General features: G+C 53.2%; 51 protein-coding genes, 1 tRNA gene, 1 other RNA gene and 2 pseudogenes (1 of these 55 running past the window's edge). 16 read left to right on the plus strand and 39 right to left on the minus strand.

The features are described 5' to 3' along the window. From ACTU3N_RS07190 to ACTU3N_RS07210, 5 genes are all read right to left on the minus strand, one after another. On the minus strand, positions 1–2,042 hold a 2,042-nt coding region (locus tag ACTU3N_RS07190), incomplete at its 3' end, for a retention module-containing protein (protein WP_443085454.1). A gap of 270 nt (positions 2,043–2,312) precedes the next feature. Continuing rightward, a complete protein-coding gene (locus ACTU3N_RS07195; RefSeq protein ID WP_443085455.1) occupies positions 2,313–2,654 on the minus strand; it encodes a hypothetical protein in 342 nt (113 codons plus the stop codon). A 37-nt stretch (positions 2,655–2,691) separates the two neighbouring features. Next, positions 2,692–4,629: a bifunctional diguanylate cyclase/phosphodiesterase gene (locus tag ACTU3N_RS07200; RefSeq protein WP_443085456.1), complete on the minus strand. Its 1,938-nt coding sequence runs from the start codon at positions 4,627–4,629 to the stop codon at positions 2,692–2,694. A gap of 9 nt (positions 4,630–4,638) precedes the next feature. Then, a complete protein-coding gene (gene lapG / locus ACTU3N_RS07205; protein ID WP_443085457.1) occupies positions 4,639–5,334 on the minus strand; it encodes a cysteine protease LapG in 696 nt (231 codons plus the stop codon). A gap of 24 nt (positions 5,335–5,358) precedes the next feature. Further along, a complete protein-coding gene (locus ACTU3N_RS07210) occupies positions 5,359–7,023 on the minus strand; it encodes a hypothetical protein (RefSeq protein WP_443085458.1) in 1,665 nt (554 codons plus the stop codon). 176 nt (positions 7,024–7,199) lie between these two features. On the opposite strand from ACTU3N_RS07210, the gene ACTU3N_RS07215 reads away from it, so the two are divergent. The 3 genes from ACTU3N_RS07215 to ACTU3N_RS07225 all read left to right on the plus strand — a co-directional run bounded on the left by ACTU3N_RS07215 (position 7,200) and on the right by ACTU3N_RS07225 (position 14,894). Beyond that, the gene (locus ACTU3N_RS07215) at positions 7,200–8,030 is read left to right on the plus strand and encodes an alpha/beta hydrolase family protein (RefSeq protein WP_443085459.1); all 831 of its coding nucleotides are present in this window, start codon (positions 7,200–7,202) and stop codon (positions 8,028–8,030) included. Continuing rightward, complete coding sequence (locus ACTU3N_RS07220; protein ID WP_443085460.1) at positions 7,984–11,322, plus strand: CapA family protein; 3,339 nt, start codon at positions 7,984–7,986, stop codon at positions 11,320–11,322. The genes ACTU3N_RS07215 and ACTU3N_RS07220 overlap by 47 nt, the downstream gene beginning before the upstream one ends. A 707-nt stretch (positions 11,323–12,029) precedes the next feature. After that, positions 12,030–14,894, plus strand: a complete 2,865-nt coding sequence (locus ACTU3N_RS07225; protein ID WP_443085461.1) for a DUF4135 domain-containing protein — start codon at positions 12,030–12,032, stop codon at positions 14,892–14,894. An 87-nt stretch (positions 14,895–14,981) separates the two neighbouring features. Here ACTU3N_RS07225 and ACTU3N_RS07230 read toward each other — a convergent pair whose 3' ends face one another. Continuing rightward, entirely contained in the window at positions 14,982–15,365 is a 384-nt protein-coding gene (locus tag ACTU3N_RS07230) for a LysR family substrate-binding domain-containing protein (protein WP_443085462.1), read from the minus strand. 50 nt (positions 15,366–15,415) lie between these two features. On the opposite strand from ACTU3N_RS07230, the pseudogene ACTU3N_RS07235 reads away from it, so the two are divergent. Together ACTU3N_RS07235 and yecR are read left to right on the plus strand one after the other, a co-directional pair. Beyond that, positions 15,416–15,640 (plus strand): annotated as a pseudogene (locus tag ACTU3N_RS07235) (integrase core domain-containing protein); the annotation flags it as partial. Positions 15,641–15,676: 36 nt separating this feature from the next. Next, complete coding sequence (yecR, locus tag ACTU3N_RS07240) at positions 15,677–15,877, plus strand: YecR family lipoprotein (RefSeq protein ID WP_443085463.1); 201 nt, start codon at positions 15,677–15,679, stop codon at positions 15,875–15,877. Between the two features lie 31 nt (positions 15,878–15,908). On the opposite strand, the gene ACTU3N_RS07245 is transcribed toward yecR, so the two are convergent. From ACTU3N_RS07245 to actS, 4 genes are all read right to left on the minus strand, one after another. Then, entirely contained in the window at positions 15,909–16,265 is a 357-nt protein-coding gene (locus ACTU3N_RS07245; RefSeq protein WP_443085464.1) for a putative T6SS immunity periplasmic lipoprotein, read from the minus strand. Positions 16,266–16,267: 2 nt separating this feature from the next. Next, positions 16,268–16,810, minus strand: a complete 543-nt coding sequence (locus ACTU3N_RS07250) for a hypothetical protein (protein ID WP_443085465.1) — start codon at positions 16,808–16,810, stop codon at positions 16,268–16,270. 550 nt (positions 16,811–17,360) lie between these two features. Then, positions 17,361–17,434, minus strand: a tRNA-Gly gene (locus tag ACTU3N_RS07255). A gap of 92 nt (positions 17,435–17,526) precedes the next feature. Beyond that, entirely contained in the window at positions 17,527–18,261 is a 735-nt protein-coding gene (gene actS / locus ACTU3N_RS07260) for an amidase activator ActS (protein WP_443085466.1), read from the minus strand. Between the two features lie 301 nt (positions 18,262–18,562). Between actS and idi the strand changes: the two genes are divergently transcribed. Then, complete coding sequence (idi, locus tag ACTU3N_RS07265; protein ID WP_443085467.1) at positions 18,563–19,114, plus strand: isopentenyl-diphosphate Delta-isomerase; 552 nt, start codon at positions 18,563–18,565, stop codon at positions 19,112–19,114. 49 nt (positions 19,115–19,163) lie between these two features. On the opposite strand, the gene lysS is transcribed toward idi, so the two are convergent. The 5 genes from lysS to xerD form a co-directional block, all read right to left on the minus strand. After that, the gene (lysS, locus tag ACTU3N_RS07270; protein WP_443085468.1) at positions 19,164–20,681 is read right to left on the minus strand and encodes a lysine--tRNA ligase; all 1,518 of its coding nucleotides are present in this window, start codon (positions 20,679–20,681) and stop codon (positions 19,164–19,166) included. Positions 20,682–20,690: 9 nt separating this feature from the next. Beyond that, a protein-coding gene (gene prfB / locus ACTU3N_RS07275; protein ID WP_443085469.1) for a peptide chain release factor 2 occupies positions 20,691–21,789 on the minus strand; the annotation gives its coding sequence in 2 pieces (ribosomal slippage) (positions 20,691–21,713 and positions 21,715–21,789; 1,098 coding nt in all). A 129-nt stretch (positions 21,790–21,918) separates the two neighbouring features. Next, positions 21,919–23,652 (minus strand): single-stranded-DNA-specific exonuclease RecJ, encoded by a 1,734-nt coding sequence (gene recJ, locus ACTU3N_RS07280; RefSeq protein WP_443085470.1) that lies wholly within the window; start codon positions 23,650–23,652, stop codon positions 21,919–21,921. A gap of 5 nt (positions 23,653–23,657) precedes the next feature. Then, the gene (gene dsbC, locus ACTU3N_RS07285; RefSeq protein ID WP_443085471.1) at positions 23,658–24,371 is read right to left on the minus strand and encodes a bifunctional protein-disulfide isomerase/oxidoreductase DsbC; all 714 of its coding nucleotides are present in this window, start codon (positions 24,369–24,371) and stop codon (positions 23,658–23,660) included. Positions 24,372–24,395: 24 nt separating this feature from the next. Then, positions 24,396–25,313, minus strand: coding sequence for a site-specific tyrosine recombinase XerD (xerD, locus tag ACTU3N_RS07290; RefSeq protein ID WP_443085472.1), 918 nt, complete (start codon positions 25,311–25,313; stop codon positions 24,396–24,398). Positions 25,314–25,393: 80 nt separating this feature from the next. On the opposite strand from xerD, the gene fldB reads away from it, so the two are divergent. Then, positions 25,394–25,915 carry a flavodoxin FldB gene (gene fldB, locus ACTU3N_RS07295; protein WP_443085473.1) on the plus strand — a complete coding sequence of 174 codons (522 nt, stop codon included), beginning with the start codon at positions 25,394–25,396 and terminating at the stop codon, positions 25,913–25,915. A 16-nt stretch (positions 25,916–25,931) separates the two neighbouring features. Here the strand turns inward: fldB and ACTU3N_RS07300 are convergent, their stop codons facing one another. Then, positions 25,932–26,348, minus strand: a complete 417-nt coding sequence (locus tag ACTU3N_RS07300; protein WP_443085474.1) for a protein YgfX — start codon at positions 26,346–26,348, stop codon at positions 25,932–25,934. After that, positions 26,329–26,595, minus strand: coding sequence for an FAD assembly factor SdhE (gene sdhE / locus ACTU3N_RS07305; protein ID WP_443085475.1), 267 nt, complete (start codon positions 26,593–26,595; stop codon positions 26,329–26,331). The genes ACTU3N_RS07300 and sdhE overlap by 20 nt, the downstream gene beginning before the upstream one ends. A gap of 245 nt (positions 26,596–26,840) precedes the next feature. Here sdhE and ygfZ point away from each other — a divergent pair, with 245 nt between their 5' ends. Continuing rightward, entirely contained in the window at positions 26,841–27,821 is a 981-nt protein-coding gene (gene ygfZ / locus ACTU3N_RS07310; protein WP_443085476.1) for a tRNA-modifying protein YgfZ, read from the plus strand. 42 nt (positions 27,822–27,863) lie between these two features. On the opposite strand, the gene trhA is transcribed toward ygfZ, so the two are convergent. Next, entirely contained in the window at positions 27,864–28,523 is a 660-nt protein-coding gene (gene trhA, locus ACTU3N_RS07315; protein WP_443085477.1) for a PAQR family membrane homeostasis protein TrhA, read from the minus strand. Positions 28,524–28,850: 327 nt separating this feature from the next. On the opposite strand from trhA, the gene ACTU3N_RS07320 reads away from it, so the two are divergent. From ACTU3N_RS07320 to ACTU3N_RS07330, 3 genes are all read left to right on the plus strand, one after another. After that, entirely contained in the window at positions 28,851–29,459 is a 609-nt protein-coding gene (locus tag ACTU3N_RS07320; RefSeq protein WP_443085478.1) for an HD domain-containing protein, read from the plus strand. Continuing rightward, positions 29,447–30,214 carry a MurR/RpiR family transcriptional regulator gene (locus tag ACTU3N_RS07325; RefSeq protein ID WP_443085479.1) on the plus strand — a complete coding sequence of 256 codons (768 nt, stop codon included), beginning with the start codon at positions 29,447–29,449 and terminating at the stop codon, positions 30,212–30,214. Before ACTU3N_RS07320 ends, ACTU3N_RS07325 begins: the two co-directional genes overlap by 13 nt. Before the next feature lie 117 nt (positions 30,215–30,331). Continuing rightward, a complete protein-coding gene (locus ACTU3N_RS07330) occupies positions 30,332–31,765 on the plus strand; it encodes a 6-phospho-beta-glucosidase (RefSeq protein ID WP_443085480.1) in 1,434 nt (477 codons plus the stop codon). A 202-nt stretch (positions 31,766–31,967) separates the two neighbouring features. Here the strand turns inward: ACTU3N_RS07330 and ACTU3N_RS07335 are convergent, their stop codons facing one another. The 8 genes from ACTU3N_RS07335 to ACTU3N_RS07370 form a co-directional block, all read right to left on the minus strand. After that, a complete protein-coding gene (locus ACTU3N_RS07335) occupies positions 31,968–32,711 on the minus strand; it encodes an SDR family oxidoreductase (RefSeq protein WP_443085481.1) in 744 nt (247 codons plus the stop codon). A gap of 58 nt (positions 32,712–32,769) precedes the next feature. Further along, a complete protein-coding gene (gcvP, locus tag ACTU3N_RS07340; protein ID WP_443085482.1) occupies positions 32,770–35,643 on the minus strand; it encodes an aminomethyl-transferring glycine dehydrogenase in 2,874 nt (957 codons plus the stop codon). Between the two features lie 118 nt (positions 35,644–35,761). Continuing rightward, positions 35,762–36,151 carry a glycine cleavage system protein GcvH gene (gene gcvH, locus ACTU3N_RS07345; protein WP_443085483.1) on the minus strand — a complete coding sequence of 130 codons (390 nt, stop codon included), beginning with the start codon at positions 36,149–36,151 and terminating at the stop codon, positions 35,762–35,764. 24 nt (positions 36,152–36,175) lie between these two features. Beyond that, complete coding sequence (gene gcvT, locus ACTU3N_RS07350; RefSeq protein ID WP_443085484.1) at positions 36,176–37,270, minus strand: glycine cleavage system aminomethyltransferase GcvT; 1,095 nt, start codon at positions 37,268–37,270, stop codon at positions 36,176–36,178. Positions 37,271–37,691: 421 nt separating this feature from the next. Next, on the minus strand, positions 37,692–38,894 hold the full coding sequence (gene ubiI / locus ACTU3N_RS07355) for an FAD-dependent 2-octaprenylphenol hydroxylase (protein WP_443085485.1): 1,203 nt from the start codon (positions 38,892–38,894) through the stop codon (positions 37,692–37,694). An 18-nt stretch (positions 38,895–38,912) separates the two neighbouring features. Continuing rightward, positions 38,913–40,091 carry a 2-octaprenyl-6-methoxyphenyl hydroxylase gene (gene ubiH / locus ACTU3N_RS07360; protein WP_443085486.1) on the minus strand — a complete coding sequence of 393 codons (1,179 nt, stop codon included), beginning with the start codon at positions 40,089–40,091 and terminating at the stop codon, positions 38,913–38,915. Next, a complete protein-coding gene (pepP, locus tag ACTU3N_RS07365; protein WP_443085487.1) occupies positions 40,088–41,404 on the minus strand; it encodes a Xaa-Pro aminopeptidase in 1,317 nt (438 codons plus the stop codon). Before pepP ends, ubiH begins: the two co-directional genes overlap by 4 nt. Before the next feature lie 23 nt (positions 41,405–41,427). After that, the gene (locus ACTU3N_RS07370) at positions 41,428–42,006 is read right to left on the minus strand and encodes a YecA/YgfB family protein (RefSeq protein WP_443085488.1); all 579 of its coding nucleotides are present in this window, start codon (positions 42,004–42,006) and stop codon (positions 41,428–41,430) included. 213 nt (positions 42,007–42,219) lie between these two features. On the opposite strand from ACTU3N_RS07370, the gene zapA reads away from it, so the two are divergent. From zapA to ACTU3N_RS07385, 3 genes are all read left to right on the plus strand, one after another. After that, entirely contained in the window at positions 42,220–42,549 is a 330-nt protein-coding gene (gene zapA, locus ACTU3N_RS07375; RefSeq protein ID WP_443085489.1) for a cell division protein ZapA, read from the plus strand. A 43-nt stretch (positions 42,550–42,592) separates the two neighbouring features. Then, a non-coding RNA gene (ssrS, locus tag ACTU3N_RS07380) (6S RNA) lies at positions 42,593–42,776 on the plus strand. 18 nt (positions 42,777–42,794) lie between these two features. After that, the gene (locus tag ACTU3N_RS07385) at positions 42,795–43,391 is read left to right on the plus strand and encodes a 5-formyltetrahydrofolate cyclo-ligase (protein ID WP_443085490.1); all 597 of its coding nucleotides are present in this window, start codon (positions 42,795–42,797) and stop codon (positions 43,389–43,391) included. A 38-nt stretch (positions 43,392–43,429) separates the two neighbouring features. Here ACTU3N_RS07385 and serA read toward each other — a convergent pair whose 3' ends face one another. Then, positions 43,430–44,662: a phosphoglycerate dehydrogenase gene (gene serA / locus ACTU3N_RS07390; protein WP_443085491.1), complete on the minus strand. Its 1,233-nt coding sequence runs from the start codon at positions 44,660–44,662 to the stop codon at positions 43,430–43,432. Between the two features lie 268 nt (positions 44,663–44,930). After that, the gene (gene rpiA, locus ACTU3N_RS07395; protein ID WP_443085492.1) at positions 44,931–45,590 is read right to left on the minus strand and encodes a ribose-5-phosphate isomerase RpiA; all 660 of its coding nucleotides are present in this window, start codon (positions 45,588–45,590) and stop codon (positions 44,931–44,933) included. Positions 45,591–45,754: 164 nt separating this feature from the next. Between rpiA and argP the strand changes: the two genes are divergently transcribed. Further along, complete coding sequence (gene argP / locus ACTU3N_RS07400; protein WP_443085493.1) at positions 45,755–46,648, plus strand: DNA-binding transcriptional regulator ArgP; 894 nt, start codon at positions 45,755–45,757, stop codon at positions 46,646–46,648. A 31-nt stretch (positions 46,649–46,679) separates the two neighbouring features. On the opposite strand, the gene ACTU3N_RS07405 is transcribed toward argP, so the two are convergent. The 8 genes and pseudogenes from ACTU3N_RS07405 to ACTU3N_RS07440 form a co-directional block, all read right to left on the minus strand. Then, complete coding sequence (locus tag ACTU3N_RS07405; protein ID WP_443085494.1) at positions 46,680–47,456, minus strand: oxidative stress defense protein; 777 nt, start codon at positions 47,454–47,456, stop codon at positions 46,680–46,682. Between the two features lie 84 nt (positions 47,457–47,540). Then, positions 47,541–48,176, minus strand: a complete 636-nt coding sequence (gene argO, locus ACTU3N_RS07410; protein ID WP_443085495.1) for an arginine exporter ArgO — start codon at positions 48,174–48,176, stop codon at positions 47,541–47,543. 147 nt (positions 48,177–48,323) lie between these two features. Continuing rightward, positions 48,324–49,187, minus strand: a complete 864-nt coding sequence (mscS, locus tag ACTU3N_RS07415) for a small-conductance mechanosensitive channel MscS (RefSeq protein ID WP_443085496.1) — start codon at positions 49,185–49,187, stop codon at positions 48,324–48,326. Positions 49,188–49,295: 108 nt separating this feature from the next. Beyond that, a complete protein-coding gene (gene puuE / locus ACTU3N_RS07420) occupies positions 49,296–50,507 on the minus strand; it encodes a 4-aminobutyrate transaminase (protein ID WP_443085620.1) in 1,212 nt (403 codons plus the stop codon). Then, positions 50,496–51,385, minus strand: a pseudogene (locus tag ACTU3N_RS07425) (NAD(P)/FAD-dependent oxidoreductase); the annotation flags it as partial. The gene puuE and the pseudogene ACTU3N_RS07425, both read right to left, overlap by 12 nt. 2 nt (positions 51,386–51,387) lie before the next feature. Continuing rightward, the gene (puuC, locus tag ACTU3N_RS07430) at positions 51,388–52,875 is read right to left on the minus strand and encodes an aldehyde dehydrogenase PuuC (protein ID WP_443085497.1); all 1,488 of its coding nucleotides are present in this window, start codon (positions 52,873–52,875) and stop codon (positions 51,388–51,390) included. Between the two features lie 182 nt (positions 52,876–53,057). After that, positions 53,058–53,615: an HTH-type transcriptional regulator PuuR gene (gene puuR / locus ACTU3N_RS07435; protein ID WP_443085498.1), complete on the minus strand. Its 558-nt coding sequence runs from the start codon at positions 53,613–53,615 to the stop codon at positions 53,058–53,060. A 25-nt stretch (positions 53,616–53,640) separates the two neighbouring features. After that, positions 53,641–53,916: a gamma-glutamyl-gamma-aminobutyrate hydrolase family protein gene (locus ACTU3N_RS07440; RefSeq protein WP_443085621.1), complete on the minus strand. Its 276-nt coding sequence runs from the start codon at positions 53,914–53,916 to the stop codon at positions 53,641–53,643. On the opposite strand from ACTU3N_RS07440, the gene ACTU3N_RS07445 reads away from it, so the two are divergent. Further along, positions 53,877–54,209: a hypothetical protein gene (locus ACTU3N_RS07445; protein WP_443085499.1), complete on the plus strand. Its 333-nt coding sequence runs from the start codon at positions 53,877–53,879 to the stop codon at positions 54,207–54,209. The genes ACTU3N_RS07440 and ACTU3N_RS07445 overlap by 40 nt on opposite strands. A gap of 54 nt (positions 54,210–54,263) precedes the next feature. On the opposite strand, the gene fbaA is transcribed toward ACTU3N_RS07445, so the two are convergent. From fbaA to epd, 3 genes are all read right to left on the minus strand, one after another. Next, complete coding sequence (fbaA, locus tag ACTU3N_RS07450; RefSeq protein WP_443085500.1) at positions 54,264–55,340, minus strand: class II fructose-bisphosphate aldolase; 1,077 nt, start codon at positions 55,338–55,340, stop codon at positions 54,264–54,266. Positions 55,341–55,438: 98 nt separating this feature from the next. Continuing rightward, positions 55,439–56,602 (minus strand): phosphoglycerate kinase, encoded by a 1,164-nt coding sequence (pgk, locus tag ACTU3N_RS07455; protein ID WP_443085501.1) that lies wholly within the window; start codon positions 56,600–56,602, stop codon positions 55,439–55,441. A gap of 137 nt (positions 56,603–56,739) precedes the next feature. Continuing rightward, on the minus strand, positions 56,740–57,671 hold the 3' portion of the coding sequence (gene epd, locus ACTU3N_RS07460; RefSeq protein ID WP_443085502.1) for an erythrose-4-phosphate dehydrogenase. Its footprint extends 88 nt past the window's final position; the window shows 932 of its 1,020 coding nt (coding positions 89–1,020); its start codon lies beyond the right edge, outside the window; the stop codon is at positions 56,740–56,742.

Genomic DNA, 57,671 nt, shown 5'->3' on the forward strand with positions numbered 1-57,671 from the left:
GTGTCTGTATCGGCATCTGCATCTGTATCCGCGTCGGTGTCAGTGTCGGCGTCCGTGTCGGCGTCCGTGTCGGTGTCCGTGTCGGTGTCCGCATCTGCATCAGCGTCTGTATCCGCGTCAGCATCGGCGTCTGCATCAGCGTCTGTGTCCGTATCTGCGTCCGCATCTGCGTCGGTGTCAGTGTCGGCGTCCGTGTCGGCGTCCGTGTCGGTGTCCGCATCTGCATCAGCGTCTGTATCCGCGTCAGCATCGGTGTCAGAGTCGGCATCAGTATCGGCATCGGCGTCGGCATCTGTGTCGGTATCCGTGTCCGTATCGGCATCAGCGTCTGCGTCAGTGTCGGTATCGGTGTCGGTGTCGGTATCGGTGTCGGTGTCTGCGTCGGTATCCGCATCTGCATCGGCGTCCACATCGGTATCAGCATCGGCGTCTGTGTCTGCGTCAGTATCTGCATCTGCGTCCGTATCGGCATCAGCGTCCGTATCAGCATCTGTGTCGGCGTCCGTATCGGTATCCGCGTCCGCATCTGCATCTGTATCGGCGTCCGTATCTGCGTCAGTATCTGCATCTGCGTCGGCGTCCGCATCGGTGTCGGTATCAGTGTCTGTATCTGCATCCGTATCGGTGTCTGCATCCGTATCTGCGTCAGCATCGGTGTCCGCGTCGGCATCTGCATCTGTATCGACGTCCGTATCTGCGTCTGCATCCGTATCAGTGTCCGCATCGGTATCCGCGTCCGCATCAGCATCTGTATCTGCATCAGTGTCAGCATCCGCATCAGCGTCTGCATCTACGTCAGTATCTGCATCTGCGTCGGTATCCGCGTCAGCATCGGTGTCAGCGTCGGCATCAGTATCGGCATCAGCGTCTGCGTCGGTATCTGCATCAGCGTCGGTATCCGTGTCGGCGTCGGCGTCTGCATCAGCGTCTGTGTCCGTATCTGCGTCCGCATCTGCGTCGGTGTCTGTATCGGCATCTGCATCTGTATCCGCGTCGGTGTCAGTGTCGGCGTCCGTGTCGGCGTCCGTGTCGGTGTCCGTGTCGGTGTCCGCATCTGCATCAGCGTCTGTATCCGCGTCAGCATCGGTGTCAGAGTCGGCATCAGTATCGGCATCGGCGTCGGCATCTGTGTCGGTATCCGTGTCCGTATCGGCATCAGCGTCTGCGTCAGTGTCGGTGTCGGTATCGGTGTCGGTATCGGTATCGGTGTCGGCATCGGTATCCGTGTCTGCGTCAGTATCTGCATCGGTATCCGCATCAGCGTCAGCATCCGTGTCCGTATCTGTATCGGTGTCGGCGTCCGTATCGGTATCCGTATCAGTGTCTGCATCGGTATCTGTATCAGCATCTGCATCTGCATCTGCATCCGCGTCTGCGTCTGCGCCTGCGTCCGTGTCAGCGTCGGTGTCGGTGTCGGTGTCGGTGTCGGTGTCGGTGTCGGTGTCGGTGTCGGTGTCGGTGTCGATGTCGGTGTCAGCATCTGCATCAGTGTCCGCGTCGGTATCCGTGCCTGCATCAGCAGCAGCGTCATCGCGTTCCTGGTCGGGTTGAGCGGGTTCTTCGCGCGCCGTATCGTCGGGATTATCGATCCCGGCGGTGGGATAACCCGCCGTCGGATCGACAATTTCTCCGGTAAGATCAAGCACAACAGGAGCATGGGTGCCGCCAGTATCAGGGCCGCCGGGAACTACGAGCTGTCCGGGAGAGGCCGTAGGGCCTGCAGCAGTCGCTTCGAGAGTTTTTGTCGGGTCATCACCTGCTGCAATCGCCTGCTGGATGGATGCAATATCTATTTGATCTGTCGGCGGCGTCTCAGGCTCGGCCTGTATTGAATAACCGGTACTGTCCCAGTGGCTATCACGGCCCAGGTCGAGCGTTTTGCCATCAGACAACACGATGGTTACAGCTCCACCGGAGCCTATATCTATCTGCTCACCGTCCTGGATAGTATCTCCTTCAACCAGCAGGTGCCGGCTACCATCGGGGGCAGTTGCAAAGACTTGTCCTATAACAGCTTTGATTACCCCGGCCACGCCGCTCATATCATGCGCCTCTTAAAAATCGTCACGAATTCTACCATTGGGATCAGGTATCAAATTCCAAAAGGAATAAATTTCAACGCATTAGCAATAGCGAAAAAGCAATGGCATTGTTTATTACATAAAATCTCAAGGAATATTTTTCGAGGTAATACGCTGCAAGCCTTTATCAAACCAATCAATAAGATAAGCTAATAAATTTATATTTAAGGGAAAAACAAAAACACCTTAAAGTATTATTTATTAAGCTGTTTAAGCTGATAGAAGCAAACTTTAAAAAATGCCCTCATCTTCATCATCGATTAATCTCTCAAGACCACTTAATGTTAAACGAGCCTGAGTTCGGTTTATTAGTTTACTTTGCGCTGCATGAGGCAAATCTGTAATACTAATAATTCCTTTACGCATCAACACTTCAATGAGATCTTCCAGTACACGAACCATTTCCAGGTCGCTCTGCTGTAACCGCTGTAATGTTGCTTTACGCATCGCCTGAACATTAAGCCACTCTTTTATTTCCTCAGTATCTATTGCATAGTGTTCCACGACACCCGCAAAAGGCGTGGTTTCCACCCGTGTTATTCGCCCTTCAGCGTCGCGTTCAATGTAATACACGATGAGTCCCCCATATCATATGTGGTACCGTTGCAACTTATTGTTCCGATAATAAAGTGGGTGCACCAAAGTATCTCCCCATGGCACCATAAAGACCTATTTTATTGAGTATCGCTAATTCTCCGGAGGTTTCAACTCGCTCTGCAATAATAGGCAGATTAATTTGCCGGGTGGCCCAATACATAGCTTCAATAAAAAGTCGCTTATCCTCTTCTTTATCAATATGGTGTATATAACTGCCATCAACTTTTACCCAGGCTAATCCCCACTGCGGTAAATTTCCTACAAGATTGAATCTTCCACCAAAATGCTGAATACCCAAACGGCACCCGACAGCATTAAGTTTATTAACTAACTGACTGACGCGTTCCGGTTCGGGTAATTCCTTTTCATCGATTTCCAGCGTTAGCCGTTTGGCTTCTACAGGCGAATTTTTTAATAAAAGAAGTAAAGTATTGAGTTTTTCGTCAGTTGCCACACTTTCACCACTAATACTCATGGCCAGCGGCTGCGTTATATTTGCCATTTCCCGTAACGTTTGCTTAAGCATAACAAGATCCATACGGTAGTTAAGCGAAAAGCGATGCACCCACGGCATAAATTGCCCTGCGGGAATTATTTCCTCATTTTCCGCTTTTATTCGCGCCAGAACTTTTTGATGTAATACATGTTGCGAGTCATTGCACTCAAAAACCGGCTGAGAAAAGAGGATAAACTTTTCCTCAATTAATATGTCTTCAAGCCGCGTAAGCCAAAGGCGATGCTCTTCATCATTGTTATCCTCGGTATGAATGAGTGAGTCAGCAAAATAATGCACATCGGTTTTTGCTTTCACCAGCGCCCGATCCGCCTGGAGCAGAATATTTTGTGCCTTGTCGCCACTGTGAAAAACCACCTGCGCAAAATGCGCGAGCGGTGAAACATCGCTCATTTCTTGCTCACTAAGGGTTTGCAGGCGTGCACTCAGCGCGTTCTCCAGTTCCGCTGGTAAAATTTCCAGCGTAATCAAGGCGAATTCGCCGCCACGAATACGCGCGAGAAAACCATCGTGAGAGAGGAAACGTTGCTGGAGCTCACGCAAAATATCTGCAATTGCCAGCAATAATGCATCGGTTTTTTCACCGCCAATGCGCTGATTCAACCCCGCCAGATCGCGAATCTGCAACACAATTAAGTGCCCGGTCACACTCTCTTCATCACGCAGTAAAGATTGCAACTTTATATCAAACGCTCGCCGATTATTCAGGTTGGTCAGGCTATCGTGATAGGCCGCCTCACGCAGAACTTCTGTCCGCTGAGCCTGCTCGTAGAACAACGTTTTGAGCTGCGTGACCATCATATTACTGGCTTCAACCACACGCCGAAGCTCCGGCGTCTGCGGCATATCGGGCACGTTTCGAAACTCCCGGCGGCAAATTGACATCGCCTGTTCGACAATTTGATTGAGCGGTTTCAGGCTACGGTGCAGCATCACCATCGCCCCTAAAATACATGCCGTGCTACAGAGTACCAGCCAGAGGAAACTGGCAACCATATCATCCCACAGGCGTGCCAGAGCAAACATCGGATGACTGCTCACTTCAACGCGCGCGGCCTGGATCCAGCCGTCCATAATGATGGCGTCGCCTTCACCGGGCTGTAATTTAACTAACTGCACAAACCAGCCCGGAACATTGGCTCCTGCCGGTTTTCCTTGCCGCTCAATTAACGGCTGGCCATTTTTTATATCCACCAGCCGTATGCGATAAAAATATCCGCTATCAAAAATAGAATTCACCATCAGTTCAGTCATGGCCGCGTCGTGAATATGGCCGGTCAGCGCAACGCCAAGCGCTGTGGCGGCATCCTGAGCATGTGAAGTTAATTGTTTGCTGTATTGTTCGCGGGCGCTTTCCAGCGTAATAACGTAATTGCCGCAAAACAATATTAATGTAAACAGACAGATGCCGATAACAAGCTGTTTATATAAAGACATGGCGAGGCCCTATTCTTTAATGACAAACCCCTCAGCACGCATTCTGGTGAGAAGATCCTGCCAGCGAGATAACTGTTTGCTGTCGCCGACACGTTTATTTCCTGCGGCCTGCGGCAGCCATAAACCTTCGCCGTTAAAAGCATAAACCGGCAACAGATCAGTGCGTTGAGTGGCCGGTAAAATTACAGCTTTTAAATTATCCAGAACTAATGGGATAGCCTCCGGCGTGGAATACCAGGTGACAACCATATGCGCCTGGTTCAGCTGTAATGCTTTAACGTACGTTATGCGTAATTGACTCGCCGGGATGCCTATTTCCCGCAGCGTGAAATACTTTGCTAACGCATAATCTTCACAATCGCCCGCGCCCTTGCGCAGAGATTCCACGGGCGTCGCCCAATAATCTGTCGCTCCCCAGACTGACCGATCGGCCCGAAAAAGAATGCGCTGGTTAAAAAATGTATTTACGCGCGTAAGCTTTTCCTGAACGCTTCCCTGTGGTGGGTGTGAAATCAACGCGGCCCATTCATTTATCCTTTTCTGCCCGGCAGGTGTCGCCGCGCCGTATAATTGCCGGGTACGGGCATTAATAACGGTAAAGTCCCACCCTGCTGCCAGCCCTGAGGGCGAAAAAAGAAACAGCAACAATAACCAGAACGAAAACCTTCGTTGGCAGGCCTGGACATTTTTAAAGATGCGGTTCATACATCATGCATATTAAGCCAGGCGCTAGTGCGCATGGCCAGCAGAGTTGTTGCGCCAGTATTTCCGGTAAGCGATATAACCGGAAAGATAGTGCTCCACATCATCAATCCTGACCCGATAACTGTGGTGGCGAATAAAAAAGCTGCCAACAATACGCGATGGATTTTTAAAAAACATTGCCAGTTCCGGCCAGAAAAAACCATTCGCCAGATAACGGGCGCGCGTTTCCAGCGCCAGATAAAACTTATCCAGATCCAGCTTATTTAAGAGACGTTGATGCTCTGACTCCTTAAGTCTTGCGATCATTTGAACCGCTGCCATCATTAATTCCAGCAAAGTCGGGTAAGTCGTGACCCGGTTGAGAACAAAATCAAGATGCCCGCGCACATTATCCAGCCCAAACTGGTAATAACGTTTTTGCGGGCGATACAGCGTAAGTTCATTTATACAATAGCTTAGCCAGTGGTCATGCGCCTGCCAGTGTTGCCGGGCAATAAAATAATCAACGGCACGTTCGACACAATCCAGCCAGCGGGTGTCGGGCGCGATACCAAATAAACGCATCAGCGCAAAAACGGCCTCACCGTCATAATAGATAATGCGATGCTCCGCTTTTACCGACAAATCGGCGGCATGCAATACATGTACAAAGCCGCCGGTTTGCGCCTCCTGCATATAACAGATGCCGTTTGCCAGGCGGTTCATTTGCGCAATATAGCGCAGGTCGCCGGTCAGCTCGCTGTACTTGGCCATCGCCAGAATCGACACCGCGTTGCCGCCCAGTTTGATTTCATCGTGGGCGTCAACCAGGAAATCCGCCTCGCTGCCATCCGGCAGTTGCCGGGTTTGGATCAGCGTTTCACTCAAATGCGTTAACGCACGCAGGATTGCCGCAAAATGCGCGTCATTGCGGCTAATTTCCCACCCTTCCAGCAAGGCATAGGTCGAACTGGCATGCCGCAAGGTGTTATACGCCGGGATCGCGCGATCAAAACAGGGAAACCAGCCGTAGTCATACCGGCCATCAGGTTTTATCTGTAAAGCCAGGTAATGTGTTGCGGAGAGGATCATCATATCCAGCTCATCCTGCCAGTGGTCAAGCTGCCGGTAGCCTGAATTACGCCCCGTCGGCTCGATGGCAAGTATTGCAGCGCCATCGCAAAAGAGTGCCTGCGTGGTAAAGCGCCAGACAGGCTGTTCGGGCTCCTGCGGCCAGTCAAAAACCGCACCGAAGCGTCGGCGTGAATAGTGCGCCAGATTTTTGCCGTTGGGAGTGGCAACGCCTCGCGTGCCATCGTACATCAGTGCGTTGGCCGCGATTTCCTGCTCCAGCACCGCATAGTTAAAAGCGGGATCGAAACTTAATCCATAGCGAAAATAATTACGCTTGGTCACGGCGAGCTTTTCCAGTAGCGCTCCCCAGGATAACAGTTCAACGCGATCAACCACATCGACACGCAGCCAGATAATTTCTGCCGAGGAAACAGAAGGTAAATTTTGCAGCGCCTGCGAGCCTTTTTGCCACGCCTCGTCAAAATTTATCCCTCGTCCATGCGTAATATGCGCCCGGCTTTTTCCATCGCTGGCGCTAAAAAATATAACCCAGCCAGGCAAATGCGCAGAAAGCGCGCTAATATCCATTTGTTCGACTGCGGGACGGATCTGCGCAAGTAATTGGCGGAGAGACATTTACACTCCCGTTTATTTTAGCGACAAGGACTCTATTTAAAATAACACCATATTTGCACGGCTGCGTATTCTGTTGCTTCATTATTATGACTGGCGAGAGGAATATGTCATTACTATTACGCTGCGTTTGTGTCCTGTTATGTTTATTATCCTTTGCGACTCAAGCGGATACTCCATTGCTGTGGAATCAAAAAGCGCGCGCTGAGAATTGCCCGCTGCACGCCGATGCGCTATGGGTAAAATATAAAGGTGGCGTGGCCTGTATTCGCTTTTTTTCTGCCGGGAATTTGCAATATGCTCCGCTGGTGATGGTGATATTCAGAGGCGATCGCGTGCCTTTTATCAAACGCAACCCCGGAACCATTCCGGCAAATACGCCAACCGCGCAGCGTCGCCAGGCAGCAAGGCTCAGCGCGCAGGCAGGCATGCCGGTGGTGATTATGGCTCGTCCCGGAACCTATGGCTCCAGCGGCAATCATTATCAACGGCGCCAGCCCGCCGAATTTCTTGCGCTGAATGCGGCAATGGATAGTCTGCGCGCACGCTATCATATTAAAAAATTTATTTTAAATGGCCATAGCGGCGGCGCTACGGCGGCCTCGGCATTATTAACATTTGGTCGCCGGGATATTCGCTGCGCTATTTTAACATCGGGTGCCTGGGATTTACTTAATCGTGCGGAAGCGCTGCGAAAAGAGCGTAGGGAAAAAAGTGATGTCGGGAAAGATGTCACCGGTCTGAGGCAACCTTACGATCCGCTTTATCATATTGAAGGTATTACTCAGGATCCCCAACGTCTGGTAATGGTCGTCGGCAATCTGCTGGATAAAACCACACCTTTTAATCTTCAGCTTAAATTTGCCCATGCATTACGCGAAAACAAACATCGTGTTTTGTTAATTGAATGGCCTGCTTATCCACCTGAATTTCATAATCTTAAAGGAAGCCCAGGAATAAAATATGTCGACAAATGCAAAACGGCCAGGCTGGCGAAGCGCAGAACTTGAACAATTACTTGGTGCGAAATGGTCTGCGCATCCGGAAAAAGAATGGCGAGCTGAAAATATTGCGCTCAACATATTTGATAAACAAAATAATAATGGCAAATGTTTATTTATCGCTATGGATGAAAAAACATGGCATGCCGGTTCAGGTAACCGGGGTATTTATGCTGGCTGGGAAGATACGCATGAGGTATTAAAGAAAAACTATCACCAATTTTGCGGTGCTATTGTCCAGCATTATCTGCCTGAACTGCCGACTGAATTTCCGCAAATGGTGGTGGAAAACACCTATAACGTATTGCCCGTTCTGGCTGATGAAGCGCGTCGGCGCATGAACGGTAAAATTATCGCTATCACCGGCACGGTGGGTAAGTCGTCAACAAAAGATCTTTTACAGATGCTGCTCCCGCAATTTGGCACAACAGTCGCCACGCCGGGTAATCATAACACCCGCACAGGAACCCTGCTGAGCCTTGCGCGCTGCATTACCGACCCGGCGTATGCCGTACTGGAGGTGGCGATATCCGCCCTCTGGATGCGCGCAACCCATGCCGGCATGCGCATCAAGCCGCATATTGCCATCATTACTGAAATCGGCATGACGCAGGTGGGCGATTTCGTGAAAACGCGGCACGATACCGCGCGTTTCAAAGCCCGGCTTTGCAGCGCAATCCTGCCCGGCGGCTATGCAATATTAAACCGTGACATGGACGAGTATGAGTTTGTTCGCCTTGAAGCGTTGCGTTACGGCGCGCGGGTCATCAGCTATGGTTTTCACCCCGAAGCAGATGTAACGGTTACGGGCTACCGTGCGGCAACCGACCACTCCGTTATCAGCATCACGCTTAACGGCACGCCCCTTCAGTACCGCCTGAACGTCCCTGGCAAAGGGATGGCCCGCAACACTATCGCTGCGTTGATTGCCCTGGCATTGCTGGGGTGCGACACAGAAAAGGGCGCAGCGAGCATTGCCCATTTCCGCAATGCCAAAAGCAAACTCCAGGCCGGGAGGTTATCACTGCCCGGCGGTGGTTCGGCCACACTCATTGATGATAACTATAACGCCACCTTTACCTCCATGTGCAACGCCTTTGACGTGGCCGCGCTCTATCGCCTGGCGCCGGGGCAGCGCCGGATAGCGGTACTTGGGCGGCTGGCAACGCTGGACTTTCAGGCTCCCGTGAGCCATATGGCGCTGGCGACACCGCTGCTGGAAGCGGGTTTTGACAAAATCTGGCTGCACGGCGAAGAGATGCGCCACCTCTTGCCCCTGCTTCCCGCAGATCGCGTCGCCGGGCATTTTACCCACCTTGATGCAATGGCAGAGCACGTGATGGCAGACCTGAAAGAAGGCGACGTTGTGCTGGTCAAAGGTAGCGTCAGCGACTCCGACTTTCATCAAATAGTCAGCCGTATGAAAGCCATCAGCCACAACGCCAGCGCAGACTTACAACAAGGCCAGACGGCAGCGATGTTAACCAACCTTTCCAGCGATGAGCTGGCCGTCTCGCGCCATGCGCAGGCTACATTTGCGCCTTTGCACTTAAGCCATCTGCTGCTGATGATGCTCGTTGCCGAAGCGCTGACTTCACATAAAATTCGTCTCACAATGCCGGTTGCAGTCAAAACAGTTCCACCAGGTATTGTGCAAAAAGGGCCGTCTTTGGGGCTGATAACGGGCCAGCAATACAGTGTGAAGGCGCTGCTTCAGGCGATGATCATTCATCATGCCCGCGACGCCGCGGTGAACCTTGCCACCTTGTTGGCGGGCGATGCCACAGCCGGGCTTGCGCGCATTCAGGCTCAGGTGAAGACGCTCGGATTAACGCATACGCGTCTCACCAATGTGTCGGGTCGTTTATGGCAAGCGCAGCAGACGACAGTGGAGGATATTACGCAACTGGTTCGTCAGTTCTGCCAGCGTTTTCCGCACTTGCTGCACTGGCTGGCGGAAAGCGAAACCGTGCTGGCCAATAACCTTTACCGCAAAGGGACGAATATTCAGGCCGAAGGACGAGCCCATTACAGTTACAGCTCAGGCGGCACGCCTTGCTGGGGATTTGCTATTGCACGGGTAGAGCAATCCCTGTGGCTGGCCTGCGTGGCGGGGGCGGATGACGCATTTCATCTCGACTATTTACTTGATGATTTATTAGCACAAACGGACGCGTCGCCCCGACCGGCAAACGCCGAACCAACAGTGGTGGTGGGCGATAAAGACCAACCCCGTGTGACGCTGCTGGGGGATACCTATTTCGGTGAATGGTATACACGCCGACGCCAGCGTCGCGGTATCGATGATGCTCTCCAGCGCCACGGCTACGACCACGCGTTCCTGGCCATCGATCCTTTACTGGCGCAAAGTGATTTAACTATCGCCAATTTTGAAGCCGCGCTGGCCAATGCTGCAACGGTAAACCTTACCGGGCGTAAACCGTTTTGCCTGACAGGCAACCCGCAAGCAACCGCTGCGGCGCTAAAACGTCACGGAATTGATGCAGTGTCGCTGGGGAATAATCACGCGATGGATGCGGGCGTGGACGGGCTTATCAGTACGCAGGATGCGTTTCACCAGCGAGAGATTATCACCTTCGGCGCCGGACTTAATGCCGCGCAGGCTCATGCGCCCTTAACGCTTATGGCTGGCGGGCGGTGTTTTCAGTTTTACGCCGCCTACTGGTATCGCCGCTATATGGAAGACGATTGTGCTTTTTATGCGCAGCCGCGCCGCGCGGGCGTTGCCTGCATCAGCGGTGGACTGGTTGAGCAAATCCAACGAGAGAAAGCGAAGGAAAACCCTGCCACCATCATTGTGCTGGCGCACTGGGGGGTGGATTATCGCTGGACGCAGCCACTGCAACGCCAGCTGGCGCAGCGGCTAACGCTGGCGGGAGCAGATTTGATTATTGGCTGCGGGCCACATATGCCGGGTGAGTTCGTTCGTCTGGGGCAAAAATGGGTACTGTACAGTATCGGGAATGCCGTCTTTAACAGTACCGGTGAATATGAGGCGCGCCAAATGCCGCCCTACGGATTTATCGTCCACCTGCTGCCAGGCGGGCCGGACCCCAGACTGGTTTTGCAGCCCATTTTTACTGATAACCAACAAACTTTCTGGCAACCGAGGCCGGTTAACGAGACAGAGTTTGCCCACCTCATCGCTCTTTTACGCGAGCAAGGCGTTATTGTGCTTGAACAACCGGACGGTGAAAACGCCTGGATAGAACGCAAGCCTGGTTATCCTCCGTCGATTGTTCTGCCGCTGGACGCCCGTTTTGCCGGGCGTGAAAGGTAGACAAATACTTCCGGCCTTTCCTTTAAGCGCAGCGCGTAAAATAACCCTGTTCAGCTGGCGAAGCGGGATATTCGCCGCCGTAAGGTGAATCATATTTAGCGGCAATGCGTTGAAAAACCATTGCCGCAATAAACGCTTCAGTTCACCTGTTTTGTGAAATTACGTTATTAATGTGCGCTACTGTTTATAAACAAGGCATTATAACTTCCGGTATGGGTCGTAAGCGTGCGACCGTGATTAGCTTTTACTTAACGACTTTCTAAGCAAAGCGCCGTTATTTGCACGGGAAACGTTTATTCAGATAAATCATCAGAAAAGAGCGGCTACACTCAACTTATCAGCAGGCACCGGGAAGCAATAGCGCGCGCAAAAAGAGAGTTTTGCTCAATATCTTGCTGATATAAAAGATTTTGAGTGAAAACAGCACCGTTTCCTGACGTTTTTACATAAGAAAAGGAGGGCTTGTGAAAAAAAAGCAAGAAAATGGGGATGCCCTGCCAGCTGATGGTGAAAAAATTCAGCCTGCCAACAATTATATTAAAGAAGCGATAAGCATACACTGATAATATCAGGTTTATTCCTGAAATAAGATAAATGACATTTTTTTCAACGGCGCAGCCGTACAGAAAATCACGTGACCGACCTGAAATCTTATAAAAATAAAATCATATGATTATTCTTAATTATTAGCGATACCAGGGATAGTAGTGCATTCAATAGTTTTGCAATGTCGTGGCCCTAACGTTCCAGTGAGCGCTATCTTTTTTATTTCAGGCATCACCAGTTTTGCATCAACGGCAAGGGATGGTTTAATAATGAATACATCGAGAAAATACTATGAGATTCTTTTAAAACGTTACCCTGATGCACACAACATTACGCGCCAGGTTGCAGGCCTGGCGTCGGAAGATAAAACCAAAAGTTTGGATAAAAATTCATTCATCGACGATTTTATCAGCCAGCTTACCCTGCGTTTACCTGACTACCCGGCTAACAAAAATCTTTTTGATGTTTTACAGGATAGCGTTACAAAAGTTTTTTATAGCCAAATTAAACAGTTACTTTCAAAATTTGAAAGTTTGATCCTTAACAAAGAAGAGCTGGCGCTGAATCTCAGCCAACAAGGCGTACATGCTTTGCCTGACGATATTCGCCAGGTCTGCTTTTTTGCATCCCAGTTACCACAAATGTCTCAACAGAAAATTTCGAGCTGGGAAGAATTATTTGAGCATTTCCCAATCATTGAAAAAAGATTAACGCTGCTCGATCGTCATATGATAATTATATTAGACGATATGTTAACAAGACTTGATAAAGATAAAGAAACGCTAACTAATGCATTTAATATACGTTTATTTTCAATAAAAAGCATTCAGCTTTTCCTGGGCGATTTTCATCAAACCGGGAAAAGTGTAGTACGCATCGATTTCAGCACACATTCTGTTATTTATAAACCAGAAGGTGCAGATAATGAAGCTTTTGTTTTAGCCTTGCTTGATATAATAAATGCCGAAATCATGGATCTGCGTCTCGGGGTTCCGGCCTTTATCAATATGCATGAGTACAGCTGGCATGAGTACATCACTTTTCAAAAACCCAATAGTGTACAGGATGCGTTAGCTTACTACAGAAATATCGGCGCTTCGTTGTTGTTTATTTATTTGCTAAACGGCTCGGGATTTCACCCTAAAAATATCATATGTGTAAATCATACCCCCTATTTTATTGATCTGCAGATGATCTTTTCTCGGCCTCAGCAAGCCGGGTTGTTTACGGATTCCTTGCTAAATACGCTTATCGTGCCCTCACTAGCGGGTGATCCGCCAGATAGGTCTGTTTGTGGCATTACTCTTCCCCGAGCTGAAGATGAATTTATACAAACCAAGAAGATTAGCACTGATAACATCGTAAATATGTATCCGCAGGATTTTGCGGGCACGATCAAAGACGGGGATAACGTTCACACTATTAGTGACAGTTCAATTACATATACCGCATTAATTAATGCAATCAATGAGGGTTTTGATTGCATGCGTGATTTAATTAAAAACAATCAACAAATAGCCTCTTTTATTAAAAATTACCCGCCACTAAAAGGGAAAGTGGCTTTTCGCACCAGTCGTTCTTACCATGAAATGATACGGCTTGCTATGCACCCGGCATACGCATCCGACCTTGAAGCAAGAAATATATACTTGTCCTGTATTTTATATGAAGAAACAAATCCCTTAGATGTCATTCAATATGAGCATGGTGCAATTAGCGAAGGCAGAATACCTGTTTTTTATATGAACATGGTAAAAGGTAAATATTACACTGCTGATAATATAGAACTCAATATAAATGACAACCATTCTTTCAAAGACTACATGACGAAGGTATACCGGATGATAAATACAGATGAAGAGAGCGCATTACAAAAAAAACTTATGAATCTCTCTTTGGCTACGCTTTCCCCGGCAAAAAGAACCCTAAATAAAAAACACGCTTTTATTGAAAAAACCGTAAGCTTTATGGCCGGAGAAGAGATTAGTTATAAGAAAAAAGAATTCATCCTCAATATTGAAACAGACATCAGTGGTGCCAGGTGTTTAAACAAAATGAGTAGCGACATCTATAATGGATTGAGTGGCGCAACGTTTATGCAGCTCTGCAACTTTATCGTTAACCGAACATCAGTGAAAGAAAAGAGATTATATGATTTATATACCAGAGCCAAAAAGTACAACACCAATAAAACATTTGGTTGTTTTGAAATGAATGGTGGATTGCTTTATCTGGAATACCTTTTTCATAAAAACCTTATCGACTGGTTTGATATTTCGTTGTTCAACCAGCGTTTAATTAATATCATTAAACTGATAAAAAAAAGAGATTCGCATGTCGATATAATGAGCGGAATGGCTGGGATTCTCATCGTTTGCAGCCGGATGTATCTGTTATGCCCGCATAAAATTTATGAGTCGGCCATTAAGTTTCTCGCCTCCGCCATCATGAAAAAAGCCCTATATCTTGATACAGATATTGTTGCGTGGCGCGAAAAAATAACCGGTTTCGCTCTCGGTAATTCAGGCATCATTTATGCTCTACTGTTAGCAAACAATATACTGAATAATAAAGAGATACACCAACTGGCGATCCATGCTTTAAAATATGAACAGAAATTTAAAATTAGCCAGGGATGGAAAAACATGGCTATGTATGGCTGCGACGAGGACGCAAACTGCTGGCATCACGGAGCCGCAGGTATCTATTTATCACGCGCAGCCATGCTCAATGAAAACTATTTTGCAGACAGTGAAATCAAAGATATTTTATATTCCGATATCGAGCATTATCATTCGTCTAAAAAAGAGCGAGGTATTAATAATCATCCATCCCTTTGTTTTGGTGCTTATGGTAATGCGATGATCGATCCATTGAGTTATGCAGAGTATTTACACGTTGATTACAGTGAATATACGCCAGCGGAAAATAAATCTCTGATGATTGGCCGACCTGGTGCGCTCTATTCTCACCTGTTTATTAATCATAGCGACAGGGAAATGCCTAACCTGCTGCTGCTGAAATAGGCTAATGCAGCGTTCTGGCCTGTCTTCTGCCCAAATGAAGCGGCCAGTTATACAATACTGGTCGCTTTTACAAAAGCGAAATTTTCTTTATTCGCTACACAGAATCTGGCGAAAATGGGTCACCAACGGGCGTAGGTTTGCTTTATGCCAGGCAGCCCATAGCTGCGTAGAATAATTCATCCACGGTAATTCACGTAATACCACACCTTCAGGCGCGTTATGACGCAGACTGTGTTGAATTAATGCCAGGCCTAAGCCCGCTGCAACCAGCCCCAATGCCGTTAATGGTTCACCGGCTTCTAAACGAATATCGGGGTTAAACCCGGCTTTAACACAAGCGGCGACAAAATCATCGCGTGAATGGGCATCGTCGTTATGAATCACCGCTATCCACTGCTGGTCGGCAAGCTGTTGCGCAACAAGATGTTCCTCTTGTGCCAGAGGATGGCTTTGCGGCAAGGCCAGCAGCATGCGGTTAAGTGGACTGACGGTTGTATCTAATCCTGGGGGCAGGTCAGGGCCCCTGCACGACCAGAGTGCGCAGTCCGGAGAGCAACGGCATAGCAGAGAGCTTCGTGAAGACGATAAAGCGGGATTACATCAGCATCATGCCTAAACCGGACAGCCAGATGGCGTTAATAAATCTGGCAGTAGCGTTCAGCCATTACAATGAACATCATCCGCACAGCGCGCTGGGATATCGTTCGCCACGAGAATTTATACGCAGGAAGTTATCGCAAACGTAAGAGAGAAAATGCGTCTGGATATATAGGGTCAAATCCATGAGCTACTCTTTCGGGATGTTCGAATCCCCTAAAGTGAACGTTCAGCAAGGCGCTCAAGCAGCAGCACAGCGTTGCGCTGCATGGGGTTATTCTGGTGCTGAGCCGTTCGGCGGTTATACTTCAGTTTGTTCTCAACATCCTCAAGCGGATGTATGGAAACAATGGTCACAATGGAATATCAATGTACAGGTGACTTGAAGAAGTAAGATTTGGGGGGCAAAATGCCCCCTTATTCTTTGGGATAAGAAAATTCAGCAGTGACTAAATGCGACTCTGATTTATCAGATTGGACGTCATACGCGAAGTTATACCTCTCTCCAGATGTAAACTTAAATCCGAACACAGGAAGACAGTCACCCTTTGGTATATAAACAGGCTTGTCATCAAAAATCTTGTGAAGAGAGACATTATTATCGCTGTTGATTTGGATAGCAGTGATCCGTTCCTGTGGCTCCAGTGGTGACACCACACAAACTTGATTATCTTTGATAAATGCCGTTGTAGATTCACGATCTACCATTCGATCACCAGGCCCAGGGCATCCCGTTAAGAGGAATACAACACCCAGCAACATTTTGTTCTTCATGTTTAACGCCCCTTCCCTGTTACGATTTTCCGGTAAAGCGAAGGGACATCCTGCAACAAATCTACGCCCCTGTACATCCCCATGCGCGCTGGTCTCTGATAGTAAGACCACTTACTTATCCCATAAACCAGCAGTAACCAGTAATCAGCTAAAATAGAGGCTTGCTGTTCAAGAGAGTAATCCGTGAGCTTTTCTTTATCCAGCCTGTAGGTATATTCAGCTGCCCAGCTAAAAGCTCCCCGCATTCTCACCCATTGCCCGTGTTGGTGTTGCCAGACATGCCCCAGCTCATGGATGAAAACATATTTATCTTCAACGAAAACCGAGTTTGCGGAAAAGTCTTCCCTGTACATCGACTTTCTGTACCACAACTCCCCGTTGGGGGTCATCGCGTAATTTTGTTTCTGTAGTCCAAATGGTAAATAGCTGTCGCAATGAATCCAGACACGGCTATAAACTATCGAATCACCGAAAACCCTACGAGCCATTGCAATCTCGCCTAACGTCATCCGGCGTAATGTTCCTTCCTCTGCCTGTGCGCTCATAAACTGTCCTCGTTGTATGATTTATATCAGGGTATCCAGGGAGCATAAAATGGGCAACTAACAGATTTTGGACAATAGAAGCCATAAAGCCCCGTTAGTGGTACAAGCAACAAGCGGAGCGTAGCGACTACATCAGATTGTCAGAGGGATCACATCTTATCAGCGTGCTCGTGTACCTTTCGGAGCGTGAGCGAGACGCTGGCAGAGTCTGCATATAGTATGCAGGTACGTAGCTACTATTGAGCGCAGCGATTACCACTATTTGCCTGTTTACGCAGCCACAAGGCCGCACATCGGGCTTAAATGCATATGATCAATCTGTCGATGACATAACAATGCCAGGCTGGGCTTTTTCTTCAAGTTTTATTATCGCGGTGTGAGGATGCAACTGCCGCCAACGCTGAGTTATACTGTCATCTCACCATGTAATTTAGCGTGACAGTTACCAAGGGCGGATCACAATGGTAGAACCCATAGGCGACTAAAATAGGTAGCTATTTAAATTGCTGATAGATAAGGCTTGTTATGCTTCTCCACAAGGGGAGAGATCTGGAGCGGGCGAAGGGAATCGAACCCTCGTATAGAGCTTGGGAAGCTCTCGTTCTACCATTGAACTACGCCCGCGTTGAGGTGCGTTACGCATTATAGGCTTTACTGACCGTCTGGCAAGACAACGAAGCGCTAACAGGCTACAAAATAACCTGTTAGCGACCCTTTTAACATTTCGGCGCGCTACCCTGCGGCGGTAAATAACGCAGCGGATCGATAGCGGTAGCACGATAACGTAACTGGAAGTGCAATCTGACAGACGCAGCATCGCTGCTGCCCATTGTCGCAATCTTTTGCCCCGCCTTCACGCTCTGCCCATTATTCACCAGCATCGTTTCGTTGTGCGCATAAGCCGTTATGTAATCTTCGTTATGCTTAATCATGATTAAATTACCATAACCGCGTAGCTGATTACCCACGTAAACAACCTTACCCGCGCCGGCTGCATAAATGGGTTGCCCACGCGAACCGGCAATATCGATACCCTTGTTTCCGCCTTCCGACGTGGAGTAGCCCAAAATGACTTTGCCGTTTGTCGGCCAGCGCCAGCAGCGTTGCCCAACCGGCGGCCAGGATGAGGTTGGCACGGCAGAAGACGGCGTGACTTTGGCCGTTCTGCTGGGTGTCTTAGACGCGGCTGTTTTCGCTGCACCTTTTACACGCAAGCGCTGCCCGACAGCAATTGTATAAGGAGGAGAAATACCATTCATACTGGCGAGGTTTTTCACGCTGGTTCCGGTCATACGCGAAATACGGTACAGAGTATCGCCCCGCTTCACCGTATAGACAGAACCCGTAAATTTACCCACAGGTTTACTTCCGGCGCATCCGGCAAGCAACAGGCCAATCGCCAGGCAAATAACCAGGCGAAACGGATTTCTCGTCAGGCGTCCTGCGTGCAAAACAACTCCTCGAATAAATAAATTAGCGTCATATGATAACAGCCATAGATGCGATGCCAACCCTTTCACAACGTTCATTGTTCGCTTTCTGACAGCATCTCCTCTTGATTACTGAAGTCTGCTTTACGGCCAGGGATATCAATCTGTTGAATAAAGCACCGTTTATGCATGTGATGCCTTTTTCCCTGCCTTGCCAGACTCATCATCGCAAAGTCATATATAATAGCGACGACCCGGTGCGCCAAAAAGGCCGGGCCTACGGCGCTTTATCTGCCGTAGAGTTGCAAATAGCGGAGTAACGATGGGCAAGCAAGAGCAGATTATTTTGGTCAACGAGCAGGGAGAGTTGATCGGTACTCAGGAAAAATACGCCGCACATACACCACACACACCGCTGCATCTGGCTTTTTCTTGCTGGATTTTCAATCAGCACGGTCAACTGCTTATGACGCGCCGCGCGCTCAGCAAAAAAGCCTGGCCCGGCGTCTGGACCAATTCAGTTTGTGGTCATCCTCAGCCTGGCGAAGCCACCGAAGAAGCAATCATCCGCCGCTGCTTTTTTGAAATAGGTGCCCGGATCAGTGCTATTACGCCTGTTCTTCCCGATTTTCGCTATCGCGCGACGGATGCCTCAGGCATCGTCGAAAATGAGATCTGCCCGGTTTATGCCGCGCGGGTTCACACAGAAATTCAGCCAAACCCTGACGAAGTCATGGAAACGCAATGGATAGAACTGGACGACCTGTTTCGCGCGCTTAGCGCCGCGCCCTGGGCTTTTAGCCCGTGGATAGTTGAAGAAGCCGCAGGCGCAAGTGAGCAGCTTCGGCAATTTGCCGCCCGCGCAAAGCAATAAAAAAGCCCCGCGCGTTTCTCAACACCGGGGCTATTTTACGTTTTGACGATTATTTCACCGGGCGCATCGCCGGGAACAGAATAACATCGCGGATGGTATGGCTGTTGGTAAACAGCATCACCATACGATCGATACCGATCCCAAGACCTGCCGTCGGCGGCAGACCGTGTTCCAGCGCGGTCACGTAATCTTCGTCGTAGAACATCGCTTCATCGTCGCCAGCATCTTTTGCCGCAACCTGGTCCGCAAAACGCTGCGCCTGATCTTCTGCGTCGTTCAGCTCGCTAAAACCGTTACCGATTTCACGCCCGCCGATAAAGAACTCAAAGCGATCGGTAATTTCCGGGTTGACGTCGTTACGGCGCGCCAGCGGCGAAACTTCTGCCGGATATTCCGTAATAAAGGTCGGCTGAATCAGGTGAGCCTCTGCCACTTCTTCGAAAATCTCGGTGACAATACGGCCCAGCCCCCAGCTTTTCTCAACATGGATACCAATCTGTTCAGCAATCGCTTTCGCGCTGTCGAAGCTGTCAAGATCCGCCATATTGGTTTCCGGGCGATATTTCTTAATCGCTTCGCGCATCGTCAGTTTTTCAAACGGTTTACCAAAATCAAACGTCTGATCGCCATACGGAACCTGAGTGGTGCCGAGGATATCCTGGGCAAGCGTGCGGAACAGCGATTCCGTCAGCTCAATCAGATCGTTGTAATCCGCGTACGCCATATAGAGTTCCATCATGGTGAACTCCGGGTTATGACGCACGGAAATACCTTCGTTACGGAAGTTGCGGTTAATTTCGAACACTCGTTCGAAACCACCCACCACCAGGCGCTTCAGATAAAGCTCCGGCGCGATGCGCAGGTACATATCCAGGTCCAGCGCGTTATGATGCGTGACAAACGGGCGCGCAGACGCACCGCCTGGGATAACCTGCATCATCGGCGTTTCCACTTCCATAAAGTCACGATTCACCATGAACTGGCGAATACCGGCCAGGATCTGTGAACGTACTTTGAAGGTGTTGCGGGACTCATCGTTAGAGATAAGATCCAGGTAACGCTGACGGTAGCGCGCTTCCTGATCCTGCAGGCCGTGGAACTTGTCCGGCAGCGGACGCAGCGCTTTGGTCAGTAAACGCAGCTCGGTACAGTGGATAGATAGCTCACCGGTCTTGGTTTTGAACAGCTTGCCGCGCGCGCCGAGAATATCGCCAAGATCCCACTTTTTGAACTGTTCGTTATAAACGCCTTCCGGCAGATCGTCACGAGAGACATACAGCTGGATACGGCCACCAACATCCTGCAGGGTAACGAAAGAGGCTTTACCCATGATACGACGCGTCATCATGCGGCCCGCGACGGCGACTTCTACGCCCAGCGCTTCCAGCTCTTCGTTCTCTTTAGCGTCGTACTGTGCGTGAAGTTTATCGGAGGTCTGATCACGACGAAAATCGTTCGGGAACGGAATGCCCTGTTCGCGCAGCTGTGCGAGCTTCTCACGACGAGTTTTCAGTTCATTATTAAGGGAAGCTTCCGCGTCAGCGCCCTGTGCTTGTTGTTCAGACATGTTGGTTCCTCATAACCCTGCTTTCAAGCTTGCTTCAATAAATTGATCCAGGCTGCCGTCCAGCACCGCCTGCGTGTTGCGGGTTTCAACCCCGGTGCGCAGATCTTTGATGCGGGAATCGTCCAGCACATAAGAACGGATCTGGCTACCCCAGCCAATATCGGACTTAGTGTCTTCCATTGCCTGTTTCTCAGCGTTTTTCTTCTGCATTTCCAGTTCATAAAGCTTCGCTTTCATCTGCTTCATGGCCTGGTCTTTGTTTTTATGCTGGGAGCGATCGTTCTGGCATTGCGTCACTAACCCGGTTGGAATATGGGTAATACGCACCGCTGATTCCGTACGGTTAACGTGCTGACCACCCGCGCCGGAAGCACGGTAAACATCGATACGCAGGTCCGCCGGATTGATTTCGATATCAATATCGTCGTCCACTTCCGGGTAAACAAACGCAGAGCTAAACGAAGTATGGCGGCGACCGCCGGAGTCAAACGGACTCTTACGCACCAGACGATGTACGCCGGTTTCCGTGCGCAGCCAGCCGTAAGCGTAATCGCCGGAAATTTTAATCGTTGCCGATTTCAGCCCCGCGACTTCACCTTCAGATTCTTCAATAACTTCTGTTTTGAAACCACGCGCTTCTGCCCAGCGCAGATACATACGCAGCAGCATGCTTGCCCAGTCCTGCGCTTCGGTGCCGCCGGAACCTGCCTGAATATCAAGATAGCAATCCGCGCTATCGTATTCACCGGAGAACATACGGCGGAATTCGAGCTGCGCGAGCTTCTCTTCGAGCGCATCGAGTTCAACGACGGCCTCGTTAAAGGTTTCTTCATCGTCAGCTTCAACGGCAAGATCCAGCAGGCCAGACACATCTTCAAGGCCCTGGCGCATCTGATCCAGCGTTTCAACGATAGCTTCGAGCGATGAGCGCTCTTTACCCAGCGCCTGTGCGCGCTCAGGTTCATTCCACACATCCGGCTGTTCCAGCTCGGCGTTTACTTCTTCCAGACGCTCTTTCTTGGCGTCATAGTCAAAGATACCCCCTAAGAACGTCTGAGCGCTCCGTGAGGTCCTGAATACGATTTTTTACCGGGTTAATTTCAAACATGGTCTGATTTCTTTTATTGAACGTGTCAAAAAGCGGTGATAAGGGCGAGATTGTACCGGAATCCCCCCCTCTTTTGTACCTGCGCGTTATCTTTCCGCCGACATCTTTACATCCTCCGAATGGAGAGGGCTAAAGCGGCCAGAGATTTTCGATAATGAGCTGCACGCTGCGATTGCCGCGATACTCGTTAACATCAAGTTTATAAGCAATATTGACCTGGCGAACGCCGTTATCCGGCCAGCAGGTCGTGTCCACATTAAACGCGATACCGTCGAGCAGCGGGCCGCCGCCGACCGGCTCCAGCATCACTTTCAGGTGCCGCTCGCCCACCAGCCGCTGCTGCAACAGGCGAAACTCGCCGTCAAACACCGGCTCCGGGAACATCTGCCCCCACGGCCCGGCCTCACGGAGCATCTCGGCGACGTCCAGCGTCATCTCCTGCGGCGCCAGCGGCCCGTCCGAGAGAATTTCACCCTGCAAAAGTGACGGGGCCAGCCACTCGGTTACCAGTTCGCCAAAGCGTAGCTGGAACTCCTCAAAGCGCGATGCTTCAAGCGTCAGCCCGGCCGCCATGGCATGACCGCCGAACTTCAGCATCAGGCCAGGGTTGAGCGTATCCAGCCGCTCCAGCGCATCGCGCATATGCAGGCCCTGTATTGAGCGGCCCGATCCTTTCAGTACTCCTTCACCCGCCGGAGCAAAAGCAATGACCGGGCGGTGAAAGCGCTCTTTGATGCGCGAAGCGAGGATACCGACCACGCCCTGGTGCCACTCGGGGTGATACATCGCCAGCCCGCCGGGTAGCGTTGCGCGGCTGCGTTCAAGCTGCTCGCATAAAGTCAGCGCCTCTGCCTGCATTCCCTGTTCTATCTCTTTACGCGTCTGGTTTAGCGCATCAAGATCGCTGGCAAGCTGGCGCGCCTCGCCGAGGTTATCGCACAGCAATAGCGCGACCCCCACCGACATGTCATCCAGCCGCCCCGCCGCATTCAAACGCGGCCCGAGCGCAAAACCCAGATCGCTTGCCGCCAGTTTGTGCGCGTCGCGATTGGCAACTTCCAGCAAAGCTTTAATGCCAGGACGGCAGCGCCCGGCTCGGATACGGCTAAGCCCTTGCCAGGTCAGGATGCGGTTGTTGGCATCCAGCGGCACAACGTCGGCGACCGTGCCAAGTGCGACCAGATCAAGCAGCTCCGCCAGATTAGGTAGCGCCTGCCCACGCGCCTCAAACCAGCCGTTGTCGCGCAAGAACGCGCGCAGCGCCAGCATCAAATAAAAGGCAACGCCAACACCAGCCAGCGATTTGGAAGGGAACGCGCAGCCACGCAGGTTAGGGTTAACAATGGCTTCGGCAGCCGGTAAGGTATCGCCGGGCAGGTGGTGATCGGTCACAATGACCGGTATGCCCAGTTCATGCGCCCTGTCGACACCCGCATGGGAAGAGATACCGTTATCGACCGTCAGGATCAGTTGTGCGCCGCGCGCATGCGCCTGATCGACCACTTCCGGGCTTAGCCCGTACCCATCGTCAAAGCGGTTCGGCACCAGATAGCTGACGTTTTCACAGCCCATGTCGCGCAGAGCCAGCACGCTAAGCGCCGTGCTGGTGGCGCCATCGGCATCGAAATCCCCGACAACGATGATGCGCAACCCCTCCCGCATCGCGTTATAGAGATGCGTAACTGCGTCATCGATACCGCTGAGTTTCTGCCACGGCAGCATGCCTTTTACGCTGCGCTCAAGTTCGCGGTCAGTACGCACACCGCGGCTGGCATATAACCGGCGCAACAGTGGCGGCAGCGAGTCCGGGAGTTCCGCCGAGTCATCAACGGCCCGGCGGCGAAGTTGTATCGGAGCTTTCACGCGAATTACTTACCGCCAGTGATTTTCTGATGTTGGTCGAGGAAAGCTTTCATCTCTGCCGGAGCCTGGTAGCCGGGCACAACATAACCGTTGCTCAGCACAATTGCAGGTGTACCGCTGACGCCAAACTGCACGCCCAGCGCATAGTGATTAGCAATATCAATGTCGCAACTGGCCGCTTTCACACCTTTACCGTTCATTGCATCATCGAAGGCTTTCTTCGGATCTTTGGCGCACCAGATGGACTGCATATCCTTCTCGGCTTCGCTCTGAATCCCCTGGCGCGGGAAAGCCAGATAGCGCACGGTTATCCCCAGCGCATTGTAATCGGCTATTTCGCTGTGCAGCTTCTGGCAATAACCACATGTGATATCCGTAAACACAGTTATCACATGTTTTTCCTGCGGCGCTTTGTAGACAATCATCTCTTTTTCCAGCGCTTTAAGGTGCGGCATTAACATCTGCGTTGTCACATTCACCGGCTGCGCGCCGCTGACATCATACATCGGCCCCTGGATGATATGTTTCCCGTCATCAGTGACATACAGCACGCCGCTGTTGGTCAACACCGCTTTCATCCCTGCAACCGGCGCCGGGATGATTTCGGAACTTTGTACACCCAGTTTTGCCAGCGACTGCTTAATCGCCGCGTCATCAGCCTGCGCTACGCCAGAAAAAGCAGCAGCCATCAGGGTGAACATAATCAAACTTTTTTTCATAATACGTCCTTCTATTGTCAGCACTCACGCACGCGGGTGATGCTCTTGATGTAGCTTACGCAGCCGCTCGGTCGCGACATGTGTATAAATTTGCGTTGTAGAAAGATCCTGGTGCCCCAGAAGCATCTGCACCACCCGCAAATCTGCGCCGTGGTTAAGCAGGTGCGTGGCAAATGCGTGCCGTAAAACGTGCGGCGAGAGTTTTTCACTATCAATACCCGCAAGCGTTGCATAATGCTTGATGCGATGCCAGAAAGTCTGGCGCGTCATCTGCTGCGCACGCTGGCTCGGGAAGAGAACGTCAATCGACACACCGTTTAGCAGCCACGGGCGGCCATGTTCCAGGTAGTTTTCCACCCAGTACACCGCTTCTTCTCCCAGCGGAACCAGCCGTTCTTTATTCCCTTTGCCAATCACCCGCAATACGCCCTGGCGCAAGCTGATGTCGCTCATGGTCAGACCGACCAGCTCAGAGACGCGCAGGCCGGTGGCGTACAGCACCTCCAGCATCGCTTTATCGCGTAACTCCAGCGGTTGGTCAACCACCGGCGCCTGCAACAAGCGCTCCACCTGCGCCTCGCTCAGATCTTTTGGCAGACGCTGGGGCAATTTTGGCGAAGCCAACAACGCGCTGGGATCATCCACGCGAATTTTTTCCCGGCACAGATACTGAAAAAAACGCCGCATGGCGCTGAGCAGGCGCGCTGAGCTGGTTGCTTTATAGCCGCCGCCAACGCGCTCGGCGAGCAGCGCCTGCAAATCGTCGCGCTGCGCATGTTCCAGGTTATTCCCGCGGTGATGCAGCCACTCCACCACGCTTTTCAGGTCGCGACGATAGGCGCTGAGCGTGTTTTCAGCCAGGTTGTTTTCCAGCCAGAGGGCGTCAAGAAACTGTTCTATTCGCCCGAGATCTTGTTCCATCTGCCCGTCTCCATCGCTCATGTCGCTGCATTATGCCTGATTGCCTGACGATTCTGGTACACTGGTTACAAAGACACATCAGTAATTGAGAAGTTCACGTTATGAATATCGGTCTGTTTTACGGTTCCAGCACGTGCTACACCGAAATGGCGGCGGAAAAAATCCGCGATATTATCGGGCCGGAACTGGTCACGCTGCACAACCTGAAAGACGATGCTCCCGCGCTAATGGAACAGTATGACGCGCTGATCCTCGGCATTCCGACCTGGGATTTTGGCGAGCTACAGGAAGACTGGGAAGCCATCTGGAACCAGCTTGACACGCTTAACCTCGACGGAAAAATCGTCGCGCTTTACGGTATGGGCGATCAGCTCGGTTACGGCGAATGGTTCCTCGATGCACTCGGTATGCTGCACGACAAACTGGCGCCAAAAGGCGTGAAGTTTGTCGGCTACTGGCCCACAGAAGGCTATGAGTTTACCAGCAAAAAACCGGTGATTGCCGACGGTCAGCTGTTTGTTGGCCTCGCGCTGGATGAAACCAACCAGTATGACCTCAGCGATGAGCGCATCGAGACTTGGTGCGAACTGGTGCTGACCGAAATGGCCGAACAGTTCGTTTAAGCCATCCTTTCACGACTCAGTGCAGGCCCTGCGCCGGTTTTTGTGAAATCATCCGGCGCAACTCCCGCCACTCCTGCGCGTCCATGCTGTCGGCAGCCAGCCACAAATGCAGGCGACGCCCATCATCATCACGGCGTAGACGCAGCATCATACCGCTGCGAAGCATCCAGGGCGTGCCGATAATCTGCCACTCCTCGCCTTGCCAGCGCAGGCGCGAATCGATTAACAGTTTTATTTCACCATGACAGGCGTTAATGCGCCGCTGGCTGCGTACGCAGTCAAATACCACCAGAGAGAGCAACAGCAGCCACAGCGGCGTATAGCTCAGCGGCCAGGGCATTAGCAGAATGAGCGCAGCCGCTAACCCATGAAGCATCAAAGAGAGCCATTGCGCGCGCCATGAGACGCGTAAATCAGATTGCCACAGGACCACGTTCCCGATTCCGTTTCTGGATTAACTGCACCATTCTTTGCAACTCCGCATCCTGCGGTTTGCCGTGATTCATCAGCCAGTTAAATAAGTCCGGATCGTCGCTTTCAAGCAGGCGGACAAACAGATGTTTGTCTTCGTCGCTCAGCGTGTCGTACTCATGTTCGAAAAAAGGCATGATAGAGATATCAAGTTCACGCATCCCACGGCGGCATGCCCAGTGGATACGGGCTTTGTTGTTAATATCCATTTTTTCTCCCTGCATTGGCATGATGGCCCATTGTAACGTGTTTTTAATATTTCTTTTGCGGAATATTTCATCCTACGGGTTCGCTTCCAGAATATATCGCATACTATGCAACATATACATTACGCTGCGTAGCACCTCGCAATGCTTGCACAATGGCACAAATCGCATGCTTTATCGCTTGCATTGAACAATGGCTCTTTTACCATTAAGTACCAACACAGCGTTAAGCAAATCAGGACATTATTATGGCTTTTACTCCATTTCCTCCGCGCCAGCCGACCGCATCTGCACGTCTGCCGCTGACGCTTATGACGCTCGATGACTGGGCGCTAGCAACGATTACCGGCGCAGACAGCGAAAAGTATCTGCAAGGCCAGGTGACTGCGGATATCGCGAACATGGCGGCAGACCAACATCTGCTGGCTGCGCACTGTGATTCTAAAGGTAAAATGTGGAGCAATTTACGTCTGTTCCATACGCAGGATGGTTTTGCATGGATTTTGCGCCGCAGCGTGCGTGATGCCGAGCTTAACGAGCTGAAAAAGTATGCGGTGTTTTCCAAAGTCACCATCTCCGCCGATGACGAAAGCGTCCTGCTGGGCATTGCCGGTTTTCAGGCACGCGCGGCGCTGGCGAATCTTTTCACTACGCTCCCCAACGCTGAAAAACAGGTGGTTCAGGATGCACAGACGACCCTTCTCTGGTTTGCGCAACCTGCCGAGCGTTTTTTACTGGTGACTGATGCCGCAACCGCAGAGAAAGTGACCGAAAAATTGCGCGGCGAAGCGCAGCTTAATAACAGCCAACAGTGGCTGGCGCTGAACATCGAAGCTGGCTTACCCGTTATCGATGCAGCGAACAGCGCACAGTTCATTCCTCAGGCCACCAATTTGCAGGCTCTCGGCGGCATCAGCTTTAAAAAAGGGTGCTATACCGGGCAGGAAATGGTTGCGCGCGCCAAATTCCGCGGAGCAAATAAACGTGCGTTGTGGTATCTCGCAGGCAACGCCAGCCGTGCGCCGCAGGCGGGTGAAGACCTGGAGATGCAGATGGGTGAAAACTGGCGTCGCACCGGCACCGTGCTGGCTGGCGTGCAGTTAGATGACGGGCGCGTTCTGGTACAGGTTGTGATGAACAACGATATGGAGCCTGCCAGCATTTTCCGCGTGCGCGACGATAGCGGTACCCTGCGTATCGAACCGCTGCCCTATTCTCTGGAAGAATAAAACCGATGCGGGCCGGGCAGGTTAGCGCCTCCCGGCTGCAGTTTAAATTTGCCCGACGTATAAATAAATCGCGAGGAAGTGGCAAACGCTGCCGCCAAGCACAAAGCCATGCCAGATGGCGTGATTATAAGGAATGCGTTTACTAACGTAGAAAATGACGCCGAGTGAATAGACCAGGCCACCGACGGCCAGCAGCGTTACGCCGCCGGGTGATAAACGTATGGCAAGCTGGTAAATCACAATGAGTGATAACCAGCCCATTGTCAGGTAGGTCACCAGCGACAACACTTTAAAGCGGTGGGCGATGGTGAGTTTAAATAAGATTCCCAACAGGGCGAGACCCCAGATAACAATCATCAGCCCGCGTGCCAAAGGTGAATCCAACCCTACCAGCAGAAACGGTGTATAAGTCCCGGCTATCAATAAATAGATAGCGCAGTGATCAAATTTCTTCAGCCACACCTTTGCCCGCTGGTGAGGGATAGCGTGATAAAGCGTGGAGGCAAGAAACAAAAGGATCATGCTGCCGCCGTAAAGGCTATAACTGGCGATCGCCATCGTACTGGCATTACTGTCTGTTGCCTGCACCAGTAGCAGTACAAGACCAACAATACCAAACACCAGCCCGACACCGTGGCTAATACTGTTGGCAATTTCCTCTGCCAATGTATATCCCTGTGCAATTAAGGGTTTATTAACCATCGTTAACTCCGGAAAACTCTGAATACATTACATAGACCAGCTTAACTGAGAATGATTCCAGTGCACACCTGTACGCTAAAATAAATATTATTCCTAAAATCCACCGTAAAAGGCGTGTAGAAAAATGGCGGGTCGCAGGCCAGGCATCAGCATGGAGAACCCCAAAAAGAGATAACGTAAAAGCGCGAAACCCACCCGGCTTCGGCAATGTGTGTACGGAGTGTTCGTCACGTGCCGCTTCGGCATACATACTAAAGGGCAATACAATTCACACCATGAATGTGTTTTAAATGCAATACGGCTAACCATCATTTCAGAGAGCGAGTAATGAATTCTGCGATTTCGCCCGCCGATTTTGGCAACATGACTGACATCGTCGTCTTCCTGATGGAGGTCGATAAGCTTAAAAACGTTGAGCGGCGCACGCGCCTGCTCAATCATGGAAGGCATGAAAACTCGGCCGAACATAGCTGGCATTTTGCCCTCGCCGCGCTGAGTCTTGCGCCCTTTGCCAGCGAGGAGGTAGATATTCACCGGGTGATTAAAATGGCGCTTCTGCATGATATCGTTGAAATCGACGTGGGTGATGTGCTGGTTTATGACCTGGCCGCGCGCGAAGCTATTGCGCTTAAAGAAGCACAAGCCGCGAAGCGTTTATTTGGCCTGCTGCCTGCGCCACAAAATGAGCAGTTCTTAACGCTGTGGCACGAGTACGAGGCCGGTATCACCGCCGATGCAAAATTTGCCGGGGCGCTGGATCGCGTACTGCCCATCCTGCTCAATTTACATAACGAGGGGCAGAGCTGGCGCGAGAACAATATCACCCTGCAACAAGTACTGAGCCGCAATGCAAAAGTCGGGGAAACGTTGCCAGAGTTGTGGCAGCATGTGGTTACGCAACTGCACGCCGCACACGAAAAAGGTTGGCTACGTTAACAGCAAGCAAAGGGATCGCCGTGACGATGTTTACTCATTCTGCCATTGCCAGCCTCAATAATCTTGAGATGATGGTCTACAACTTTGTGCTGAAAAACCGCGACAAAGTGACGTATATGACGATCCGCGAGCTGGCAGATGCGGCAGACGTCTCCACCACCACGGTACTGCGCTTTTGCCGTAAACTTAACTGCGAAGGTTACTCAGAGTTCCGGCTGCGTTTTAAATTATATTTAGGACAAAACGAGCCGCAGCAGCCTAATTTCGGTGCGGGTGAAATAATCAGCTTTTTTAAAGGCGTTAATAACGACGAATTTGATCAGTTATTAGATAAGGCTGTTGATATTATATTAGCATCCGAGCGCATTATATTTGTCGGCGCAGGAACATCCGGGGCGTTAGCAAAATATGGCGCGCGTTTTTTCTCAAATGTCGGGAAATTCAGTAACCATATCGACGACCCTTATTTCCCGGTCACCAATGATATGGCAAAAAATGCTCTGGCGATTGTGCTCTCCGTTTCCGGCGAGACGGAAGAAATCCTGCGCTTTGCCGGTCAGTTCAGCCTGCATCGCTGCAAAGTGCTCTCCATCACCAGCCATGAGCACTCAAGGCTTGCAAAGCTGGCGGATTTTAATATTTCCTGGCACGCGCCACAAATGCGTATTAGCGGCGGCTATGATATTACAACTCAGGTTCCCGTTATTTATATTCTGGAATCACTCGGACGTAAACTGGCGAATAAAATAGCATAAAAAAACAATGTGTTTTTTGCGTGTAACAAATTACCTTGCCGGGAATTTGTTATATCGTGACTTTTATTTCGCCTTTGTTAGACTCATTATCAGCTAACAGGATGAGAGTATATACAGATGAAAAAACTGACCTTACCGAAAGATTTCTTATGGGGCGGCGCTGTTGCTGCCCATCAGGTGGAAGGCGGCTGGAATAAAGGCGGGAAAGGCCCGAGCATTTGCGACGTGCTCACCGGCGGCGCTCACGGCGTTCCTCGCGAAATTACCCGTGAAGTCGAACCGGGCAAATACTACCCGAACCACGAAGCCGTCGATTTTTACAGCCACTATAAAGAAGACATCAAGCTTTTTGCCGAGATGGGTTTCAAATGCTTCCGCACTTCCATTGCCTGGACCCGCATCTTCCCGAAAGGCGACGAACGCCAGCCTAACGAAGAAGGGCTGAAATTTTACGACGATATGTTCGATGAACTGCTGAAATATAACATCGAACCCGTCATCACCCTCTCCCACTTTGAAATGCCGCTGCATCTGGTGCAGCAATATGGCGGCTGGACAAACCGTAAAGTGGTTGATTTCTTTGTACGTTTCGCAGAAGTCGTGTTCGAACGCTATAAAAACAAGGTCAAATACTGGATGACCTTCAACGAAATCAACAACCAGCGCAACTGGCGTGCGCCGCTGTTCGGCTACTGCTGCTCCGGCGTGGTTTACACCGAGCATGAAAATCCTGAAGAGACTATGTATCAGGTGCTGCACCACCAGTTTGTCGCCAGCGCCCGCGCGGTAAAAATCGGGCACCGCATTAATCCGTCAATGAAGATCGGCTGCATGCTTGCCATGGTGCCGCTGTATCCTTTCTCCTGTAAGCCGGAAGACGTTATGTACGCACAGGAATCTATGCGTGAGCGCTATGTTTTCACCGATGTTCAGTTACGCGGTTACTACCCCTCTTATGTGCTCAATGAATGGGAACGTCGCGGCTTTAACATCAGGATGGAAGAAGGCGACGAGCAAATTCTGCGTGAAGGGTGCTGCGACTACCTCGGCTTCAGTTATTACATGACCAACGCCGTCAAAGCGGAAGGCGGAGCGGGTGATGCGTTATCCGGCTTCCAGGGCAGCGTCCCAAATCCGCACGTTAAAGCCTCCGACTGGGGCTGGCAAATCGACCCGGTTGGCCTGCGTTATGCGCTGTGCGAGCTGTACGAGCGTTATCAGAAGCCGCTGTTTATCGTGGAAAACGGCTTTGGCGCTTACGATAAAGTCGAAGAAGATGGCAGCATTAATGACGACTATCGTATCGACTACCTGCGCGCTCACGTCAAAGAGATGATTGAAGCCGTCACCTATGATGGCGTGGATCTGATGGGCTATACCCCGTGGGGCTGCATCGACTGCGTCTCTTTCACGACCGGCCAGTACAGCAAGCGTTACGGCTTTATTTACGTTAACAAGCACGACGATGGCACCGGCGATATGTCACGCTCACGTAAGAAGAGTTTCAACTGGTACAAAGAGGTGATTGCCAGCAACGGCGAGAACATCTGAACCATTCCCCGCTAGCCAGCGCCTGGGTCTGGCGGGGCACTGTTTTAATGATGCCGCACGGCCTCTGTGGGTGGGAAATACCGGTCAAATCCGCCGTCCCTTTTCCCGCCGCACCATGCAGAAAACCAACACGCTTTTAAGCCATCATGGCGCAACGATACCGTTCGCCATAAACGCAGCGAACAGGTTTCACGCAAACGCGCTACCTTCCGCCCGCGACATCAAGAAAACTGCCGGTCACATAGGAAGCTTTATCGCTCAGTAGCCAGGCAATCGCCTGCGCAACCTCTTCCGCCTGCCCACCGCGCTTCATCGGGATGGCGCTTTTCAGGCGATCGACTCGCCCTGGCTCGCCGCCGCTGGCATGCATTTCAGTGTAAATAAACCCCGGGCGCACACCATTAACGCGTATACCGTCTGCCGCAACTTCCAGCGATAAGCCGGTGGTCAGCGTATCAACCGCGCCCTTCGAGGCCGCATAATCAACATACTCGCCAGGCGAGCCGGTACGCGCCGCCGCAGAAGAGACATTCACAATGGCTCCGCCTTTGCCGCCATATTGCAACGACATGCGCTTTACCGCTTCGCGGCAGCAGAGAAAATAACCGGTCACATTGGTCATCAGCACACGGTTGATGCGCTCAGCCGTCAACGCTTCGGTTCGGCACTGCCCGAACAAAATTCCGGCGTTATTCACCAGCGCTGTCAGCGGTTGCTGTTCACTATCAATACGCGCAAACATCGCCTGCACCTGCGTTTCGTCGCTGGTGTCCGCCTGAACAGCAAAGGCTTTACCACCCTGGGAGATGACCTCATTAACCACGTCTTCTGCGGCCTGCTTGTGCTGAAGATAGTTCACGGCAACGGTATAGCCCTCTTTTGCCAGCAGTAGCGCAGTCGCCCGACCAATACCCCGGCTGCCGCCGGTCACTAATGCAATCCCCATCTTTGCCTCCTGACAAAAAAGGGTGCCGAAGCACCCTTTATATGATGGCATCAACCAATTACTGATATTCGCTCATCGGTACGCAGGCGCAGAACAGGTTGCGATCGCCGTACACATCGTCCAGACGTTTCACCGTCGGCCAGTATTTGTTCACCACACCCGCCGGGAACACCGCCAGTTCACGCGCGTAAGCATGGTTCCACTCACCCACCAGCTCGTTCTGGGTATGCGGCGCATTGACCAGCGGGTTGTCGGAAAGCGGCCATTCGCCCTGCTTCACGCGGTCGATTTCACCACGGATTGCCAGCATCGCGTCAATAAAGCGATCCAGCTCGTGCTTACTTTCGGACTCAGTCGGCTCCACCATCAGCGTACCGGCGACCGGGAAAGACATGGTTGGCGCATGGAATCCATAATCAATCAAACGCTTGGCAATATCCAGCTCGCTGATCCCGGTCTCTTCTTTCAGTGGTCGAATGTCCAGAATGCACTCGTGCGCCACACGGCCATCACGCCCGGTGTAGAGCACCGGGAAAGCCTCTTTCAGGCGGCTGGCGATATAGTTAGCGTTAAGAATTGCCACCTGGCTTGCTTTTTTCAGCCCTTCTGCGCCCATCATGCGGATATACATCCAGCTGATAGGAAGAATAGAAGCACTGCCGAAAGGTGCGGCAGAAACCGCGCCCTGGCGGGTCAGCATCCCTTCAATCTGCACCACGCTGTGACCCGGAACAAACGGCGCCAGGTGTGCTTTCACGCCAATCGGCCCCATACCCGGGCCGCCGCCGCCGTGCGGAATACAGAAGGTTTTATGCAGGTTAAGGTGCGATACGTCTGCGCCAATAAAGCCCGGCGAGGTGATCCCCACCTGCGCGTTCATGTTTGCGCCATCAAGGTACACCTGACCGCCGAACTGATGCACCACTTCGCACACTTCACGGATGGTTTCTTCATACACGCCGTGAGTGGACGGGTAAGTCACCATAATGCAGGAGAGATTATTCCCCGCCTGTTCTGCTTTTGCGCGCAGGTCAGCAAGGTCGATGTTACCGTTTTTATCACAGGCCACGACCACCACCTGCATACCCGCCATTTGTGCCGAGGCCGGGTTAGTACCGTGCGCAGAGCTGGGGATAAGGCAGATATCGCGATGGCCTTCGTTGCGGCTCTCATGATAACGGCGAATGGCCAGCAAGCCAGCGAACTCGCCTTGCGCGCCGGAGTTTGGCTGCATGCACAGGGCGTCGTAACCGGTCAGTTTCACCAGCCAGTCAGAGAGCTGGGCAATCATTTGGTGATAACCTTCCGCCTGCTCAGGCGGGCAGAACGGGTGCAGTTCCGCGAACTCAGGCCAGGTGATAGGGATCATCTCTGCCGCCGCGTTCAGCTTCATGGTGCAGGAACCCAGCGGGATCATCGCCTGGTTCAGCGCCAAATCTTTACGCTCCAGCGAATGCATATAGCGCATCATCTCAGTTTCGCTGTGGTAAAGATTGAACACCGGGTGCGTCAGAAACGCGTCGTTACGCAGCATCTCTTGCGGAATAGAGCGGCTGTCGAGCGCCACGTCTTTATCCAGCGTGTCGATATCCAGACCGTGCCCATCGCCGAGCAGCACATCAATCAGCGCCAGTACATCTTCACGGGTGGTGGTCTCATCCAGAGTAATCCCCACTGCGTTCAGAATGTCGCTACGCAAGTTGATTTCATGCGCTTCGGCACGCGCCAGCACCGCGGCTTTGTCCGCTACTTCCACACACAGAGTGTCAAAGAAATGGGCGTGGCGCAGTTTCAGACCGTTGCGCTGTAAACCTGCGGCCAGGATATCGGTCAGGCGATGAATGCGCGCCGCGATACGTTTCAGGCCCGCCGGGCCGTGGAAGACGGCATAGAGGCTGGCGATATTTGCCAGCAGTACCTGCGAGGTACAGATGTTGGAGTTCGCTTTCTCGCGGCGAATATGCTGCTCGCGCGTCTGCATCGCCATACGCAGGGCGGTATTTCCGGCGGCGTCTTTCGACACTCCAATAATACGGCCAGGCATAGAGCGTTTGAATTCATCTTTTGCGGCAAAGAAGGCCGCATGCGGGCCGCCGTAGCCCATCGGCACGCCGAAGCGTTGCGCAGAGCCAAACACAATATCCGCGCCCTGCTTGCCCGGCGCAGTCAGTCGCACCAGCGCCATAAAATCGGCCGCGACGCTGACCACGACTTTGCGCGCTTTCAGCTCTGCAATCAGCGCACTGTAGTTGTGAACTTCGCCGGTGGTGCCCACCTGCTGGAGCAGCACGCCAAACAAATCCTGATGATCCAGCGCTTTGTCTGCGCCATCAACAATCACCTCAAAACCAAAGGTTTCTGCACGGGTACGCACCACGTCCAGCGTTTGTGGATGGACATCGTCCGCCACGAAGAAACGGTTAGCGCCTTTGAGTTTGCTGACGCGTTTTGCCATCGCCATCGCTTCGGCTGCGGCCGTCGCTTCATCGAGTAATGATGCCGAGGCAATGTCCATGCCGGTCAAATCAAGCGTCACCTGCTGAAAGTTCAGCAGCGCTTCCAGACGCCCCTGCGAAACTTCCGGCTGATAAGGGGTGTAAGCGGTATACCAGCCTGGGTTTTCCAGCATATTGCGCTGAATAACCGGCGGCAGCTGCACGGCGGTGTAGCCCATGCCGATGTAAGACTTAAAGCGCTTGTTGCGGCTGGCATAACTTTTCAGTTCAGCAAGTGCGGCAAATTCGGTGGTGGCTTCCCCAACCTGCGGCGGCGTGGCAAGCTGAATATCTTTCGGGACGATTTGCGCAATCAATGCGTTGAGCGACTCTGCGCCCACAGTGTTCAGCATTTCCTGCTGCTGTAATGCATCCGGGCCGATGTGGCGTTCGATAAATGCGCCGCGATTTTCAAGCTGACTTAACGTCTGAGTCATGAGCGATGGTTCCTGAAACGTGCAGTGATGATGTGCTCCCCCGCCTGTTGCCGGGGGCCGGGGTGAGGGCGGCAGGCGCCGCTCACCCACCCTCTTCGCGTGCGAGAGGGAACTAAACTTATTCTTCGTCCAGCAGCGCCGTGTAAGCCGTTGCGTCCAGCAGTGCCGCGACTTCAGCTTCATCGCTGGCTTTGATTTTAAAGATCCAGCCTGCCGCGTACGGCTCGCTGTTAATCAGCTCCGGCGAGTCGCCCAGCGCATCGTTAACCGCAACGATTTCACCGCTAACCGGCGCATAAATATCGGAGGCCGCTTTGACCGACTCGGCCACCGCGCAGTCATCGCCAGCGCTCACCGTCGCGCCCACTTCCGGCAGATCAACAAACACCATATCGCCCAGCAGCTCCTGGGCATGCTCGGTGATCCCGACGGTATACGTGCCGTCCGCTTCTTTGCGCAGCCACTCATGTTCTTTACTGTATTTCAGTTCGCCCGGTACATTGCTCATTGATAATTCTCCAGATGAAAAGGATTACGCGACAGCTTTGCCAGCGCGTACAAAAACAGGTTTGGTGACTTTAACCGGCATCTCGCGGTTACGGATTTGCACAATGGCCGACTCGCCGATCCCTGCCGGTACGCGCGCCAGCGCAATACTGTAGCCAAGCGTCGGGGAGAACGTACCGCTGGTGATGATGCCTTCTTGTAAGTTGCCCTGCTCGTCGGCAAAACGCACCGGCAGCTCACTGCGCAGCACGCCTTTTTCCGTCATTACCAGGCCAACCAGCTGCTGAGTTCCTTTTTCACGCTGCTGCTCCAGCGCTTCGCGGCCAATAAACTCGCGATCCTGCGGTTCCCAGGCAATCGTCCAGCCCATGTTCGCTTCCAGCGGAGAGATGCTTTCGTCCATCTCCTGCCCGTAGAGGTTCATCCCGGCTTCCAGGCGCAGCGTGTCGCGCGCGCCCAGTCCACACGGTTTTACCCCGGCGGCCACTAATTTTTGCCAGAAGCTCGCCGCCTGCTCGTTGGGCAGCGCTATCTCATAGCCTGCTTCGCCGGTGTAACCGGTGGTGGCGATAAAGAAATCGTCTGCTTCCACGCCGAAGAAAGGCTTCATGCCTTCTACTGCCTGGCGCTGTGCTGCGGTGAACAGAGACGCGGCTTTCGCCTGCGCGTTCGGGCCTTGCACAGCAATCAGCGACAAGTCGTCACGAACGGTGATGTCGATTCCAAAGGGTTCAGCGTGTTGGGAAATCCAGGAGAGGTCTTTTTCGCGGGTGGCGGAGTTTACAACGAGGCGGAAGAAATCTTCAGTGAAGTAATAAACGATAAGATCATCTATCACCCCGCCGGAGGCATTTAGCATGCCTGTATAAAGCGCTTTGCCGGTTTTGGTGAGTTTTGCCACATCGTTAGCCAGCAAATAACGTAGAAACTCACGAGTGCGCGGGCCGCGAAGATCGACGATGGTCATGTGCGAGACATCGAACATGCCGGCATCGGTGCGAACCGCATGATGCTCATCGATTTGCGAACCGTAGTGCAGCGGCATCATCCAGCCGTGGAAGTCCACCATGCGGGCGCCGTTGAGCGTGTGTTGTTCATACAAAGGGGTCTGCTGAGCCATCTTTTCCTCGTCGAATAAGCGGGGCTATCGCATTTTTGTGGCGTTGATTTAGCCCGGAAAGACCGCATCGCCAGCGCGAAATGGCGGGCGACGCAAACGTTCTCTTTGCCCTGACGTTATCACCGAAAGCAGCGTGAAACCATAAGGTAAAAAAGGTCATCACATTAGCTTATGCCCTAATGCGGCAAAAACATCCGCAGAGTTTTATGCTGCTTCTTCGCCATTCGCTCGGGCCATTCATTCAACAATTGATTAACAAAAGGACATCTGTCAGGATTTCACGCCATAAAAGAGGACGTTTTCATGACAGCAAAAAAACAAGACATGAGAAAATCTAATCCGAAAAAGCCGGTGAAATTAGAATATTTCAGGAGAAGGAGTTCGCCCTTCCCGCAAGCGGGAAGGGGAAAGTGTGACGCAGTTAACGTAACCAGTGCGGGAGATCGTTCAGCCCCATCGCCTGACGTAAAAGCTGCGGTTTAACACCCGGAAGCGTATCTGCCAGTTTCAGGCCGATATCGCGCAGCAATTTTTTGGCCGGATTCGCGCCGGAAAACAGCTCGCGAAAGCCCTGCATTCCGGCCAGCATCAGCGCGGCGCTGTGCTTACGGCTGCGCTCGTAGCGACGCAAATAGAGGTGCTGACCAATATCTTTGCCCTCGCGGTTCAACCGCTTAAGCTCAGAAATCAATTCGGCCACATCCATAAAGCCGAGGTTAACGCCCTGCCCGGCCAGCGGATGAATGGTGTGCGCCGCATCGCCGACCAGCGCCAGGCGATGCCCGGCAAACTGGCGGGCGTAGCGCCCGGTAAGCGGGTAAACCTGGCGCTCGCTCCCCACCTGGCACAACCCTAAGCGGTTATCGAATGCCGCGCACAGCGCCTGGTTAAATTCGTCCTCGCTTGCCTGCTGCATAGCCTGCGCCTGTTCTGGCGATAGCGACCAGACGATGGAGCATAAATGCGCATCGTGAAGCGGTAGAAAAGCAAGGATGCCATCGTGATGGAACACCTGCCGCGCCACAGCCTGGTGCGGCTCCTGCGTGCGGATCGTCGCCACCAGCGCGTGGTGGTGGTAATCCCAGTACGTTAGCGGAATGTCGGCTTTGCTCCGCAGCCAGGAGTTCGCGCCGTCGGCACCGACCACCAGGCGTGCGGTCAGCATGGTGCCATCTTTCAGCGTCAGGAACGCGTCGTTTTCTCCCCACGCCACCTGCTGCAATTCAGCGGGGGCAAACAGCCTGACATCTTTGCACTGCTGCGCCTTATGCCATAACGCCTCGTGAATAATTGCGTTTTCAACGATATAGCCAAGATGATTATATCCCATGCTCTGATCGTCGAAAGCAATGCGGCCAAAGCTGTCTTTATCCCACACTTCCATGCCGTGATAGCTCGCCGCACGCCGCCCGATAATGGTCGACCAGACGCCCAGATGAGTGAGTAATTTTTCACTGGCGGCGTTAATGGCCGATACACGCAGCGCAGGCGGCGCGTCTTCAGCCAGCGGCTCCGGCGCGTGTTGCTCCAGCACCGCCACGCGTAAACCGCTCCCCTGTAACCCGCAGGCCAACGCCAGGCCAACCATGCCGCCGCCGACAATCGCAACATCAACACTCTGCACTTTTTGCTCCTTTAATCCTTATCGGGCGACCCAACCAAGCGTTCGTTGCGCCAGTAAATTGCGCGCCGGGGTCACAAGTTCCATCGCCATCAGGCCGAGGTTGCGCCCAACAACCAGCGGCCCCCAGCGATTAGCAAACAGATGTACCAGCCCGTCCGTCACGCCGACGGTGGCTTTTTTGTCCGCGCTGCGACGTTCGCGATAACGCGTCAGTACAGGGTAGCAGCCCACATCCTCCTGCGCCGCCCAGGCATCCGCCAGGGTTTCCGCCAGCGTCATCACATCGCGCATGCCGAGGTTAAACCCCTGCCCGGCAATGGGGTGCAGCGTCTGCGCCGCATTGCCCACCAGCACCGCGCGGTGCGAAACAGGTGAGGAAGCCGTGGTCAGCGCCAGCGGATAGACGCTGCGTTTGCCCGCATGCAGAATGCGCCCAAGACGCCAGCCAAAGGCTTTTTGCAGCTCCTGGCAAAAACGCGCATCGGACCACTGCGCCACCTGCTGCTCTTTCTCCAGCGGATGGCACCACACCAGCGAACAGCGCCCCTCCGACATAGGTAACATTGCCAGCGGGCCGTGTTCGGTAAAGCGTTCGAAGGCTCTCCCCTGGTGGGCAACCGAGGTGGTGACGTTGGCGATAACCGCCGCCTGGTGATAAGGCGCCTGCTGCCAGCTTAGCCCCAGCTGTTGACCGATGGATGAGTGGGAACCATCCGCCGCGACAAGGAGTTTACCGGTGAGCTGCTCGCCGCTTTCCAGCGTCACGCTCACCTGCTGCTCATCGCGCCTGAAACTCCCGACCCGCGCCGGGCAGTGCAGGGTAATGCCGGGGGCCTGCTGCAAAAGAGAAAACAGCCGCTGCCCGATATCGTGCAGTTCCACCACCTGACCAAGCGCGTCGATATGGTAATCCTGCGCCGTGAGCGTCACGAAGCCTGCATGCCCGCGATCGCTAACATGCACGGTAGAGATGGGCGTCGCGCGGGCGGCAATCTCCTGCCAGATCCCCACGCGCGATAGCTGGTGGCACGTCCCGGCCGCCAGCGCGATGGCGCGCGCATCAAAGCCGGGATGATCGCGCGAGTCTGGCGCGTTGGCCTCCACCAGATGAACCGGTAATTTGCCCTGGGTAAAATGGGAGATAGCCAGCGCGAGGGTTGCGCCCGCCATGCCGCCGCCTACGATGATGACGCTCATACGCTACGCGCCGCCGCCATCAGCGCCTCGATATCGTCCGCCGATTTGACCACGCTGGCGGTCAGGTTTTCGTTACCTGTTTCGGTGATGACGATATCGTCTTCAATACGTATACCGATGCCGCGATACGCTTCCGGCACGTCAGCATCCGGCGCGATATACAGCCCCGGTTCGACAGTCAGCACCATGCCAGGCGCCAGTTCGCGCGAGCGATCCGACCCGTAGACGCCCACGTCATGAACATCCAGCCCCAGCCAGTGGCTCAGACCGTGCATAAAAAACGGGCGATGGGCGTTCTTTTCCACCAGCGCATCAACCTCACCGTGCAGGATACCGAGCTTCACCAGCCCGCTCACCATGATGCGCACGACTTCGCCGGTCACTTCCTGAATCGAGGTGCCGGGGCGATAAAGCTCAAGCGCCCGCTCAAGCGAGGCCAGCACGATGTCGTAGATTTCGCGCTGCGCCGGGGTAAATTTCCCGTTTACCGGGAAGGTGCGGGTGATATCGCCCGCATAGCCCTGGTATTCACAGCCTGCATCAATCAGCACCAGGTCGCCGTCGCGCATCTGGCTTTCGTTTTCCGTGTAATGCAGGATGCAGCCGTTTTCCCCGGAGCCGACGATGGTGTTATACGAGGGAAAACGCGCGCCGTGGCGGTTAAACTCGTGCTGAATTTCGCCTTCGAGCTGATACTCAAACATTCCAGGCCGACACGCCTGCATCGCACGCGTGTGTGCCAGCGCGGAAATTTCACCGGCGCGGCGTAAGGTTTCAATCTCCTGGGGCGATTTAAACAGGCGCATCTCGTGGACAATCGGTCGCCAGTCGGTCAGCGTGGCGGGCGCGGTCAGGTTCTGCCGCGCGCCGTTACGCAGTTTTTCCAGCGCGCTAAACAGGATGTTGTCGGCGTACTCGTACTGCCCCTGCGCGTGATAGACCGCATCCAGGCCATTGAGCAGCTGGAAGAGGTGCGTGTTGATCTCCGGGAACGGCAGCGCGCGATCGACGCCGAGCTTGCCGGTCGCGGCTTCCTGCCCCAGGCGGCGGCCAAACCAGATCTCTGCGGTTTTGTCGCGCACACGGTTAAACAGCACGCTGTGGTTATGGGTGTCATCGCTTTTAATCAGCACCAGCACCGCTTCCGGTTCATTAAACCCGGTGAAATACCAGAAATCGCTATTCTGGCGATACGGGTACTCACTGTCTGCGCTGCGGGTTGCTTCGGGCGCGGCAAAAATCAACGCGGCGCTGCCCGGAACCATCTGCGCCAGCAATGTCTGGCGACGACGGAGGAACTCAAGCTGTGTCATGACACCTCTCCATGCAAGAGTGATTAATGTAACGTTGGCTTACGCACTTCCGGCGCGGTGGGCTGCTGGCGCGTGAAGGTATCGTGGCAGAGCAGCGCGGCGACGCGAACGTATTCAATTATCTCTTCGAGCGACATTTCCAGCTCTTCCTGATCTTCTTCTTCGTCATAGCCCAGCTGCGCGATATTACGCAGATCGTCAATCGCTTCGCCGGTTTCGCCGGTGATTTTATCAAGCTTCGGCTGCGTCACGCCGAGACCGAGCAGAAAGTGGTTCACCCAGCCGGCCAGCGCATCGGCACGGTCAAACACGCTGACGTCGTCCCCTTCAGGCAGATAGAGCTGAAAGAGAAAGCCATCGTCTTCCAGCGAGTCGCTGGTGGCCGCGTGCATATTGCGCAGCGCCTGGGCCAGTTCATGACCAAACGCCAGGCCATCGTTGGTTAAATCATGCAGCAGCGGCAGCCAGGAACTGTCGTTATTACCGCCGCACAGCATCCCCGCGATCAGTCCATGCATTTCAGCAGGAAGTAATCCAACGCCCTGTTGGTTAAGTAACTGGCCGACATCGTTGTAACCAGGTATTTCGTTCTGTATAGACATGCGCATTCATCGTCGTTGGGGAGAATATTCATGGTATGCTACCACTTTGGACCCTGGTGATATACCCGTGATGCTTCTCGTTAAATGCCTTTGTGTATGTACTAATTAAATAAGGTATAGACAGCTTTTGCCAGGGTAGCTTATAGTGACGCCCCTTCGCAGCCCAGGACCCGGATGCGAAGGCAGAGCGCAGTCAAACAGCAGGAAGGTGGCATGTCTGCACAACCCGTCGATATCCAAATTTTTGGCCGTTCACTGCGTGTGAACTGCCCGCCTGATCAGATAGATGCTCTCAATCAGGCTGCGGAAGATCTGAATCAGCGGTTGCAAGATCTGAAAGTTCGCACTAGAGTCACAAATACTGAGCAGTTAGTATTTATTGCAGCGCTGAACATCAGTTACGAGCTGGCTCAGGAAAAGGTCAAAACCCGCGATTACGCCGCCAGCATGGAACAGCGTATTCGAATGTTACAGCAGACCATCGAACAAGCGTTGCTTGATCAGGGTCGCATAACAGAAAGACCGGGGCCTAAGTTTGAATAACACTTCAGGGTTTACTATGGTAGAGTAACCGTGAAGATAAAAAATTTCTCTGAGATGTTTGCAAGCGGGCCAGTCCCCTGAGCCGATATTTCATACCACAAGAATGTGGCGCTCCATGGTCGGTGAGCACGCTCGGTTCGTCCGAGAAGCCTTAAGACTATGACGACACATTCACCTTGAACCAAGGGTTCAAGGGTTACAGCCTGCGGCGGCATCTCGGAGATTCCCCTTCTTTATTTACTACCATGACACAACTTCCTGATACACCCTCATCACGTCAGCAAATCCGTAAACTTATTCGCGAGCGTCGCCGGGCCATCACGCCCGAACAGCAAACGCATTTTGCCCAGCAGGCCGCTGCACGCATGATGGCCTGGCCGCCGCTGCTGATGGCGCATACCGTCGCCCTGTTTCTCTCTTTTGATGGCGAACTGGATACCCAACCGCTTATCGAACAACTCTGGCGCAGCGGCAAGCGCGTTTACTTGCCGGTTTTGCACCCTTTTAGCCCCGGTAACCTGCTCTTTTTACACTATCATCCACACAGTGAGCTGGTGACGAATCGTCTGAAAATCCGCGAGCCGAAACTGGACGTGCGCGATGTGCTGCCGCTTAGCCAGCTCGACGTGCTGATTACACCGCTGGTCGCGTTTGATGAACAAGGGCAGCGCCTGGGAATGGGGGGCGGGTTTTACGATCGCACCCTGCAAAACTGGCGCACGCATGGTCTGCAACCGGTTGGCTACGCTCATGATTGCCAGCAGGTGGATACGCTGCCGGTCGAAGAGTGGGATATTCCGCTACCGGCCGTGGTCACGCCATCAAAGGTGTGGCAGTGGTGAGACTTCCCCTCCCGGCCGGGAGAGGAAATCGCCGCTGATCAGAACAACAGACGGGTGCGGATAGTGCCCGGAATCGCCTTCATGCTGTGCAGCGCTTTTTGCGCCACGTCTTCATCCGCTTCAATATCCACCACCACATAGCCCATATACGGCGTGGTTTGCAGATACTGCGCCGCAATGTTAATGCCCTGGCTGGCAAAAATCTGGTTCAGTGCGGTTAGCACGCCGGGACGGTTTTCGTGAATATGCAGCAGACGGCGACCGCCATGCAGCGGCAGGGAGACTTCCGGGAAGTTGACCGCTGACAAGGTCGAACCGTTGTCAGAATATTTAATCAGCTTGCCCGCCACTTCGAGGCCGATATTTTCCTGCGCTTCCTGGGTCGAGCCGCCGATATGCGGCGTCAGCAGCACATTATCGAACTCACACAGCGGCGAATTAAACGGATCGCTATTGGTGGCAGGTTCGGTCGGGAACACGTCTATAGCCGCGCCTGCCAGATGTTTGCGTTTTAGCGCATCGCACAGCGCCGGGATATCCACGACCGTGCCACGCGCGGCGTTGATAAGCAGCGAGCCGGGCTTCATCAGCGCCAGCTCTTCGGTGCCAATCATATCTTTGGTCGATGCATTTTCCGGCACATGCAGGCTCACCACATCGCTCATATTAAGCAAATCGGAGAGATGCTGGACCTGGGTGGCGTTACCGAGCGGCAGTTTGTTTTCGATATCGTAGAAATAGACATGCATCCCCAGCGATTCCGCCAGAATGCCAAGCTGAGTACCGATATGGCCGTAGCCAATAATGCCCAGCTTTTTGCCGCGCGCTTCATAAGAACCCGCTGCCAGCTTGTTCCAGATACCACGGTGCGCTTTAGCGTTCGCTTCCGGGATACCGCGCAGCAGCAGCAACAACTCGCCAATAACCAGTTCGGCCACCGAGCGGGTATTAGAGAACGGCGCGTTAAACACCGGGATGCCGCGTTTGGCCGCTGCGTCCAGGTTAACCTGGTTGGTGCCGATACAGAAGCAACCGATTGCTACCAGTTTCTCCGCAGCAGCAATGACTTCTTCAGTCAGTTGGGTACGGGATCGCAGGCCAATAAAATGCGCATCGCGGATAGACGCTTTCAGCGCGTCGCTATCCAGCGCGCCTTTGTGGAATTCGATATTGGTATAACCCGCCGCACGAAGGCTATCCAGCGCCTTCTGATGCACTCCTTCGACGAGCAGAAATTTAATTTTGTCTTTCTCCAGCGATACCTTTGCCATTTATCCGACCCTGTTTATGTCATGACTGTGATGTTGTGCAGATTGCAAACCTGCTTTAGTCAACATATCAAAAAAAACTATCGCGGCAATATGAACGTTTGCTCAGGTCACCTGAAGAATTGTCATTCAGCGGAGTTTGACAGATAAAAATGCTAAGAAAGCGAAGGCGGACGGCAGGGATATGACGACCGGGGCAAAAACGTGACAGATATCACTAAATATGACGATTCCGATTTTTTTGCGAGGAGGCGTGCGCCTCCCCGTCAGATCATTTGGTGATGGTTTTCACGCCATCCGGGGTGCCGATGAGCGCAATATCAGCGCCACGGTTGGCGAACAAGCCAACGGTCACCACGCCGGGGATGCCATTGATGCTGTTTTCCAGCGCCACCGGGTCGAGGATCTCCAGCCCATAGACATCCAGAATCACGTTGCCGTTATCGGTCACCACATTCTGCCGGTATTCCGGGCGACCACCCAGTTTCACCAGCGCGCGCGCCACGGCGCTACGGGCCATCGGGATAACCTCAACCGGCAGCGGAAATGTCCCCAGGATATCGACCTGCTTGGACGCATCCGCAATACAGATGAATTTATCCGCCACGGACGCGATGACTTTTTCCCGCGTCAGGGCCGCGCCGCCGCCTTTGATCATCTGCATATGGCCGTTGATTTCATCGGCGCCATCAACATAAATGCCCAGACTATCCACTTCGTTAAGGTCGAACACGGTAATGCCAAGGCTTTTCAGCTTCTCAGTGGAGGCGTCAGAGCTGGATACCGCGCCTTCAATCTGCCCTTTCATCGTACCCAGCGCATCAATAAAATGTGCTGCGGTGGAGCCTGTTCCTACGCCCACGATGGTACCGGGTTCAACATATTTTAGCGCTGCCCAGCCCACTGCTTTTTTGAGTTCATCCTGAGTCATGGTCGTTCACCTGTGGTGTGAAATTTCAGGCGCATTATAGACCACAGCGACGCCAAATGTCCCTGTGATGAGTGTCACATTATGCCGTTGCTAATTTCGTCTGTATCAATCAGAAAATTATGTCATAGTGCTCAGGAATCATTTTTCAGGAGAATAACCGCACCATGAAACGTCCGGACTACAGAACGCTACAGGCCCTTGATGCGGTGATCCGCGAGCGTGGGTTTGAACGCGCCGCACAAAAGTTATGTATCACTCAGTCCGCCGTCTCACAGCGTATTAAGCAACTGGAAAATATGTTCGGCCAGCCGCTGCTGGTGCGTACCGTGCCGCCGCGCCCAACAGAGCAAGGGCAAAAGCTGCTGGCGCTGCTGCGCCAGGTTGAACTGCTGGAGGAGGAGTGGCTGGGCGATGAGCAAACCGGTTCGACGCCGCTTCTGCTGTCGCTGGCGGTGAACGCCGACAGTCTGGCGACCTGGCTGCTGCCCGCGCTGGCCCCGGTGCTTGCAGACTCGCCGATTCGCCTTAACCTGCAGGTAGAAGATGAAACCCGCACGCAAGAACGCCTGCGCCGCGGAGAAGTGGTGGGCGCGGTGAGTATTCAGTCGCAGGCGCTGCCGAGCTGCCTGGTAGATCAGCTTGGAGCGCTGGATTACTTGTTTGTTGGCTCGAAAGCCTTTGCAGAGCGCCACTTTCCCAACGGCGTAACCCGTTCGGCGCTGCTGAAAGCCCCTGCCGTCGCCTTTGACCACCTCGACGATATGCACCAGGCGTTTTTGCAACAGTACTTCGACCTGCCGCCAGGCAGCGTTCCCTGCCATATCGTGAACTCATCGGAAGCCTTTGTGCAGCTGGCGCGCCAGGGCACCACCTGCTGCATGATCCCGCATCTGCAAATCGAAAAAGAGCTCAATAGCGGCGAGTTAATCGATCTGACGCCGGGGCTGTTGCAGCGCCGGATGCTCTACTGGCATCGCTTTGCGCCGGAAAGCCGCATGATGCGCAACGTCACCGACGCACTGCTGGAGTACGGGCACCGGGTGCTGCGACAGGATTAACGCCCTCCCCCGGACGGGAGAGGGACAGGTTTTATTTTGCGGCAGGTGTGGTCTGGCTCTGCGCAGGCTGCGTGTTGTCAGCCGGTTGCTGAGTCTGGGACGGTTCCAGCTGGAACACGACATCGACCTGATCTTCAAACTGAATGGTTGGCTGCTCGTAGGTTTCCTGCGCCGTGGTGGGTGCGGCGGCATCCGCTTTCATCATCCGTACCATCGGGCTCGGTTGATAATTGGAAACATGGTAGCGAACGCTGTAGACCGGGCCAAGTTTGGCATTGAAACCTTCCGCCAGCTGCTGCGCCTGATGCGTTGCGTCATCGATGGCGGCTTTGCGGGCTTTGTCTTTAAAAGACTCCGGTTGCGCAACGCCGAGCGAGACGGAACGAATTTCGTTAAGCCCGGCTTTTAACGCACCGTCCAGTAACGCGTTCAGCTTATCAAGCTGGCGAAGCGTCACCTCTACCGAACGCACAGCGCGGTAGCCTTTCAGGATGCTTTTACCGTCTTTGTAATCATAATCGGGCTGTGTGCGCAGATTTGCGGCATTGATGTCTTTGCGTGCGATGCCATTTTGCTCAAGAAAGCTAAGATATTGTGCAACACGCTCGTCGGCTTGTTTTTTGGCAGATGCTGCGTCTTTTGCCGCGACATTAACCTCAATCGCCAGCGTTGCGATATCCGGAGTCGCATCCACGCTTGCCGTCCCCGAAGTGACAATATGCGGCCCTTCCGGGAGTTCACTTGCCTGTGCCGCCATTGTGCTCAAACCCACCGCTGCTGCCAGGGCCATTATTTTAAATTTCATCATGCTCCTCCGTGGTGCTTTGACACGTCAAAAACGCTGACGTTTGTCAGCAAGCTTAGCGACTCGCGAGGGATTGTCCATCAGACTTTAACTGAATAAATTCTGTAAATGCGACACCCCTTCTCTCGCCAGCTGTAAAGCGATAACGCACATCACCAGCCCGACGAGAGCGTTAATGATCCGCTGCGCTTTTACCGTGCGCAAACGCGGCGCCAGCCAGGCGGCAAGTAACGCCAGGCTAAAGAACCACAGAAACGACGCGCTGACCGTACCGAGGGCAAACCAGCGCTTCGGCTCTGGCGCAAGCTGACCGCCGAGGCTGCCAAGCACCACAAAGGTGTCGAGATAAACATGCGGGTTCAGCCAGGTGACCGCAAGCATGGTCGCGATGATACGCCAGCGCCCCTGTCGCATCACCCCGGCATTCGCCAGCGCCATATCACGGCTAAACGCAGTCTTTAACGCGCCATAACCGTACCACAGCAAAAACGCCACGCCGCCCCAGGTGACCAGGGCCAGCAGCCACGGCGACTGCATCAGCAGCGCGCTGCCGCCAAAAATCCCGGCACAGATAAGCAGCAGGTCGCTGACCGAACAGAGAAAAGCGGTCATCACATGGTACTGCCTGCGGATCCCCTGGTTCATCACAAATGCATTTTGCGGCCCCAGCGGAAGGATCAACGCTGCGCCAAGAATAAGCCCTTGAAAATAATAAGATATCACAATACACACCTGTGAAAATGGTTTCAGGCGCAGACTATATCGCGGCATTATCATTAGCGGAAATGGATAATTTTAATCCAGCATTAGAAATGCTAATAACAAGATGTGTAAAAAAGGCCGACGCTGTCGACCTTTGGCGAAAGGGTGTTATTGCTGCTTTTCTGCTTCTTTGACGCGCTTGAAGTTCACGTCCATCTGCGGGTAAGGGAAGCTGATACCGTTTTCGTCAAAGCGGCGCTTGATCTGCTCCAGCACGTCCCAGTAGACGTTTTGCAGATCGCTGCTTTTGCTCCAGACGCGCACGACAAAGTTAATGGATGACGCACCGAGTTCGTTCAGCCGCACGGTCATCTCTCTGTCTTTCAGAATACGTTCGTCCGCCTGGATAATATCGGTCAGCAATGATTTCACCTGCTCAATATCGGAATCATACGCCACGCCGATAATAAATTCGTTGCGACGCACCGGTTCGCGGGAAAAGTTGATGATATTACCGGCGATAATTTTCCCGTTCGGGATAACAATAATACGACCATCCGCCGAGCGCAGCGTGGTGGAGAAAATCTGCACCTGCAGCACCGTGCCCGCTACGCCACCGAGATCGACATACTCACCCGAACGAAACGGGCGGAAAGTGACCAGTAGCACGCCCGCCGCCAGGTTTGAGAGCGAGCCTTGCAACGCCAGACCAATTGCCAGACCGGCCGCACCCAACACGGCAATGACCGAGGCGGTTTGCACCCCAACGCGCCCCAGCGCGGCAATAAGGGTGAATGCGATAACACCATAGCGCACCAGCGCGGAAATAAAATCTGCGACGGTAGCGTCAATTTGCCGGGCTACCATCAAGCGGTTAACGGTATTCGACACGATCCGTGCCACGATCATCCCGACGATAATAATGGCGATTGCTGCCACGATATTGACAGCGTAGCTCAGCAGCAGTGCCTGGTTATTGACCAGCCACGAGCCTGCGCTATTAAAGCTGTCGACCACGTTCAGATCTTCCATTCTTTCTTCCTTATGTTATACCAAATGAGGATCGGCCCCGCGTGCACGAGGCTGATCCTAAAGGGTAAACAAAAAGAGCTGTTTTTGCCAAACCTTCACCGTTATCCGTCAGCTCGCCTCGCGAGTTACGCGCTGTAAAATATCCAGCGCACGGGAGAATTGCGCCTCCGGGATGGTTAACGGATAAAGGAAGCGAATAACGTTGCCGTACTGCCCACAGGTCAGCAGAAGCAGACCCTGTTCGAGCGCCATTTTCTGGATTTTCTGCGCCATCACCGCCGACGGCTGCGTGCTTCCAGGTTCGAAAAACTCAGCGGCAATCATCGAGCCAACGCCGTGCACCGCCACCAGCGACGGGCACCAGGCTTTGGCTTCGTTGAGCGTGGATTGCAGGCGTTCGCCGAGATACTGCGCGCGCTCACACAGATTCTCTTTATCAATAATATTCAGCACAGCATGCGCCGCCGCGACAGAGAGCGGGTTACCGGCATAGGTTCCGCCTAAACCACCGGGTGCTGCGGCATCCATAATGCTGGCGTTGCCAATCACCCCCGACAGCGGCATCCCGCCCGCCAGACTTTTGGCGACCGTCATCAGGCAAGGTTTGTCGGCATAATTATCCATAGCGAACAGCTTGCCGGTACGCGCGAAACCGCTCTGTACTTCGTCAGCAATCAGCACAATGCCATGCTCATCGCACAGGCGGCGCAGCGCGGTAACCAGCTCCTTCGGCGCGACATTAAAACCACCCTCCCCCTGCACCGGCTCAAAAATAATCACTGCGACCTGTTTGGCATCAATGTCCGCTTTGAACAGGCATTCAATTGCATCGAGGCTGTCTTGCGTGGTGATATTGTGCAGCGCCGACGGGTAAGGCACGTGGTAAACGGAGCCAGGGAACGGGCCGAAGCCAATTTTATACGGCGCAACCTTGCCGGTCAGCGCCATCGTCATATAAGTGCGGCCATGAAATCCGCCGCCAAAGGCAATCACGCCAGGGCGTCCGGTATGGGCACGGGCGATTTTGATGGCGTTTTCCACCGCTTCTGCGCCGGTCGTAAAGAAGGCGCTTTTCGCCGGGCCTTGCACCGGCGCCAGCTCGTTAAGCTTCTCAGCCAGCGAAACATAACTTTCGTAGGGCACAATCTGGTAAGCCGTATGGGTAAATTGTGCCAGTTGCTGCTGCACGGCAGCGATGATCTCCGGGTGGCGGTGCCCGGTATTGAGCACCGCTATGCCTGCGGCAAAATCGATATACTCGTTGCCTTCCACATCCGTCAGCGTGGCGTTCTCCGCCTTCTGGGCAAAGAAGTGACACATCACGCCGCCGCCGTACAACAGGCGGTAGTAATCCAGCAGATAGTTACAATCTTCCACGCAGTAATTGTTGGGGATCAGCGAGCGCGCGACCTCTGCGTGTAACGGCTCGGTGGTAACAACTTGCGTCCCGCACGGCATGCTGCGCTTCGCCAGCTCCGGCTCCAGTTTGTCGCCCAGGTAAGCGTTGCCCGCCACGATGACATAGCGCGCCGTGACCTGGCCGTGTTCGGTACTGACCACCGCCGGGCTGGTGTGCCCTATTCGCGTGACCGGAGAACCCGCCCGCCGTTAAGCCGGATGGCGTCCGCTTCGCCGATAGCCAGATTCAGCGGGTGAATATGACCACCGCTGCGATCCAGCAGCGCGCCGGTGTAATGATCGCTGCTCACTTGCTGACGGATACCGTTGGCATCGAGCAGTTCCAGCTGCGTATTGCCGTAGCGCTCCCAGTTCGCTTTTTGCTCTTCCAGGGTTTCCAGCTGCTTATGGTTGAGCGCAACAAACAGACCGCCGGGGCGATAATCACAGTTGATTTGATAGCGCTTGATGCGCTCACGAATAATCTCCCCGCCTTCAAACATCATGCTGCCTAATACTTTGGCGGCATCGGGGCCGTAATTTTTCTCGATGGTGTCGATATCACGGCTGTACGAGTTCACTAACTGGCCGCCGTTGCGACCGCTGGCGCCAAAGCCGATACGCGCGGCTTCCAGCAGCACCACGTCGTAGCCCTGCTCTGCCAGGTGCAGCGCCGAGGAAAGCCCGGTATAGCCGCCGCCGACCACGCACACATCGCAGGTGATGGATTCGCTCAGCGTCGGGAAAGGCGCATACTGGTTGGCGCTCGCCGCATAATAACTTGTCGTATGTTCAGTCATGATCAAGGCTCCAGGGCTATCCAGATGGTTTTCAGTTCGGTGAATTTTTCCAGCGCATGCAGGGATTTATCGCGCCCGTTGCCGCTCTGTTTATAGCCGACAAAAGGCACGGTCATGTCGCCATCGTTGTAGTTGTTCACAAAGACCGAACCGGCTTTCAGGCGGCGGCTGATGCGGTGCGCGCGCGACAGATTCCCCGTCCACACCGCCGCGCCCAGCCCGTACTGGCTGTCATTCGCCAGTCGCAGCGCTTCCTCTTCGCTGTTAAAGCGCGTCACCACCAGCACCGGGCCGAAAATCTCCTCCCGGCTGATGGGTGAATCGGGCGCCACATCAACAAAAATGGTCGGGCCGACGGCGGCGGGTAGCGCGGTGTTGCGACCATCAAGCAGCAGCGAGGCGTGGTTTTCCCCGGCGCGGATGTAACTGAGCACCGTGTCGGCATGGCTGCTATCAATCAAAGTACCCATGGTGGTTGCCGGATCGAGCGGGTTGCCGGGCTGCCAGTGGTCGGCCTGCTCCTGTAATAGATGCAAAAACTCGTCGGCAATGGACGCCTGGAGCAGCAGGCGCGTACCAGCAATACAGACCTGGCCCTGGTTATAGAAGATCCCGGCAGCGGTAGCATTGACCGCCTGTTGCAGGTTTTCGCAATCGGCAAAGACGATATTGGCGCTTTTGCCCCCGGCCCCCAGCCAGACGCGCTTCATATTGCTCTCGCCCGCATCTTTGAGCAGTTGCTTACCGGTACGGGTCGAACCGGTAAAGGTGATGACATCTACATCTGGATGCAGCGCCAGCACCTGGCCCGCTTCATGACCAAAGCCGCTGATCACGTTCAGCACGCCGTCCGGCAGCCCGGCCTCTTTTGCCAGCGCAGCAAGACGCAGCGCAGTGAGCGGGGATTTTTCGGACGGTTTAAGCACGACGCTGTTTCCCGCCGCCAGCGCCGGGCCAAGCTTCCAGCACGCCAGCAGCAGCGGGAAATTCCACGGCACAACAGCGCCAACCACGCCAACCGGTTCGCGAACAACCATCGCCAGCGCGTTCTGATCGGTCGGCGCGACTTCGCCATACACCTTGTCAATGGCTTCCGCATACCAGCGGATAGCGCGGGCCGCGCCGGGTATATCATCACGCAGGCTGTGGCGAATGGGTTTACCGGTGTCCAGCGTTTCCAGCAGCGCCAGCTCTTCGCGGTGGCTTTCCATTAAATCAGCGAATGCATTGAGCACGGCTTTGCGTTTTGCCGGTGAAGCCTGCGACCAGTCGCCGCGGTCAAATACTTCACGGGCCGCCTGCACAGCGCACTCAACGTCAGCTTTTTTCCCCCGCGCTACCCCGGCCAGATTTTGCTGGCTGGCCGGGTTGACGGTGGCAAACGTACTGTTATCCGCCGCATTACAATATTCGCCGTTAATAAACAACCGGCTTTCAATCAGCAGATTTTTTGCTTTATCCTGCCAGTAATTCAGGTCGTGAAAAGCCATAGAGATTCCTTCGAAACGTCATCGGATAAATAAATTCTTTGTTAGTGCCGGTTATTCAGGGCGCAGGGAGGCCCAGGAATTAACCTGTTAATTTATTTTGCTGCCAGCGCTAATGTTATTTGCGCGTATTTCTGTGGTTTATTTACAGCGCCGAAAATAGCGTCCCGGCGCTGACAAAATAATTAAAATGTAGTGGGCGTATGGGCGCTAATAATGCGGCAAATACCTGCCGAAGTGTTACGAAAGCTATGAGGTATGCCTGTATTGATGGCATAACTCTGCCCGGCAACGAGGTGATATGTCTGGCCGCTGATGGTCAACATAATTTCACCTTCCAGTATGGTGCCTATTTCCTCACCCTGATGTTTGATCCTCTCCCCGGTGGTTGTTCCAGGCTGGTAAGTTTCAAAAATCATCGCCAGCGTACGGTTCGGATTTCCGTTATGCACCAGTTTCATCGAAACCCCCTGACTGCCGATTTCGATAAGGTCATCCTGATTAATTACCACCTGCGGTTCATCAGGTTTTTCTGGCTCAGAAAAGAATTCCGAGAGCGACAGCCCATAAACTTTCAGTAATTTTTGCAGAGTACTGATAGCAGGACTCACTTTGTCCTGCTCTATGGTGCTGATGGCACTGTGTGTCAATCCAGACAGTTCGGCGGCACGACGCTGTGGAAGACCCAATTTTTGGCGGATCTCTGACAGACGTTTTCCAGGCGCCAGGCCGTCATCGCTCATATTTGCATTTCCTTAACGGTAGTGGTCAGAGCTGCTGTTTTACAGCGAGAAAATTCTGACAAGCGGTGATAAATCCTTCAAACAACATACGTGACAGCGCATATTCGGTGCTGTTCCATTCCGGGTGCCACTGCACACCCAGCGCAAACGGGTGATTGGTCACGCTAACCGCTTCGACCAGACCATCCGGCGAACGCGCTTCCACGCGCAACTGCGGGCCTAAGGTCTTCGCGCCCTGCCCGTGCAGCGAGTTTACCCAAAATGTGTGACAGCCAGTTTTTTGACCTGGTGACGGCCACAGCGTTAATTAACTTTGGCGCGCTGGTAGCGTTTACCTTTGTGAACCTGTCTGTTTTCAACCATTTCTGGCGTCGCAAAGGCTATAACAAAACCTGGAAGGATCGCCTGCACTATTTGCTGCTGCCGCTCACCGGTGCCGGGACAGTTGGCATATTGTGGGTAAACCTGGAGGCGACGTCATTGACGCTCGGCCTGGTGTGGGCCTCGCTGGGGATACTTTACCTGACCTGGCTGACCCGGCGCTTTCGCCGCCCGCCGCCGCAATTTAACGCGAGCCAGGAGCAAATATCGTAAGTTACAGGTACAAAAAAGCCCCACGATGTGGGGCTTGAACCGGCAAGGTAAAGATTACAGAACGTTTACGGCGTTCAGTTCTTTAAATGCCTGCTCCAGACGAGTCACCATGCTGGACTGCGCGGCACGCAGCCATACACGCGGATCGTAGTATTTCTTGTTCGGCTGGTCTGCGCCTTTCGGGTTGCCCAGCTGGCCTTGCAGGTAAGCTTCGTTTTCTTTGTAGTACTTCAGAATACCTTCCCAGGTTGCCCATTGGGTATCGGTATCGATGTTCATTTTGATAACGCCGTAGCTTACGGAGTCTTTGATTTCCTGAGCGGAAGAACCGGAACCGCCGTGGAACACGAAGTTCAGGCTGTTGTGCGGCAGGTTGTGTTTCTTAGAAACATATTCCTGAGAGTCGCGCAGGATAGTCGGGGTCAGTTTCACGTTACCCGGCTTGTAAACACCGTGGACGTTACCGAAAGAGGCAGCGATGGTGAAACGCGGGCTGATTGCGTTCAGTTTGGTGTACGCATAATCAACGTCTTCCGGCTGGGTGTACAGAGCAGAAGCGTCCATATGGCTGTTATCCACACCATCTTCTTCACCGCCGGTGCAACCCAGTTCGATTTCCAGCGTCATGCCCATTTTATCCATACGAGCCAGATATTTAGAGCAGATCTCGATGTTCTCTTCCAGAGACTCTTCAGACAGGTCAATCATATGAGAAGAGAACAGCGGTTTACCGGTCGCCGCGAAGTGTTTTTCGCCCGCGTCCAGCAGACCGTCAATCCACGGCAGCAGTTTTTTCGCGCAGTGGTCAGTGTGCAGAATCACCGGCACACCGTAGTGCTCGGCAATCTGGTGTACATGATGCGCACCAGAGATAGCGCCCAGAATAGCCGCCTGCTGGCCTTCGCCTTTAAAACCTTTACCTGCGATAAACGCCGCGCCACCGTTTGAGAACTGAACGATAACCGGTGCTTTAACTTTTGCAGCGGTTTCCAGAACGGCGTTGATGGAGTCAGTACCCACGCAGTTAACTGCCGGCAGAGCAAAGTTGTTTTCTTTTGCTACCTGGAACACTTTCTGAACGTCATCACCAGTGATAACGCCAGGTTTTACGAAATCAAAAATTTTAGACATTTACGTAGTCCTGTATCTGTATCTTCGACCGTTAGAAAAAAGTTCGCGAGCTTTAGCGCGCGCTGAAAATTGGGCAGGTTTCCCTGCCCATTCGAAACTTACTGTTTAGCGCGCTCTTCGAGCATAGCGACTGCCGGCAGAACTTTGCCTTCCACAAATTCAAGGAATGCGCCGCCGCCAGTGGAGATATAAGAGATCTTGTCGGCGATGCCGAACAGGTCAATCGCCGCCAGGGTGTCGCCACCGCCAGCGATGGAGAACGCGTCGCTGTCTGCAATAGCGTTAGCCACAATTTCAGTACCCTTGCGGAAGTTCGGGAATTCGAACACGCCGACCGGGCCATTCCACAGGATAGTTTTGGCGTTTTTCAGGATTTCAGCCAGTTTTTCTGCAGAAACATCGCCTAAATCCAGAATTTGCTCATCATCTTTGATGTCATTAACGGATTTCAGGGTTGCCGTTGCGGTTTCGGAGAACTCTGTCGCCACACGCACGTCCGTCGGCACCGGAATATCGCAGGTGCTCAGCAGGCGTTTTGCTTCGTCTACCAGATCCGCTTCGTACAGGGATTTACCGACGTTGTGACCTTGAGCGGCAACGAAGGTGTTAGCGATACCGCCGCCAACGATCAGCTGGTCAGCGATTTTAGACAGAGAGTCCAGCACTGTCAGTTTAGTGGAAACTTTAGAACCACCCACGATAGCTACCATCGGGCGTGCAGGTTCTTTCAGCGCTTTACCCAGCGCGTCCAGTTCTGCTGCCAGCAGCGGGCCTGCGCAGGCGATTTCTGCAAACTTGCCCACGCCGTGGGTAGAAGCCTGCGCACGGTGCGCGGTACCGAATGCGTCCATCACGAATACGTCGCACAGCGCAGCGTATTTTTTAGCCAGCGTTTCGTCGTCTTTCTTCTCGCCTTTGTTAAAGCGAACGTTTTCCAGCACGACCAGCTCACCTTCGGCAACCTCTACGCCATCCAGGTAATCTTTCGCCAGGCGAACCGGGCTGGAGAGTTTGTCTTTCAGATAGTTAACAACCGGCAGCAGAGAGAATTCTTCGTTGTACTCGCCTTCGGTCGGGCGCCCCAGGTGAGAAGTCACCATCACTTTCGCGCCTTGCTTCAGGGCCAGTTCGATGGTCGGCAGGGACGCACGGATGCGTGCATCGCTGGTCACTTTCCCTTCTTTAACCGGAACGTTCAGATCCGCACGGATTAGAACGCGTTTACCAGCCAGATCCAGATCGGTCATCTTAATTACAGACATGGTGAATCCTCTCGTTGATTCTTAAAGTTTTGCAGACAGTTACGCGACATCGTTCCCGTTGCTGCTGTTGGCCACCTCACCCACTCACAGGCGGATGATGCCTTCATGCATCCTGAACGATTTTGCGTACTTATGTCTTACCTGAAACTCATAGCCGCCATTGCCAACGTTGTGTCAAGCATGCGGTTAGCAAAGCCCCATTCGTTATCGCACCACACCAGGGTTTTAATAAGGTGCGCGCCACTGACCCGTGTTTGTGTGCCATCAACGATGGCGCTGTGCGGATCGTGGTTAAAATCGGTTGAAACCAACGGTAATTCCGTATAGTCAACTATACCATGAAAAGTCCCCTGCGCTGCTTTTTGCAGCAACGCATTGACTTCACTTGCTTTTACCGGCTTTTGAACCGTTACGCTAAGGTCGATAGCGGTCACGTTAATGGTCGGTACGCGTACCGCTATCGCTTCAAATCTATCGTTAAATTGCGGGAAAATTCTCGCTATCCCCGCCGCCAGTTTCGTATCTACCGGAATTATTGACTGGCTGGCTGCGCGCGTGCGGCGCAAATCAGGGTGGTAGGCATCAATCACCTGCTGATCGTGCATCGCGGAGTGAATCGTTGTCACCGTCCCTGATTCAATACCCCAGGCTTCGTCGAGCAGTTTAATAATCGGGATAATGCAGTTGGTGGTGCAGGAGGCGTTGGAGACCAGACGATCGTCGGCTTTAAGCGTTGTGTGGTTCACACCGAAGACGATGGTCGCGTCCAGATCGCTGCTGCCAGGATGTGAAAAGAGCACTTTTTTCGCGCCAGCGGCCAGGTGCGCCTCGCCATCGTCACGGCTGCCGTACACCCCGGTGCAGTCGAGCACGACATCAACGCCCAGCTCGCGCCAGGGAAGGTCGGCTATTGCGCGCTGATGCAAAATCCGGATGACATCGTCGCCGATAAAAAGCTGCTCGCGCTCCTGGCGCACATCCCAGGCAAAACGACCGTGGCTGGTGTCATATTTCAATAAATGCGCCATGCCCGCCGCATCGGCCAGTTCATTGATGGCTACCACGGTGA

The organism is Vagococcus sp. WN89Y, from assembly GCF_052220145.1.
In the GTDB taxonomy this organism is placed as follows: Bacteria; Pseudomonadota; Gammaproteobacteria; order Enterobacterales; family Enterobacteriaceae; genus Kosakonia.

Bases quoted from the DNA above. Each gene is read 5' to 3' on its own strand.
- trhA (WP_443085477.1), bottom strand. From the start codon at position 28,523: ATGGTTAATAAACCCTTAATTGCACAGGGATATACATTGGCAGAGGAA.
- fldB (WP_443085473.1), top strand. From the start codon at position 25,394: ATGAATATCGGTCTGTTTTACGGTTCCAGCACGTGCTACACCGAAATG.
- lysS (WP_443085468.1), bottom strand. From the start codon at position 20,681: ATGTCTGAACAACAAGCACAGGGCGCTGACGCGGAAGCTTCCCTTAAT.
- ACTU3N_RS07370 (WP_443085488.1), bottom strand. From the start codon at position 42,006: ATGTCTATACAGAACGAAATACCTGGTTACAACGATGTCGGCCAGTTA.
- gcvT (WP_443085484.1), bottom strand. From the start codon at position 37,270: ATGGCTCAGCAGACCCCTTTGTATGAACAACACACGCTCAACGGCGCC.
- gcvH (WP_443085483.1), bottom strand. From the start codon at position 36,151: ATGAGCAATGTACCGGGCGAACTGAAATACAGTAAAGAACATGAGTGG.
- ACTU3N_RS07330 (WP_443085480.1), top strand. From the start codon at position 30,332: ATGAAAAAACTGACCTTACCGAAAGATTTCTTATGGGGCGGCGCTGTT.
- ACTU3N_RS07320 (WP_443085478.1), top strand. From the start codon at position 28,851: ATGAATTCTGCGATTTCGCCCGCCGATTTTGGCAACATGACTGACATC.
- ACTU3N_RS07335 (WP_443085481.1), bottom strand. From the start codon at position 32,711: ATGGGGATTGCATTAGTGACCGGCGGCAGCCGGGGTATTGGTCGGGCG.
- puuR (WP_443085498.1), bottom strand. From the start codon at position 53,615: ATGAGCGATGACGGCCTGGCGCCTGGAAAACGTCTGTCAGAGATCCGC.
- pgk (WP_443085501.1), bottom strand. From the start codon at position 56,602: ATGTCTGTAATTAAGATGACCGATCTGGATCTGGCTGGTAAACGCGTT.
- ACTU3N_RS07405 (WP_443085494.1), bottom strand. From the start codon at position 47,456: ATGATGAAATTTAAAATAATGGCCCTGGCAGCAGCGGTGGGTTTGAGC.
- ACTU3N_RS07220 (WP_443085460.1), top strand. From the start codon at position 7,984: ATGTCGACAAATGCAAAACGGCCAGGCTGGCGAAGCGCAGAACTTGAA.
- xerD (WP_443085472.1), bottom strand. From the start codon at position 25,313: ATGAGCGATGGAGACGGGCAGATGGAACAAGATCTCGGGCGAATAGAA.
- rpiA (WP_443085492.1), bottom strand. From the start codon at position 45,590: ATGACTCAGGATGAACTCAAAAAAGCAGTGGGCTGGGCAGCGCTAAAA.
- ACTU3N_RS07445 (WP_443085499.1), top strand. From the start codon at position 53,877: ATGTGTGACAGCCAGTTTTTTGACCTGGTGACGGCCACAGCGTTAATT.
- dsbC (WP_443085471.1), bottom strand. From the start codon at position 24,371: ATGAAAAAAAGTTTGATTATGTTCACCCTGATGGCTGCTGCTTTTTCT.
- sdhE (WP_443085475.1), bottom strand. From the start codon at position 26,595: ATGGATATTAACAACAAAGCCCGTATCCACTGGGCATGCCGCCGTGGG.
- pepP (WP_443085487.1), bottom strand. From the start codon at position 41,404: ATGACACAGCTTGAGTTCCTCCGTCGTCGCCAGACATTGCTGGCGCAG.
- zapA (WP_443085489.1), top strand. From the start codon at position 42,220: ATGTCTGCACAACCCGTCGATATCCAAATTTTTGGCCGTTCACTGCGT.
- serA (WP_443085491.1), bottom strand. From the start codon at position 44,662: ATGGCAAAGGTATCGCTGGAGAAAGACAAAATTAAATTTCTGCTCGTC.
- fbaA (WP_443085500.1), bottom strand. From the start codon at position 55,340: ATGTCTAAAATTTTTGATTTCGTAAAACCTGGCGTTATCACTGGTGAT.
- ubiH (WP_443085486.1), bottom strand. From the start codon at position 40,091: ATGAGCGTCATCATCGTAGGCGGCGGCATGGCGGGCGCAACCCTCGCG.
- ACTU3N_RS07200 (WP_443085456.1), bottom strand. From the start codon at position 4,629: ATGTCTTTATATAAACAGCTTGTTATCGGCATCTGTCTGTTTACATTA.
- lapG (WP_443085457.1), bottom strand. From the start codon at position 5,334: ATGAACCGCATCTTTAAAAATGTCCAGGCCTGCCAACGAAGGTTTTCG.
- argP (WP_443085493.1), top strand. From the start codon at position 45,755: ATGAAACGTCCGGACTACAGAACGCTACAGGCCCTTGATGCGGTGATC.
- yecR (WP_443085463.1), top strand. From the start codon at position 15,677: ATGAGCTACTCTTTCGGGATGTTCGAATCCCCTAAAGTGAACGTTCAG.
- gcvP (WP_443085482.1), bottom strand. From the start codon at position 35,643: ATGACTCAGACGTTAAGTCAGCTTGAAAATCGCGGCGCATTTATCGAA.
- ACTU3N_RS07210 (WP_443085458.1), bottom strand. From the start codon at position 7,023: ATGTCTCTCCGCCAATTACTTGCGCAGATCCGTCCCGCAGTCGAACAA.
- mscS (WP_443085496.1), bottom strand. From the start codon at position 49,187: ATGGAAGATCTGAACGTGGTCGACAGCTTTAATAGCGCAGGCTCGTGG.
- ACTU3N_RS07245 (WP_443085464.1), bottom strand. From the start codon at position 16,265: ATGAAGAACAAAATGTTGCTGGGTGTTGTATTCCTCTTAACGGGATGC.
- puuC (WP_443085497.1), bottom strand. From the start codon at position 52,875: ATGGCTTTTCACGACCTGAATTACTGGCAGGATAAAGCAAAAAATCTG.
- ACTU3N_RS07230 (WP_443085462.1), bottom strand. From the start codon at position 15,365: ATGCTGCTGGCCTTGCCGCAAAGCCATCCTCTGGCACAAGAGGAACAT.
- ACTU3N_RS07385 (WP_443085490.1), top strand. From the start codon at position 42,795: ATGACACAACTTCCTGATACACCCTCATCACGTCAGCAAATCCGTAAA.
- puuE (WP_443085620.1), bottom strand. From the start codon at position 50,507: ATGTGTCACTTCTTTGCCCAGAAGGCGGAGAACGCCACGCTGACGGAT.
- idi (WP_443085467.1), top strand. From the start codon at position 18,563: ATGGGCAAGCAAGAGCAGATTATTTTGGTCAACGAGCAGGGAGAGTTG.
- ACTU3N_RS07250 (WP_443085465.1), bottom strand. From the start codon at position 16,810: ATGAGCGCACAGGCAGAGGAAGGAACATTACGCCGGATGACGTTAGGC.
- ygfZ (WP_443085476.1), top strand. From the start codon at position 26,841: ATGGCTTTTACTCCATTTCCTCCGCGCCAGCCGACCGCATCTGCACGT.